The organism is Roseiarcus fermentans (genome assembly GCF_003315135.1).
Classification (GTDB): Bacteria; Pseudomonadota; Alphaproteobacteria; order Rhizobiales; family Beijerinckiaceae; genus Roseiarcus; species Roseiarcus fermentans.
In genome coordinates, this window is sequence record NZ_QNRK01000016.1 from 57354 (window position 1) to 114679 (window position 57326).

The window sequence follows — 57326 nt, forward strand, 5'->3', positions numbered from 1 at the left end:
GGTCGGCACGACCAACGCATAGGCGCCGATCATGATCAGGTCGCCATGGGCGAAATTGATCATGCGCATGACGCCGAAAACCAGGCCGATGCCGAGGGCGACGAGCGCGTATTGGCTGCCGAGGCTGGCGGCGTCGACGAGAAGCTGAACGATGTTCATGGCCGCCGCGCTCCTCCGAAGTATGCGTGTTCGAACTCTGGGTCGGCGGCGAGAACGTTGCTGGGACCATCGAGAATCAAGCGACCTGACCTAAGAAGATAGGTGCGGTCGGCTAAGGCGAGGGCGCGCCGAGCGCTCTGTTCGACGACGAGAAGCGTTGTTCCATCCTCCCGCAAGCTTCTGAGAGTCTGGAACACGCGGTCGGCGAACAATGGAGCCAGCCCCAGGGATGGTTCGTCCACCAGCAACAGTTTTGGCTTGCAAATGAGGGCGCGAGCGATCGCAAGTTGCTGTTGCTCGCCGCCGGAGAGTTGCCCAGCATAGCCATTGTAGCGTTCTTGCAGCACTGGGAAGAGCGCGAGCACGCGATCGAACTGAGCCTTGGCCTGTCCCACGCCGCCTTGCGCGCCGCTGGCCACCACCAGGTTCTCGCGGACCGTCAGTCGGCCGAAGATCCGCCGACCTTCCGGAACGAGACTGATCCCCGCGCGCGCAATCGTCTCCGGCGGAAGCCCGCGAATGGATCGCCCTTCGAATTGAATGTCGCCATGCGCGGGTTCGACGACGCCGGCGATCGCGAGCATGCAGGTCGATTTGCCGGCGCCGTTCGGTCCGACGAGACACACGATCTCCCCGGCGGATACGCAAAGGGACAATTCATGGATGGCGGGCGCCTTGCCATATCGAACCTGCAGGGAGTCTACGCTGAGCAACATCTCAAGCGCCTCCCAAATACGCAGCGATCACGTCCGGATTGTTGCGCACGGTCTCAACGGGACCGTCGGCGAGGGTGCGGCCGCCATTCAGCACATGAAGCCGATTGCAGACCTCCATGACGAGGCCGATGTTGTGCTCGATCAGCAAAACCGCGCAGCCGAAACTTTGCGGGAGCTGACGAACGATCTCCACCAGGTCGCGGCACTCGGAATCGGTCATGCCAGCCGCAGGTTCATCGAGGAGGAGAAAGCGGGGTCTCAGCGCAAGGGCGCGCGCAATGCCGACGCGCCGCTCGTCGGCGTAGGGCAGTTCGCCCGCAAGGCGGCGCGCCACCGGGCCCAGGCCAACAAACTCGAGCGCGCGGCGTGCGGTCGATCGCGCCTCGTTTCGGCTCTTCGCATGGCAGAGCGCGGAAATTTCGACATTCTCCAGGACGCTCAATCTGCGGAAGAGGCGCACCGACTGAAACGTTCGCGCGACCCCACAGCGCGCAAGCGCATCGGGAGTGAGGCCGCCGACCGACTTTCCATCCACGCGCACCGTTCCCTCAGTGGGGCGTTGAAAACCGCTGATAACGTTGACCAGGGTTGTCTTGCCCGCGCCGTTCGGCCCAAGGAGACCGAGAATCTCGCCCTCCTTGAGGGAGAGATCGACCGAATCGAGCGCGCGCAGACCCTGAAACTGAACGGAGATCGCTTCTGTGTTCAATTCGGACATAGGGGACTCGAAGGAGGGTGGTGAAAGGCCCGGCGTCGGGGCCGACGCCGGGCCGGGGCTGCTCACCACCAGGTGACGAAGTCGCCCTTGCGGATGTCGTAATATCCGAGCGGCACAGGCTTTGAATCCATGACCGAAATGATGAGCATCGGCCGGTTCACGTTGGTGTGGAGTTTGGGCGTGAATGTCGTCAAGCCCGCAAGCAGAGGCTCGTCGGTAAATTTCTCCATCTCGCCCCGCACCTTGTCCGTATCGAAGCTGCCCGCCCGTTCCACGGCTTTCGCCCAGGCCTGGACCACGCTGTAACCGGTGATCCCCTGGCCGGAACCGGGTCGTTCGTTGTATTTCTTTTCGTAGGCTTTGAAGAACGCTTCGGCGTCGGGGCGCGGTTCGGTGACGCCGGCGTCGGCCGAATAGTTCAGATAGTAGAAGTTGCTCAATCCCGGAACGGCGGAATGCCATGCGCTGCCGTCGCCGCCGGTGCCCTCGAGAATGGGAATCTCGACTCCTGCCGAGCGAAACTGACGGATCGCGCTCGCCAGCCCCGGCGGAACGCTGCAGATGATCATCGCGTCCGCCGGCTTGCCGAGGTCCTTGTAGCGCGAGATTTGCGACGCCACCGACACGTCGGCGTTCTTGAAGCTGTCCTCGAGCACGATGGATTGGTCGCCATTGAGCTCCTTCCAACGAGAGAGGAAGCCACGGCAGAGTGACTTGTCGTATTCGATGAACGTGTCGGTGAGAACGTAGGCCGTCTTCCAGCCCTTTTTCTTGGCGCCCCAATCCGCGATCGTCCGGCCGGTCGCTTCCGCGTCGGTCGCCATGGTGAACACGTCGTTGCCGATCGTCATATTGCCGTATTTCATGTCGGCGCCGCACGAACTGATCGCAATGACCGACGCGGCCTGCGCGACCAGCGCGGCCGGCGCGCCGCTGTCGAAGTCGCATGCGGTCATGATCATCTTGGCGCCCTGTCTGACCAGCGCCTGCGCGGCTTTCGACGTTTCCGCCGGATCGGTCTTCGTGTCGATATGAACCAGTCGGACCTTCTTGCCGAGCAGCCCTCCCTTGGCGTTGATATCGTCGACTGCGATCTCCGCCGCGCGCGTCGGCGAGGTATCGAATGCGGCCATCCAACCACTGAAGGACGTCGGGGCTCCGATCAGAACCTCGTCGTCTGCGGCGAGAGTCGGACTCGCCAGCACGATGCCGGCGATGCCCAATAACATCGAATGCAAATTCAAAGATCGCATGGCCACTCTCTCCTCATGATTAGCACGCGTTTGTTGATTGGCCTTCAACCGGTCAGCGCAAACAAAGACGCGCTCGCCGTGTTGTTAAGAGCTTCATTCGACTCGATCTCATAACCCCGTGACGCTCATCCCGGCGCGATCTGTTGTCAGAAGTCGATTCGATTGCGTCGCTACTGCCGCGCTCCCACCTGCATCGGGTTTCGTTGAGTTGGTATCGCCGCGGGAGCGGTCGCGCGCCGCAATCGCCGATTTTTTTCCAGCATTCTCTGACATTCGTGTTACGATCTGCGGTCTGCGATCGCACTTTTGCATGGACGGGTTCCGTTGGCAAGTGGGCCGCAGACGCTTTCGGATGACCGGGGCGAGGCGATCCGCCGACGCGGCCTCTCGCCTCCGCGAGCCGACACGGCTGGCGCCGCCGGTCAAAAAACGGGCGGGCGGCGTGCCGGGCCGACTCGAGACAGGTCCTCGAGGGGATGGCGCCTGACGGGCTGACGATATCGGGCGACTCCAGGCAGAGGGGCGGGCTTCAGGGAAAAGCGCGATCGCAGATCGCGAATTTTATTGACACCGCGACGGAAAGGGCTAGCCTGCCGTCACGACCCTGAGGACCGCCGGGCTTTGTCGGTGGGCGCTATTCGGCAAGGAACTTCGATGCGTTTCGCGACGGACACCGGCGGCACCTTCACCGACCTCATCATCGAGGACGACGGGAGTCTGCATTTGTTCAAATCGCCCACCGTGCCGAGCAATCCGGTCGAGGGCGTGCTCGGCGCCTTCTCGGTTGCGGCGAAAGCGTTCGGCATGGACCGGGCGACGCTGCTGGCGTCGGGCAGCCAGTTCATCCACGGCACGACGCACGCCATCAACGCCATCGTGACGAAGCGCGTCGCCAAGACGGCGCTGCTGGTCACCCAGGGACATCCCGACATCCTGCTGCTGCGCGAAGGCGGGCGCGAGCAGCCTTTCAATCACGCGGTGCGCTATCCGCGCGCCTTCATACCGCGCGCGCTGACGTTCGAAGTGCCGGGTCGCATCGTTGCGTCGGGCCGGGAGCACGAGGCGCTGGACGAGGCAGCTCTGCTCGACATCATCGAGCAACTGAAAGACGCGAGAATCGAGGCCGTCGCCGTTTGTCTGCTGTGGTCGGTGACCAACCCGGCCCATGAGGAGCGCGTCGGAGAGCTTCTGGCTCAGCATTTGCCGAACGTGGCGGTGACGCTCTCCCACCGACTGAATCCGTCGTTGCGCGAATACCGCCGCGCCATCGCCTCTTCGATCGACGCCTCGCTGAAGCCGTTGATGGAGCGCTACATCGGCGGCCTGACCACCTCGATGCGCGAGGCCGGCTTCAAGGGTCAGGTCCTGGTGCTGACATCGCAAGGCAGCATGGTCGACGCCGAAGAGATCCGCCGTTCGCCGATCCTGGCGCTGAATTCTGGGCCTTCCATGGCGCCGATCGCCGGGGCCTACATCTCCGGCGCGGAGTCCGAGCTCAAGGACTCGATCATCTTCGACACCGGCGGCACCACCTTCGACGTCTCGCTCGTGCGCGAGGGCCGTATCCCGTTCACGCATGAAACCTGGCTCGGCCGGCCCTACCAGAGCGACTTGACCGGCTTCCCCTCGATCGACGTGAAGAGCATCGGCGCCGGCGGCGGCAGCGTCGCCTGGGTCGATGACGGGGGCGTGCTCCATATCGGTCCGCAGAGCGCCGGGTCGGTTCCGGGCCCCGCTTGCTATGGCGCCGGCGGCGCAGAGGCGACGGTGACCGACGCCGCTCTGGCCCTGGGCTACATCGACGCCGGTTTCTTCCTCGGCGGCCGCATCAAGCTCGACGTCGCGCGCGCGCGGCAGGTGGTCAAGGACAAGGTGGCCGATCCGCTGAACCTGTCTGTCGAGGCCGCGGCGGTCGCCATGATCGACGTCTGGACGGAAAATATGGTGCAGGCGATCGCCGACATCACGGTCAATCAGGGCATCGATCCGAAGGCTGCGAGCATTGTCGGCGGGGGCGGCGCCGCCGGCCTCAATGCGGTGGCGATCGCCACCCGCATGGGCTGCCCGACGCTGATCGTGCCGGAGGTCGGCGCCGGACTGTCGGCGGCGGGCGCGGTCATTTCGGATGTCGGGCGCAGCTTCCGGCGCCTGTTCGTCACCAATACCCGCGCGTTCGACAGGTCCGGGGTTGCGGCGAAACTCGTCGATTTGCGCAGAGAGGCTGACCGGTTCGCGGAAGCCGCCGGCGCGGATGCTTCCCAGAGCCGGATCGATTTTTTCGTCGAGGCCCGCTACGCGCATCAGGTCTGGGAGATCGACGTCGCAATCGAACCGGAAGCGTTGTCCGGGGCGGACGCGTCAGAAAATCTGCGCCAGGCCTTCCACCGCGAGCACGAGCGCATCTTCGCCTTCCACGATCCCGCCTCGATGGTCGAGGCCATCGCCTGGCGCGCCCAGGTCAGCTGCGGCGTCGCCAAGACCGCCAAACTGCGGCTCGCCGAAACCGACGACGCCGACGCCGCGTCGACGAAACGCCAGGTCTATTTTGCCTCGACGGGTTGGTCGGACGTACCCATTCACGGGTTTTCGGCCCTGCCGATCGGCAAGGCGTTGCGCGGTCCGGCCATCGTCGAATCCCAATTCACGTCGATCGTGATCAATCCGGGCGCCGCCTTTTCTCGCAGCGCGGAAGGCAACCTCGTCGTCACGCCGCGCGTCGAGGGAACCAAAGAGACCCAATCCGTTGGAGGATCGTACAATGTCTGAACCGACGCTCAACGGCGCAGAGATGGCGATCCTCATCAATCGGTTCGAGGGGATTGCGCGCAAGATGACCAACACCCTCTACCGCACCGGCCGGTCGGGCGTTCTCAACCGCGCCCGCGATTTTTCGTGCTGTATCGTCACCGCCGGCTGCGAACTGCTGGCCACGGCCGATAGCCTTCCGATCCATGTTCTCGTCGGCCCCGACATGATGGCGCGCACGATGATGGACTTTCATCCCGTCCTGAAGCGCGGCGACGCCTTCCTGCACAATTCGCCCTACCACGGCAGCTCTCATGCCGCCGATCACGTCATCCTCATCCCCGTCGTCGATGACCTCGGCGTGCATCGGTATACCGTGTTGACCAAAGCGCACCAGGCGGACTGCGGCAACGCCATGCCGACCACCTATATGGGCAGCGCGCGCGACGTATACGCCGAGGGCGCGCTGATCTTTCCAGCCGTCAGAGTGCAAGAGAATTACGCTACCAATCAGGATATTGTGCGCATGTGCGAGATGCGCATTCGTGTGCCGGAGCAATGGAAAGGCGACTTTCTGGCCATGATCGGCTCGGCCCGCATCGGCGAGCGTGAAGTGCTGAGCCTGGGAGCGGAAATCGGCTGGGACCGGCTGGAGGCGTTCTGCGGCCAATGGTTCGACTACAGCGAGAAACGGATGGCCGCGCGCCTGGCCATGGTCCCCGGCGGCACGGCCTCCGCGTCGAGCACACATGATCCGATCCCGGGAACGCCGCCGGAGGGCGTGCCTGTCGTTGCGACGGTCACGGCGCGGCCGCGCGAAGGACGCATCGAGATCGATCTTCGTGACAACATCGACGCCTTGCCTTGTGGCCTGAACCTCAGCGAAGCCTGCACCCGCTCGGCGGCTCTGATCGCCGTCTTCAACGGCATCGGCGGCGATATTCCCCGCAACGCCGGCAGTTTTCGCCGCGTCGATATCCTGCTGCGGGAAGGGGCGATCGCCGGAATTCCGCGTCATCCCACCAGCTGCTCGGTCTCGACCACGAACGTGGCGGACCGTCTTACCCACGCCGTGGCGGTGAGCCTGGCCCAATTGGGCGACGGGTTTGGAACCGCCGAATTCGGCGCGTTCCTGCCCCCGTCCTCGGCGGTCGTGTCGGGAGTGGACCCCCGCACCCTGCAGCCATTCGTCAACCAGATCTTCCTCGGCTGCACGACCGGCGGCGCGACGCCGCTGGAGGATTGCTGGTTGACCTATTTGCATGTCGGCAACGGCGGGATGTGCTTCATCGACAGCATCGAGCTGGACGAACTGTACCAGCCGATCATCGTTCGCGACCGGCGCATCATCCGCGACACGGAGGGCGCGGGCTGGCACATCGGCGCGCCGAGCCTGAGAGTCGAGTTCGGCCCGCTGGAGGGAGAGATCGAGGTCTCCTATGTCAGCGACGGCCACATCAATCCGCCCCACGGCGTTCGCGGCGGGGGCGACGGCGGCGGATCGGACCAGTTCCGTCGACGCCCGGATGAAACCCTGGAACGTCTCGAGGCGGCCACGACTGTCCGTCTGGCCAGTGGCGAGACGATCGTATCGATCTGCTGCGGCGGCGGCGGCTACGGCGCCCCCGACACCCGCGATCCGGCGCGGGTCAGCCAGGACGTCATGGACGGCTGGGTCTCGCGGCGGCGCGCATTGGACGTCTATCGTGTGGCCTTGACGGAAGCCGGAAGCGTCGATGTCGAAGCCACTGCGCAACTTCGTCTCGCGGCGGCTTCGTGAATTGTCGAGCGCCGGCATGGTCATTTCGACACGATGCCGGTGAGGAGAAGAGAATGGATTCGAACACCCGGCCAAAGAAAAGCCTGCCGTTGGTTCGCATCGACTTTCAGTCCATGCACGACAAGGTTTACGAACAGATCACCAAGGTGTTGATGCGTGGGGGGTTCGAGCCCGGGCAGAAGGTGAGCTCGCGCAAGCTCGCCGCCGCGCTCGGCACCAGCGATATGCCGGTGCGCGCCGCGCTCGGCCGTCTGCTGGCTGAAGGCGGCCTGGTGCAAAACCCCAACGGCACGTTCTCGGTGCCGCTGATCAGCAAGCGCAAATTCCGGGAAGTCATGGAACTGCGCGCGCTGCTGGAAGGGAGAGCCACGGCCGAAGCGTGCGGGCGCATCGACGAGCCTGGCTTCGGCGAGTTGCGCGAATGCGCCGCGGGTCTCCGCTCGGCGATCGAAAGGAATGACATCCATGAGTATCTCGACTTCAATCAACGTCTGAAGTTCACAATCTATCGCTATAGCCCATCGCGGACGTTGTTGACGCACATCGAACTGCTTTGGCTGCAGTCGGGTCCTTTCCTCCGTCATCTGAACACTGATCTGAATCAGATGACAAAAGCCAACTTCCACGACGAGGCGATCGCCGCGCTGGAGAGGAATGAGTCTGCCGAGGCGGCTGCGGCGATATCGCGCGACATCCTGGCCGGCATGGCCTTCCTCCTCGAGCGCGCCGAGTTTGCAGGCGACGAGCCTCAGACAGGAGACGATGCGGCCGCGGGTGACGAGCCATGAACAGCCGCCGGGGACTCGTCGCAGTCATCGGCTGCGGATTGATCGGCGAAAGCTGGGCGGGGCTGATGACCGCCTACGGTCATGACGTCCTGGCCTGGGATCCCTCGCACAAGGCGCTTGACGGCTTTGTGAAGCGCGTCGGCGCGGCGCGCGCGCAAGCGCGCGAGGCGCAGCCTGGTCTGGAAGCCGGCGAGGGCGCGGTAGAGGTCGTCGCCGACGTCGCGGATGCGGTTCGCCACGCCGATTGGGTCCAGGAGAATGCGCCGGAATCGGCGCCCCTGAAGATGGAGCTCTACGACCGCATCGAAGCGGCGACGGCGGCGACGACTGTGATCGCCAGCAGCACATCCTCGCTGACATGGTCGGAGCTGTCGCCAAACCTGCGTCACAAGAACCGCTTCATCACGGCGCATCCCTTCAATCCGCCGCATCTCATGCCGCTGGTCGAGATCTATGCGCACACGCCCGAGATGGGAGCGGAGGCTGCGCGTTTCTACCAGGCGCTGGGCCGCGAAACCGTGCTGCTGACGCGCGACGCCGCCGGCCACATCGCCAACCGTCTGGCGTCGGCGTTGTGGCGCGAGGCGGTCAACATCGTCGCCGAGGGCATCGCCGACGTGGCGTCGGTCGATGCTGCGCTGGTGCACGGCCCGGGCCTGCGCTGGTCGGTGCTGGGCGCGCATATGGCCTACCATCTGGGCGGCGGAGCCGGCGGCATCGAGCATTATCTGCGCCATCTCGGTCCCAGCCAGGAGCGCCGCTGGGCGACACTCGGCAATCCGCGGCTCACGCCCGAGGTCTGCGCCCGCCTCGTCGAGGGCGTTCGGGCGGAAGCGAAGGGTCGTTCGATACGGGAATTGGAAGCGCAGCGCGACGCGGCGCTGATCCGAGTCCTTGCGGCCAGACGCGGAGGCGAGGATGCGGCAGGCTGAGCCGCAGGCCCGCATCGCCCTGATCCATGCGCTGGAGGAGTCCGTCGCGCCGGCGCGCGCCGCTTTCGCGACCGCCTGGCCGGAGGCGTACTGCTTCGACTTGCTCGACACCTCGCTCGCAGTCGACCGCGCCGAACGCGGCCTGCTGGATCAGGCGATGATCGAGCGCTTCCGCACGCTCGCCGACTACGCCATGGCGAGCGAAGGTCACGGCGGCAGGACGTCCGGCATTCTTTTCACCTGTTCGGCGTTTGGTCCGGCCATCGACGCGGTGAAGGCCGCGACCGACGTCCCGGTGCTGCGACCCAATGAATCGGCCTTCGAACAAGCCCTGGAGGCGGGCTCGCGTCTCGGCCTCATCGTCTCCTTCGGCCCTTCGCTCGAGTCGCTCGAGGACGAACTCGGCGCCATGGCGGCGGAACGGGGCCAGACCCTGACGGTCCGCTCGTTGCTGGTCGATGGCGCGCTCGCGGCGCTCAAGCAGGGCGATGGCGCGACGCACGATCGCCTCGTCGCCGCCGCCGCGCGCAAGCTCGCCGATGTCGATGCGATCATTCTCGGGCAGTTTTCCCTCGCCCGGGCGCGGGGAGAGATCGAGCGCCATGCAGGGCCGCCGATCGTGACCACACCGCAGAGCGCCGCCGAGGCGATGCGGCGAAAAATCATGGCGCGGGCAAGCCCATCCGGTGCGATCGGCGCCCGTGCGCTTTCACAGGATTCCCTTCGATGACCGTTTCCGTATCTCCATCCGCCAACTTCTCGCTCGAGGAGCTGGACAAGCTCAGCCTGTTCCATCCCGTCACCTCGATCGCAGACGTCCAGAAGAACGGACCTCTCATCTACGCAAAGGCGGGCGGCGTGCGCATGCGTGACCATCACGGTCGCGACCTCATCGATCTCGGCGCCGGCCTCTGGTGTGTCAACGTCGGCTACGGCCGCCCCGAGATCGCCGACGCCGCCGCGGCCGCGATGCGCAACCTCAGCTACTACCACACCTTCGGCGGCGCCTCGAACGAAGCGACCATCTGTCTCGCCGACCGCATTTTGTCGCTGCTGCGCGAGCGGGCGGGCGCCGGCCATCTGGCCCGCGTCTTCTTCGGCTCGTCGGGCTCCGACGCCAACGACAGCGCCTACAAGCTGATTCGCTACTATAACAATTTGCTCGGGCGGCCGCAGAAGAAGAAGGTCATCTCGCGTCTCGGCGGCTATCACGGCGTGACTTACGCCAGCGGCAGCCTGACCGGCATTTCCGCCTATCACACCGCGTTCGACATGCCGATCGAGGGCGTCTTGCACACGGCGTGTCCGCACTACTATCGCTTTGGCGAGGACGGCGAGAGCGAGGCGGCGTTCTCCGACCGCATCGTCGCCGACCTCGCAGCCATGATCGAGCGCGAGGGGCCCGAGACGATCGCCGCATTCATCGCAGAGCCGGTGATGGGAACCGGCGGCGTGCTCCTGCCGCCGGCCGACTACTTCGCCAAGGTGCAGGCGCTGCTCGACAAGCACGACATTCTGTTGATCGCCGACGAGGTGATCACGGGCTTCGGCCGCACGGGGCAGTGGTTCGGATCCGGCGCCTACGGGCTGAAGCCCGACATCATCACCATGGCGAAGGGCATCACCAGCGCCTATTTCCCGGTCTCCGCAACCGCGGTGTCGCAGCGCGTCTGGCGTGTCCTGGAAGAGGCCTCGCCGCGCATGGGCGCGGTCATGCACGGTTTCACCTATTCCGGCCATCCGGTCGGAAGCGCCGTCGCAATGGCCAATCTCGACATTGTCGAACGGGACGATCTGGTCGCCAAGACGGCTGAGAACGGACCTTACATGCTGCGGCAGTTGCAGGCGCGTCTGGCCGAAAATCCCTATATCGGCGACGTTCGCGGCGTTGGCCTGATGATCGGCGTCGAGTTCGTCGCCGACCGAGGTTCGCGGCGCGCGTTTTCCGCCGGCCTCGGTCCGCATCGTCTGGTCGCCAGGCATGCGCTGGAGCGCGGCGTGCTGACGCGCGCGCTTCCCTTCATCGACGTCAATTCGTTTTCGCCGCCGCTGTCGATCACCCGGGCGGAAATCGACGAGGGCGTCGATCGCTACGTGACCGCCCTCGCCGACGCGATGCCCGCGCTGCACACCCTCGCGTCCTAGAATTCGGAGACGGATCATGCTGAACCGCAACTGGATCGCTGGAGAATGGTCGCAAGGCGGCGGCGCCAGCGTGAACCTCAATCCGAGCGACACGCGTGATGTCGTCGGTGAATATGCATCGGCGAATAAGGAGGACGTCGAGCGCGCCGTTGAAGCCGCAGCCGCGGCGTTTCCGGCCTGGTCGCGCGCTTCGCCGGAATTCCGCTCCGATATTCTCGACCGCGTCGGCGCGGAGATTCTCGCTCGCCAGGATGAGCTTGGCCGCATCCTGTCGCGCGAAGAGGGCAAGACGCTGCCTGAAGGCGTCGGCGAAGTGATCCGAGCCGGCCGCATCTTCAAGTATTTCGCCGGCGAGGCGCTTCGCATGAACGGCGAGCGTCTCGACTCGGTGCGTGCCGGAATCGAGGTCGAAATCCTGCGCGAGGCCGAAGGCGTTGTCGGCGTCATCACGCCCTGGAACTTTCCCATCGCCATTCCCGCCTGGAAGATCGCCCCGGCGCTGGCCTTCGGCAACACCGTCGTGTTCAAACCGGCGGACCTCGTGCCCGGCAGCGCCTGGCTGCTGACCGACATCCTTGTCCGCGCCGGCGTTCCGGCCGGCGTGTTCAATCTCGTCATGGGGAAGGGGTCGGTCGTCGGCGCCGCCATCGTCGATTCGCGCCGCGTCAAGGCGGTGAGCTTCACCGGATCGGTCGCGACGGGTCGGCGCATCGGCGTCGCGTGCATGGAGCGCGGAAAGAAGGTCCAACTCGAACTCGGAGGCAAAAATCCGCTCATCATCGCCGCCGACGCCGATCTGGAAGTCGCTGTCAACGTGGCCGTCAACGGTTCGTTCTTCTCGACCGGACAGCGCTGCACCGCATCGAGCCGCCTGATCGTCGAGGATGCGATCCACGACCGCTTCGTCACGCGAATGGTCGAGGTCATGGCCAACTTGAAGGTCGGCGACGCCCTGAAGTCCGATACCGATATCGGGCCCGTGGCGAGCGAGGCGCAGCTGCGCCAGGACCTCGACTATATCGACATCGGAAAAAGGGAAGGCGCGAGGCTCGTGGCCGGCGGCGAGACCGTGAAACGCGACACCAGCGGCTACTTTCTGTCGCCCGCGCTCTTCGTGGACAGCGCCAACGCCATGCGCATCAACCGCGAGGAAATCTTCGGCCCCGTGGCGTCGGTCATCCGCGTGCGCGACTATGAAGAGGCCGCGGCGGTCGCCAACGACACCGAGTTCGGCCTGGCGTCCGGCATCTGCACCACTTCGCTGAAGACCGCCTCCGACTTCAAGCGCCGATCGCAGGCCGGGATGGTGATGGTCAACGTGCCGACCGCCGGCGTCGACTACCACGTCCCGTTCGGCGGCCGGAAAGGCTCGTCGTATGGGCCGCGCGAGCAAGGCAGCCACGCGCGCGAATTCTACACCGCGTTGAAGACCGTCTACACGCGCCCTTGACGGGTGGGGAGCTGGAACCATGAAAAAGCAACTCGAAGGCAAGGTTGCGATTGTCACGGGCGGGTCGCAGGGAATCGGCGAAGCGATCGCCAAGGGCTACGCCCGCGAAGGCGCCAGGGTCGCGATCCTCAACCGCAGCGCCGAAAAGGCGAAACGCGTGGTGGACGAGATCGTTCAGGATGGCGGCGAAGCGATCGCGGTCGCTTGCGACATTGGCAGCGTCGCGCAGATCGACCGCGCGGTCGCCGAAACGCGTAGCCGTCTCGGCGACATCGACATCCTGGTGAACAATGCCGGTTCCTATCTGATGACGCCCCTGGGAGAGACCGAGGAACGTACGGTCGAGCAGATGCTCGACGTCAACATAAAGGGCGTGTTTTTTCTGTGCCAGGCCGTGCTGCCGGATTTTCTCCGCGCCGGCGAAGGCGTCATCATCAACATCGGCTCGATCTTCGGCAATACGGGCTTTCCCGGCTCGGCGATCTATTGTGCGACCAAGGGGGCTGTCTCGCTGCTCACCAAGACCTTGGCGCTCGAACTGCGCGACCGCAACATCCGCGTCAACAGCATCGCGCCGGGCTGGTTCGAAACACCCCTGAACGAGGAATACCGCGCGACCAACGAGGAGTTCATGCGTCGCGCCGACGAGCGCTTTGGCGGAAAGGGCGCCTGGATGCGGCCCGACGAGATCACGGGAACGGCCGTCTTCCTGGCCTCGCCCGGCGCCAGATCGATCATGGGGACCACCGTGTTCGTCGATCGCGGCTGGTCCGCCTACTGAAGCGCTCGTGGCGATGTCGCTTTCGCCGAACGCGAGCGTCAGGCCGGTCATCGGAACGATGGTCGCCAGGACGAACGTCCCGGCCGGGCGCCGCACCGATCCCGGGACCGAATCCGGCATGGACGAGCCTGGGGCATAGCCGGCGCGAAGGCCGGCGCGACAGGACGCTCGTGCGATGAGATCGGCCGCACGCCGATGAACACGGTGCAGCGACCGTGACGGGTCCGCCGTTTGCACGGCGATCGGGGAGAGACCGCCAGGCCCGGAAAGAGCCCATTTCAACGGCGGCTTGGTCTGCGCGCCTCGCCGTCACGCCTTCGCTGTTCGCGAAGACCATGGCGATCCGCGCTCCCGGAGGAGCGAGCGATACGCGAGCGGGATCGATGGCGCGAATTTATCATCTTTGCCCGTTCAGACCGGTTGGCTAATCGACTCAACAGGAAGTCCTTGCTCAGGCAACCGAATCTCGGCCGCCTGGCGTCGGGGAGCGGCCTGTCGCCGGGAGGAGAGCATGAGCGCCTTGGGGTCGATGCGGCAGAGCCGCGAACGTCTGTCGCGAGCCGCAGACGGAGCGCCGCCCGTCCTCGTGACCAAGCGCGGACCGGAGTTCGATCATGACCGCTGAGCAGGTCGACGTTCTGATCTGCGGCGCGGGTCCGGTGGGCCTCGCCGCCGCCATCGAGCTCGGGCGTCGCGGCATACGCTGCCTTGTCGTCGAACGCCACGAGCGTGTCGGCCGTTCGCCGCGGGCGAAGACCACCAACGTCCGGACGCGGGAGCATCTCAGGCGCTGGGGGATCGCCGACGCGCTGCGCGCCGCCTCGACAATGGCGCCGGACTATCCGTCGGACATCGTCTTCGCGACCCGCATGAACGGTCCGCTTCTGGCGCGATTCGAAAACGCGCTCGACTGCAATCCCGCCCCGAACAATCTCTATTCGGAAGCGGCGCAATGGGTCCCGCAATACGTGCTCGAGGAGGTGCTGCGTCGGCACGCGGTTTCGCTGCCGGGCGTGACGATCGCCTTCAATACCGAGCTCGTCGGGATCTCCGAGCGGGATCATAGCGTCGTCGCCGAAGTCAGAGACAATTCGAGCGATCTCGCGCGAAGAATCGAGAGCGCATACCTGATCGGCGCCGACGGCGCCCGGAGCGCCGTTCGCGAAGCGATCGGCGCGACGATGGTCGGCGAAGGCGCGTTCTCGAGAAACTTCAACGTGATCTTCCGCTCCCCGGATCTGGCCAAGCGCCACGCCCACGGGCCGGCGATCATGTATTGGATGGTCAACGAAGATGTCCCCGCGATCCTCGGGCCAATGGACGCGACGGGGCTCTGGAGCTTTGGAGTGACCAAGCTCCGTGACGATGTCGATCCGGCGACCGTCGACCCGGTCGATCTGATCCGCCGCGGGACGGGGCTCGCCGATCTCGAAGTCGAGGTTGTCGCGACGGACCCGTGGGTCGCGCATCGCCTCGTGGCCGATCGATACGGGTCGCGCCGGATCTACCTCGCCGGGGACGCCTGCCACTTGCATCCGCCGTTTGGCGGATTCGGCATGAACATGGGCGTCGGGGATGCGGTCGATCTCGGTTGGAAGATCGCAGCGACGCTCTCCGGATGGGGCGGCCCCAATCTGCTGTCGAGCTACGAGGCCGAGCGCCGGCCCATCCACCAGCGCACGATCGCCGAGGCGGTGATCAACTACAGCGCGGTCGGCAACCAACTCGTCCGGCCGGGTCTCGAAGACCCCGGGCTCGTTGGAGAGGCGACGCGCCGCGAGGTCGGCGACTTGATCGAGGCGACCAAGATCCGTGAGTTCAAGACGCTCGGAGTCGTCCTCGGCGCACGTTACGCGGCCTCGCCCGTCATCGTGCCGGACGGAAGCGAGCCCCCGACGGACCATTTCATGCTCTATACGCCGTCGGCCCATCCCGGATGCCTCGCGCCGCACCTTTGGTTGCGCGACGGCTCATCGCTCTACGATCATTTCGGACCGGACTTTACCCTTCTCGTCACCGCGGGCGATGCGCGGGATGGACAGGCTCTCGCTGTGGCGGCGAGCGCGCTCGGCGTTCCGATCCGGATCGTGGCGCCTTCGGACTCGCGGCTCGAGGACCGGTATCAGGCGCGGTTCGCGCTGATCCGTCCCGATCAGCATGTCGCCTGGCGCGGAGCGGCGATTCCCGAGCGCCCCGACGAACTGCTCGCGCGCGTAACGGGGAACTTTGCTGGACCGGTCGAGGCCGCGATCCGCATCCGAGAGCGTGCGGGGGCGGCGGCATGACGGTCTCACCCGCCAAAACGATAAACATCAGTCGGGCGATCGACGAAGGCGGTTTCGGAGTCTTTCAGCTCAGAGCGATCGCGCTGTGCGCCCTGGTCGGTCTTTTCGACGGGATCGATTCCCAGTCGATCGCAATTGCGGCGCCGATCATCGCGCGCGGTTTGAATCTGTCGCGCGGGTCGCTCGGTCCGGTTTTTTCGGCCTCGCTGCTTGGAGCGATGCTCGGGGCGCTGACCTTCGGGCCGCTCGGCGACCGATTTGGCCGCAAGCGAATGCTGATCGTCGCCACCGCGCTGTTCAGCCTGTTCACGCTCGCGACCGCCTATGCCGACTCCTACACGGGTCTGATCGCCATTCGCTTCCTCGCAGGGATCGGGCTCGGCGGCGCGACGCCATGCTTCATCTCGCTCGCCACGGAATATGCGCCCAGACGTCGGCGCGCCACGGTCGCAAGCCTGATCTGGGCGGCCTTTCCTCTGGGCGGGATGCTCGGCGGCTTCGTCAATGCGGTCGTCATCGCTTCGCTCGGATGGCGCGCCATGTTCGTGATCGGCGGCGTCTTGCCGTTGCTGGTCGCGGCGGCCTTGCTCCTGTGGTTGCCGGAGTCGGCGCGTTTCCTGCTCGCGACGGGTCGCGACACGGCCGAACTGCGCCGCATCGTGGCGAGACTTGTTCCCGCCGCGCCTCCTGGCGCGCGCATCGTGGCGGACGAGCTGCACGTGCGCGGCGTCTCGGTCGCGCGTCTGTTTGCCGAAGGGCGCGGCGCCGCGACGGCGCTCATGTGGATCTGCTTCTTTACCGCCTTCGCTGTGCTCGCCATCGTCGTCGTCTGGACGCCCCTGCTCCTGAACGAGTCCGGACTCGGCTCGTCGCAAGCCGCGCTCGTCCTCGGGTTCCACGGATTCGGCGCTCTCCTCGGGGTTGCGAGCGCGGGGCGTTTGATGGAGCGTTTCGGCTTCACGAATGTCCTTGGGCCGGCCTTCGTTCTCGGGGCTTTGGCGACGGGAACGCTCGGCTTCGCGGCGGGATCGATCTTTTTCGTCTCCGTTGCGGCGATTTTCGTCGGCGTGTTTGTCGGCGTCGCAGCCTCCGGCTCGATCGCGCTGGCGGCGGTCGCCTATCCGACGGCGATGCGTTCGTCGGGGGTGGGATGGGCGATGGGCGCCGGCCGTCTGGGACAGGTCGCAGCGCCGCTGCTGGCGTCCTTGCTGGTCGGACTCGCTTGGCGGGGCTCGGAGATATTCCTGGCGTTCGGCGTCTTTCCCCTGGTCGGAGCGCTCGCTGTCGTCGCAATGGGCTGGGGCAAGGAGGGGGCGAACGAGCCCATGCGCCGCTCCGCGTCCGCATACGGCGTCGACACCGAAGCGTGACGCGGATGTCGCCGTCCTCGTCGGGCGCCCGCGGCGGCTAGACTTTCGGTCGGCGAGGCCGTCTCGCCCTTCACCGGCTCGGGCGCGAAGCAAGCGCAAGGAACTGTCTCATGCTCATGAAACTGGCGCGTCCGGAGCCTGCGGACCCTTTGGATGCAGATCCGGACGAGACGGCCGAATGGCTCGACGCGTTCGAGTCGGTTGTTCGGGCGTCGGGGGCTCGACGCGCGGAATGGCTCCTCTCCGCGCTGGACCGAAAGGCGAGGGACCTCGGCGTCGTCGCCGAAACGCCCCCCTTCTCGCTTTATCGAAACTCGATTCCGCTCGAGAGCCAACCGCCGTTTCCCGGCGACCTCGCGATGGAGGAGCGCATCACAGCGATCATCCGCTGGAACGCGCTGGCCATGGTCGCGCGCGCCAACAGGGCCTACGGCGAACTCGGCGGCCACATCGCGAGCTATGCGTCGGCGGCGGAGATCTTCGAGACCGGCTTCAATCATTTCTTTCGCGCCGACACGGGTCGGGGCGACGGCGATCTCGTGTTCTTCCAGCCTCATTCCGCGCCGGGAGTCTATGCGCGCGCTTTCCTCGAAGGGCGGCTCTCCGAGGATCAACTCAACCGCTACCGACAGGAGATCGGCGCTCCCGGCTTGAGCTCCTATCCGCATCCCTGGCTGATGCCGGATTTCTGGCAGACTCCGACCGGCTCCATGGGCATCGGACCGATCACGGCCGTCTATCAAGCCAGGTTCATGCGTTATCTTCAGCATCGCGGGCTCGCGGACACGCGGGGGCGCCGCGTCTGGGGCGTCTTCGGCGATGGCGAGATGGATGAACCGGAATCGATCGCCGGCCTGTCGCTGGCCGCGCGCGAGCGCCTGGACAATCTGACCTTCGTCATCAACTGCAACCTTCAACGCCTCGACGGGCCGGTGCGCGGCAACGGTCAGATCGTTCGCGAGCTCGAGAGCCTGTTCCGGGGCGCCGGCTGGAACGTCATCAAGGTGCTCTGGGGTTCGGAATGGGACGTGCTGTTCGCACGCGATACCCAGCATGCGCTGCTGCGCCGCTTCGCAGCCACTGTCGACGGCAAATATCAGACGCTCGGCGCCAAGGACGGCGGCTACAACCTCACCCATTTCTTCGAAGAGGACCCGGAAGTGCGGGCGCTGGTCGCCCACATGTCGGATCGCGAAATCGACGGGTTGAAGCGAGGCGGGCACGACTTCCGAAAGCTTTACGCCGCGTTCGAGGCCGCCTGCGCGACGCCGAGCCGGCCGACCGTCATCCTCGCCAAGACGAAGAAGGGTTATGGCATGGGCGGCGCCGGCGAATCGCGCATGACCGCGCACCAGGCCAAGAAACTCGACGTCGATGCGTTGCTCGCCTTCCGGAACCACTTCGCCCTTCCGCTGAGCGACGATCAGGTGGCCAATCTCAGCTTTTGCAAGCCTGCTCACGACAGCGCCGAGCTCCGCTATCTTCACGCGCGGCGCGCGGCGCTCGGCGGGTATCTTCCGAAACGCCGGCGCAGCGCCCCGCCGACGCCCGTTCCGTCGCTGCGCAGTTATGCAGAGTTCGCGCTCGCAGCGAACGGCAAGGACATGTCGACGACCGTGGCCGCGGTCCGGATCATGAGCAATCTCGTCAAAGACGAGACCCTCGGCCCGCGGATCGTTCCGATCGTCGCCGATGAAGCGCGCACGTTCGGAATGGCGAACCTCTTTCGCCAGTTGGGGATCTATTCGCCCGTTGGACAGCTCTATGAACCCGAGGACGCGGGCTCGATGCTGTTTTATCGCGAGGCGCAGGACGGCCAGCTTCTGGAGGAAGGCATTACCGAAGCGGGAGCGATCTCGTCCTGGGTTTCGGCGGCGACGTCCTACAGCGTGCACGCATTCGCGACGCTGCCCTTCTATATCTATTATTCCATGTTCGGCTTCCAGCGGGTCGGCGACTTGATCTGGGCGGCGGCGGACCAGCGGGCGCGTGGCTTCCTGATTGGCGCGACGGCTGGCCGCACGACCCTGGGCGGCGAGGGGTTGCAGCATCAGGACGGCTCGAGCCACGTGATCGCCGCGGCCATTCCCAATTGTCGCGCCTACGATCCCGCTTTCGCCTACGAGTTGGCCGTCATCCTCGATCATGGCGCGCGCGCGATCATGGAGCAGGGGCGCGACCAGTTCTACTACGTCACCGTCATGAACGAAGTTTACGCCCAGCCGTCGATGCCGCAAGGCGTGGAGGGGGACATCATCAAGGGCCTCTACCGTTTCGGGGCTCGCCAGCCCGCCAACGCGCCGGGCCTGGTGCGCCTGATTGGCTCCGGCGCCATCCTGCCGCAGGCGATCTCGGCGGCGGAGCTGCTCGAAACCGAATGGGGCGTGGCCTCGGAAGTTTGGAGCGCCACCAGTTTTCCGGAGCTCGCGCGCGACGCGCGCGAGGTCGAACGGCGCAATCGTCTGCATCCGCTCGCGTCGCCGGAAACGAGTCACGTGGCGAGATGCCTGGCCGGGCGGGCGCCCGTCGTCGCTGCGACCGACTACGTCCGAGCCTTGCCTCAGATGGTCGCCTCGTATCTGGAGGCCCCCTTCACGGCGCTCGGCGCCGACGGTTTCGGCCGCAGCGCGACGCGGGCGGACTTGCGCGACTTCTTCGAGGTCGACCGGCGGCATATCGCGGTGGCCGCGCTCGCCGCGCTCGCGAATGAGGGCCGGATCGCGCGCGAGACAGTGGCGGACGCCATTGGCCGCTACGGCCTCGAGGTTGACGCGGACGCGCCCTGGTCCCGCTGACGCCTGGCGCTTCCGGAGCCCAGGCTCTGGACATTCGTCCCGCGATACCGCCGGCGGCGCCGGGCTGCTCGTCGTGGCGTCCGCCGGCGCGCCCTGTCCGCGAGAGGCTTCGTCAGCGGCCGCGCCACCGCCGCAGGACTCGAGATGGGGAACCTGTTCCGGCATCGCCGTGGGCGCCGCGCCGAACGGCGGCGCTTGCCATCACGACCCGCGGATCGTACATTGCACGTGAAAGTGTATACGATCGGACCGCAGGCGATGGATGGATTCGAAATATCCGACTCAGGCTGAGGCCGCCTATCAGGCGCTCAAGCACGATATTCTCGAATGTCGGCTCGCGCCTGCCGCGAAGCTGAAAATCAGCGAGATTTGTGAGACCTACGGAGTGGCTCTCGGCGCGGCCCGGGAAGCGCTGTCGCGCCTGACCGCCGACGGGATGACGCGGCTCGAGCCGCTCAAGGGTTTCAGCGTCGCGCCGGTCTCCTGGGAGGAATTCGAGCAACTGATGGAGGCCCGCGCGGAGATCGAGGTCTCCTGCTTCCGCAAATCGATTCGAGAAGGCGACGTCGAATGGGAAACGCGGCTCGCCGGCGCGACGCATCGACTGGCGCGCGCTCAGGGCGCGGGGCGCGGGCGGGATCCGAATGGGCCCGATCAGGCGTGGCTCGCCGCGCACGCCGAATTCCACAGGGCGCTCGTCGCCGCGTGCCCGAACCAATGCCTGCTCGACCTGCGCGAGACGCTCTACGCACGCAGTGAGCGCTATCGGCACTGGGCGTTGTCCCTCAGCGCGAGGCTGGGCGAGCGCGACGGAAACAAAGAACACGGGCGCCTGGCGGCGCTTGCGCAAGCGCGAGACGTCGAGGCGGCCTGCTCCGCGATGTACGAGCATTTCATGCGGACCGCGCGCGACTTGCTCGACGCCGTTCGCGGCGCCGGCAAGCCGGTTCCGGATTGGCGTCCGTGGGCCGGCGCACGCGGCGACGAGTCGGCCAATGGGGCCGCTTCCGGCGACCGCGCTCCGAAGAAAGCCTCGAAAGCCCGGCCGGCCCGGCTCGCCGCGCGCTAACTGGCCTGAGGGGGGTGGCGGATCAGCGCCAGGACGACGGCGGCGCTTGCGGCTCAGGCCGCCTTGCCGAAGCGCCCATCATACGGGTCGTCCGGCGGATAGGCGCCGGCGTAGGCGCGGCGCTCCACGTCCTTGGGATCGACCCCACTGCGCCGGGCCTCCAGCATCTTGCGGGGACTGCAGGGGACGCCGATCGGATTTCGGGCGAAATCGGGCGAAGTGCGCATGAATTCCGTCGAAGCCGCCCAGTCGCCAAAATTGTCGACCTGGAGTTCGACGGAATTGCCGTCGGGATCGACGTAGTAGAATGACGTCGTCAGGCCGTGGTCGACGGCGAAGTGCGGCTTGTTCCCCTGCCGGTCGAGACGCTCCCAAGTCAGCAAGAGATCATCCAGGTCCGGATACTCGAACGCCACGTGATGCATTCCGGTGTGGATGCGGAAGTCCGGGTCGTCGACGATGTCGGGCGTGGCGAGGAAGGCGATGCGGTGGTTGGCCGCGTCGTTCGTGAGCCAGGCGCCGCCCTCGAACTGGAAGTTCGGCGTCGCGCCGATCAGATTTCCGTACCACGCGATCATCTCGCTCAGCCGGCTGGTCTTGAGGTTGACGTGGTGGAGGACAGGGGCCTTCACCTCGTCGGTCGGCTGCAGATTCTCGGCGCTCATTGCATTTCCTCCTCTGGGTTCGCCTTGGACATTCGGCCGCGCCGCCCCGCGAGGCGGCTGTTCATCCCTCGTCGCCACTATGAGACAATAATGTATTATGTCAACGATAAAATATTATCCCTTGACGAATACACGCGGATCGGAGAAGCTCCGTCCGCCACCAAGGGAGGACGCCCCCATGAACGCCGCGCTATCGGATCCCCTCGCCCGCAAGGGGGCCCTGACGTCGCTGGAGGAGGTCGAGAGGCGGCGCTGCAAGGCGCTGATGGACGGCGACGTCGAAGCGCTGGGAAGCCTGTTGTCCGACGACCTCGTCCACATCCATCTCACCGGCAAGATCGACGACAAGGCCGGGTATCTGAGCGGCTTCAAAAGCAAATTCATTTTCAAGGACGTCGAGCGCGGGCCCCTCGACATTCGCGTCTGGGACGAGTGCGCGGTCATGATCGGGCGCCTGACGCAAACCATCGTTGTCAGGGAGACCGGCGAAAGGCACGACATCCGCGCCGTGACGAGCCAGACCTGGCGCCGCGTCGAAGGCCGATGGTTGCAGACGACCTGCCACAACGCCCCTGTCTCGGATTGAGCCGCACGGAGGAAACGATGCCGATCGCACGATTTTCCGCGGGCGGGCCGCCGCGGCTCGGAAAGGTCTTTGAAGATTTCCTGATTGATCTCACGGTCGCTGCGCCCGCGGCGCCGAGCGACCTCGTCGCGTTCCTTCGGATGGGCGAAGAGGCGCTGGCGGAGTTCCGCCGGGTCGGCGGCGACTCCCCCGGCCGCCACGCGCTCGCTGACGTTCAGCTTCACGCGCCGTCGCCCAACCCGGAGAAGTATCTGGCGATCGGGATGAACTATGCGGATCACAGCGCGGAGGCGAAGGCGCTCGGGGTCGACGTGCCGCAGTGGCAGACCTGGTTCAACAAGCAGGTTTCCTGCATCCACGGGCCGTTCGACGACGTGATCTCGCCGAGAGTCTCGGAAAAAATGGACTACGAAGGCGAACTCGCGGTGGTGATCGGTAAAGCCTGCCGGTACGCGAGCCCCGAACAGGCGCCCGCCTTCGTCGGCGGCTACATGATCGCCAACGACGTCTCCGCGCGCGACTGGCAGGCGCGGACCGGAACGGTGACGCTCGGCAAGTCCTTCGACACGCACGGACCGACAGGCCCGTGGCTGACCTTGCCGGAAGAAATCGGAGATCCCCACAGGTTGGAGATCCGCACGTTTGTGAATGGCGAAGTACGGCAGCACGCCAGCACGGCCGACCTGATCCACTCGATCTGGGACCAGATCTCGTATCTGTCCCAGGTGATGACGCTGAAGCCCGGCGATATTCTCGCGACCGGAACTCCGGCGGGAGTCGGCGTCGCCCGCAAGCCGCCCGTCTTCCTTCGCCCCGGCGACGTCGTGCGCGTCGAAATTTCCGGGCTCGGGCGCATAGAGAACCGTGTGATCGCGGAAGCGTGAGCGCGGCCCGGCGCAGGATCGGCGCCAAGGCGTGCGCGCGCGAACGACGCCCTCGTCGTCGACGCTGTGTCTCGATCGCCGTCCCGTGAGCGGCGTGCGGGCGACCCGCCCGGCGCGCGCCCCCCGGGGCAGGCGGGGATGACGCGCGCGCGCCTCGACGGCTCGCCGGCCGGAGCGGGCGGCGCGATGGGCGTATTGGCCGGCGCAGTCTTCGCGGGGGCGGTCTCGTTGCGTTGCCTCGACGCGCTGCTGCCGGACGTCTCGGCCGCCTACGGGAGCAGCGTCGGCGGCGCGGGGGCGGTCGTGACCGCATACGCGCTCAGCTACAGCGGCCTGCAGCTCGCCTACGGTCCCCTGGGCGATCGCGTCGGCCCCTTCAAAGTCGTCGCCTGGGCGACGATCCTCTCTTGCGCCGCCGCATTCGCTTGCGCGTTCGCCCCGACCCTGAATTGGCTGATCGGCCTGCGCTTTCTCTCCGGCGCCGCGGCCGCGGCGATCGGACCCACGGCGCTCGCCTGGGTCAGCTACGCGACGCGCGACGATCGACGCTCCGTCGTGGTCGCCAACATGACGGCGGCCTCGATCACCGGGGCCACCGGCGGTCAAATCGGCGGCGGCGCGCTCGGAGCGCTGTTTGGCTGGCGGTCCGTTTTCGTGTCGCTGGCCCTGCTGTTCGCGATCTCCGCGATCGTCCTGGCGATCATCGGTCGGCGCAGGCCGGATCTGCAGTCGCTCGGGCGCCGGCGCGACGACCGGAGCGGCGAGCCGTCCCAATCGTCGCTGGCGTCGCTCATGCGCCGGCCCGCCGTGCAGCGCGTCGTCGCCGCCACCGCCGCCGAAGGGTTCGCAATGTTCTTGAGCTTCCCCTATCTGGCGGCCCTCCTTCACGAGCGAACGCCCTCGAATGGAGCGGTCAAGCTGCTGGTCGCCGTCTTCGGAGCAGGCGGGATCGTCTTCGTGCTCCTGGCGCGCCGGATCGTGTCGGCGCTGAGCGAGCGGCGGCGGTCGCTGATCGGCGGCTGCCTGGCGGGGGCGGGGTTCCTTGCGTTCGCCGCCTTGCCGTCGCCCGCGGCGGCGGCCGCGGCGCTGCTGGCCCTGGGCTTCGGCTTCTTCATGCTGCACAACGTCTTGCAGGTGCGGGCGACGAACATGGCTCCCGCGGCGCGCGGCGCGGCGCTGTCGCTGTTCGCCGCGAGCTTCTTCCTGTCGCAGGCGCTCGGCTCCTGGCTTGGCGGGTGGACGTTCGATCACGTCGGGCCTTCGGCGTCGCTGGTGTTTTCCGGCCTGGCGCTGCCGGTCGTCGGCTGGGCGATCGCCCGGTTCTCGAGCGGTCCGGACCGCCTGGCGGAGCTCGCCGATAGGCCGGCGTCGGGCTGACGCCTTTCGATTTCGACGCGCGAACCGAAGCGCTTTCGTCCCCCGACCCGGGCGCGGGCCCGCACGCCTATCCCAGCGCCCGTTTCACCCGGTCCGGAGTCATGGGGATGTGCCGCAAGCGCTTGCCTGTGAGCTGCGCGACGGCGTTGGCGATGGCCGGCGCCACCGCCGGAACGCCCGCCTCGCCAACGCCCGACGGCGGGTTGTCGGTGGACAGGACCTCGACATCCATCAGCGGCATGTCGGACATCCGCAGCACGTGATAGCCGTCGAAATTGGTCGCCTGCATGACGCCGTTCCGGATCGCCAGTTGCTCGGTGAGCGCGGCGCCGAGGCCGAACGTCATACCGCCCGTCACTTGCGCGACGATGTTCTTGGGTTGGACCGCGAGCCCGGCGTCGATCGCGCACCACAGGCGATGGACGGTGATCTTTCCGCTGACCGCGTCGACCGAAACCTGCGCGACGACGGCGGTGTGGCTCTCCAGATCGTCCGAATAAGCGATGCCGACGCCGAGATCGCCGTCGCGCGCCGAGGCGAACCGAGACATCTCGGCCACCCGCCGCAAGACGTTCGCGGCGCGGGGCGCATGGCCGAGCATCGAGAGCCGATACTGCAGCGGGTCCATCCTCTTGAACGCCGCGACTTCGTCGATCATCGTTTCGATCGCGAATTTGGTATAGCCCGCGGCGACGCCGCGCCATGAGCCGACGTCCACGCCCCGAGCCGATCGCACCCATTCCACCCGGTGGTGGCTGGGCGGCCCGTAGATCACTTCGCCGTGGCCGCCGGTGACGATGTCGGCCTTGACCTGGTTCCAGACCTCCGGCGGCAGGGTTCGCGCGAGGTAGGATTCGTTGACGATGCGGTGCCGCCACGCGACGATGTTCCTCTCGCCATCCAGCCCGACTTCGACTCGTTGCGCCGTCAATGGCCGCGGTTTGCTGTTGCGGAAATCGTCCTCGCGGCTCCAGATCGTCTTCACCGGCCTGCCCGGCGCGTTGAGCGCCAGCATGAGGGCGACGACCATATCGTCGCCGTCGCCCTTCCGGCCGAACGCTCCGCCCAGCAGCTGGGGATGAATGCGAACCTTGTCGGGGCTCGTCTTGCCGACGGCCGCGCAGATGAACTTCATGGTCGTCGGCGACTGGCTCCCCGACCACACGTCGATTTCGCCGTTGTCGACGCGCACCGTGACGTTCAACGGCTCCATGCAGGCATGGGCCACGTGATCGGACAGATACTCCCCGGCGAGGATCCATCTGGCGGTCTTGATCTGAGCGTCGGCGTCGCCGGTCCTGATCATGTCGACGCCGGCGCGACTCCCGTCCGCGGCGATCCGGCGATAATCCTGCAACACCTGACTGTCGTCGTAGGCGCGCGCGGGCGCCGAGTTCGACCATGTCACGCCGAGCAGGCTCCTGGCCTGCACGGCGGCTTCGAAGGAGTCGGCGATGACGCCGACGCCGGAAGGCAGGTTCACGATCTTGACGACTCCGCTTACGGCCTTCGCCGCCGCGTCGTCGATCTGCTCGGCGCGCTCGTACTGAACGTCGGGAAAGAGGACCGCGGCGTAGAGCATCCCCGGCGCCTGCACGTCGATGCCGTACCGCGCCGATCCGTCGACCTTCCCTGGAACGTCGACCCGTCCGACGTCCGTTCCGATCAGGCGGAACTGAGATCGCGGCTTCAGATCGGCTTCGCCGACTTCCGGAAGCGGGTCGGGAACGCGCGCCACCCTCGCGATGTCTCCGTAACTCAGTTTGCGTCCGGACTTGGCGTGGACGACGGTTCCGGGACTCGTCGTCAGCTCCTCGACCGGCGCCTTCCAGATTTCGGCCGCGTTCGCGAGGAGCACTTTCCGAGCCTGGGCGCCGACAAGCCGCAGCTTGTCGTAATAGCCCGTGACCGAGAAGCTTCCGCCGGTCGACAGCGTGTCGACTCCGAACAGTTTCTTGAACGTCGGGTGGCCGAAGGTCCGCTCGTCCTGCGGCGGATCCGAGACGCGGACCCTGTTCCAGTCGGCGTCGAGCTCCTCGGCCAGGATCAGCGGCAATGCGGTGCTGACCCCCTGACCCATTTCGACCATCGGCCCGACGATCGTGACTTCGCCGTTATCTTCGATCGTGACCCAGGCGTTCGGTTTGAACGAGGTCTCCGGGGAACTGCGCCCTGGCGACGAGCCGAAGGCGACCGCGACGCTGAATGCGCCGGCGGAGGCGAGAAACGACCGCCGCGAGAGGGCGAAGGCGCTGGCGCTGTGCGACATGGTTGCTCGCTCCCGTCAGGCGACGCTTTGGATGGCGGCGATGATGTGCGGATAGGTTCCGCAGCGGCAGAGATTGCCGTCCATGTGCCGCACGATGTCCTGGCGCGAGGGTTTGGGATTGTTCGCCAGCAATTCCGCGGCTTGCATGATCTGACCGGACTGGCAGTAGCCGCACTGCGGAACCTGCATGGCGACCCAGGCCCTTTGCAGCGGGTGATCGGAGTCGGGCGACAGGCCCTCGATCGTGGTGACTCTCTTGCCCGCGGCCTGCGAGATGTCGACCTGGCAGGATCGCGCCGCCTTTCCATCGATATGAACGGTGCAGGCGCCGCAGAGCCCGGCGCCGCAGCCGAACTTGGTTCCGGTGAGCTTGAGATGGTCTCGTATGACCCACAGCAGTCGGGGCTCTCCGGTGACGTCCACGCTCACAGGTTTCCCGTTGACGATGAAGGCCACCTGCGTCATCGACCGAACCTCCCCTGGATTGTCCTTGGCGCAAGGGGCCAGGACGTGTACCGCCTCTTACTGCTGATGCGCGTCCATTCGATCAGTGATCGCCGCTCTATTCTTCCGGGCGGCGTTCGACTTGACAGTGAAGCGGGCGCCTATACGTAAATCGGCAGAAGCGCAGCGACGATAGGCTGGCCGGCGGGCATTGTCGCGAGCCCAAAAAATTCGTATCGATATCATGCCGGTATCGCTCGTCCGGCCAATCACGCAAACCGTTATAAATCCGGAGGAAATCCTTGAAGCTCAGCCATCTGAGGGACGTCCTGGCGGTGGCCGAATTCGGAGGCTTGCGAGCGGCCGGACGCCATCTCAAAATTCCGCAGCCGGTTATCACCCGCAGCATTCGCGAGATCGAGCACGAGCTCGGCGCAACCTTGTTCGAACGCCACGCCCGGGGGACGCGCCTGACGGACATCGGACGGGTCTTTCTGCATCGCGCGACGATTGTCGATTCGGAGCTGCGGCGGGCGCGCGATGAGGTGGATCAGCTCAAGGGCGGCGGAAAAGGGCAAGTCTCCGTGGTGCTCTCGGCCGCTTCGATTATGGCCATCTTCCCGACTGTGTTGTCGAAGTTCCGCGACCGTTATCCCGATGCGCTGCTGAAGGTCGCCGAGGGGCTGTTCCAGGCGGTCGAAAACGAGATCCTCGATGGAAGCGTCGACCTCTACGTCGGCCCGTTCAACCGATCGAATTTCTTCCATCAGCTCGCCGTCGAGCAGATCTTCAATCACCGGCGGGTGGTCGCGGCGCGAAAGGGACATCCGTTGTCGCAGGCGACATCGATCGCGGATCTTGCCCAGGCGCGCTGGATTCGGCCTGCGCTGTCGATCCGGAACAGCGAAGCGGACTTCGAATTCGTCCTTCGCGACATGGGGATCGCGGATCCGAAGATCGTGATGCACACGCGTTCGACGTTGGCGACCTTGGTCGCGATCATGGAATCGGATCTCCTGACCGTTCTCCCGCAGCAATGGCTCGAGTTTGGCGTGACCGCCAATTGCATCACCGCCCTCGGCGCCATCGAACCCATGGCCGCGGCCCCGGTTTGCATCGTCCGCAGAAGGGATCTGCCGTCGACTCCAATGGCCGAATATCTGGCCGACCTCATGCGCAGGGCTGGCGAGCGTTACGGACGCGACGGCATGGCCGCTTCCCGGAGCAAACCCGACACGAAGAGCGAGCCTGAGGTCCATAAGAATAGCCCGGCTGGCCAGACGGGGCGGCGAGGAAAGGGAGCAGACGACCACGCCAAGGCGCAAGGATGACCGAGCGGCGCCTGGACGCTACCGGGTAACGCCGAACCGTCTCGACTGCAGCCGAGAGATCGAAATCGGGGCGGGCGATCCGCGCCTGCCGACATCCGCCTTCGCCTCGGCGGGGCCGAGGCCGCGTCCCGCTCCCGGATGGGAGGAGCGCCGGACCGACGGCGCCAAGGCTCGGCGGCGCGCAGATCGGTCGACCGGACCGCTCGCCTCGCCCCGCCGGGCGAGCGCCGCACGCGCGACTGGTCCGCCGTCGTCAACGCGCCTTGGATTCCCGAAGGCGCGCTGGTCAGGCGCCGCCTCATCGCGAGGCTCCTCGCGATCGTCGCGTCGTCATCCGTATTGGCCGTTCCGGAGCCGAAGCCGGATATGCTTGGACTCCCGAAACGCCATCAGGCCCTCGACGCCGAGTTCGCGTCCCAGCCCGGAAAGCTTCCAGCCTCCGAACGGCGCCTGGAGTTCGCTGGTGTCGTTGACGTTGACGCCGACCGCCCCGCTCTCGACTTTCTCGGCAAAGGCCCAGGCGCGTTCGAGATCGCGCCCATAGACATAGGATGCGAGCCCGTAGGGCAGGGCGTTGGCGAGCGCCAACCCCTCGGCGTCGTCCCGGAATCGGCGCACGCCGACGAGCGGTCCGTAGCTCTCCTCGGTCATGACCAGCGCCGAGTCGTCGGGACCGTCGACAATGGTCGGATTGAAGAAGCAGCCGCGATCGTACTCGGCGCCTTTCGGGGACGACCCGCCGACGATCAGCCTCCCCCCATGCGCGAGCGCGTCCTCGATGTGGCGGCGGGTGCGGGAGCGGACGCCCTCGTTCAGCACGGGTCCATAGAGGACGCCGGGTTCGACGCCATGGCCGAGCTTCATCCGGCCCGTCTCCACCGCCAGCGCTTCAAGGAAAGCGTCGTGGACGCGATCCGCGACCAGAATGCGATTCACGGCGATACAGATCTGGCCCATGTTCGAGAAGGAGCGGCGCGCCGCCGCCGCGGCGGCCTCCGCGACATCCGCGTCCTCGAGCACGACAAACGGGCACTGGCCGCCGAGCTCGAGCGACACGCGCTTGAGCGTCGCGGCGGCGGCGCGCATGATCGACTGGCCCGCGGCGGTCGAAGCGGTCGCCGTCACCAGGCGAACGTCCGGGTGGGACGCCAGCGCTGCGCCCGCCTCGGCGCCCGAGCCGGGCAGATCGTTCAGGACCCCTGCCGGCAGGCCCGCCTCGGCGAGACATTGCACGACAAGCGCGATGGCGAGCGGCGTCTCCGGCGGTGGTTTTACGACCATCGTGCAGCCGGCCGCGAGCGCCGGGCCGATTTTCCAGGCGTAGATGTCGACGGGATAGTTCCAGGGCGTGATCGCGCCGACCACGCCGACGGGCGCGCTGACGACGAGGCTGCGGGCGTCGGAGCGGGCCGACGCCCGGATCGAACCCCCGATGCGCCGCCCCTCTTCCGCATAATAGCGGATGACCTCGACGCCGAAGCGGATCTCTTTCACCGCGTCCGGAATCGGCTTGCCCTGCTCTCGCGTGAGCAGATCGGCCATCGAGTCCAGCCGTTCCACGATGAGATCGGCCGCGCGGCGCAGGATTCGAGCGCGTTCGTCGGGGTGGGTCGCCGCCCAGCCCGGGAGCGCTCGCTTCGCCTCGGCGACCGCGTCGGCGATGTCGTCAGCGTCGGCGATGGCGGTCGATCCGACCGGGTCGCCGGTCGCCGGATCAGAAATCAGCGCGCGACGGCCCTGACGCGCCGGGCGCCACCGCCCGCCGATGAAGAGTTCGCGATCACGCATGATTTATGTCCTCACCGCGCCCGCAGCCGGCGCCACAATTCATCGTAGTTGCGGTCGTTCGCGACATTGGCGGCTTCCTTGCCCGCCGTGTTCGGATTGACCATGACGAACGGCGTCACGCCGCGCTGCACCAGCTTCTCCGCGGTCGCCGACACGATCGCATGGGCGATGGCGATCGTGAGACTGGTGGAATTGGCGCCGACCGGCGCGTCGAGCCCGTCGATGCGGATCGAAGCGTCCGCCAGACTCGCGTGGGTGTCGATCACGACGTCGGCGACCTCGTAGAGCTTCCGCCCGGACGAATGGCGCGAGGGGCTGGCGGAGGAATGCTGCACCGAGGTCACCGCGACGACCTTCATGCCCAGCTCTTTCGCGGTCAGCGCGATATCGAGGATCACCGCGTTCACGCCCGAATGCGAAAACAGGATCATCGTGTCCTCGGGGTCGATCTGATGCGATTTCAGGATCGCCTTGCCGTAGCCCTCGACGGCGTGGATGAACCGGTATTGCCGAGCCCCCATGTCCCCCCAGACGCGGTGAAACGAAATCATCGTGCTTTCGACGATCGGTCGGAAACCGACGATCGTTCCGGTGCGCGGGAACATTTCGAGGGCCGGCAGCGAACCGTGGCCGGTGCCGAAACTGAAGGCGAGCTTGCCGGCGGCGATCGAATCGGCGCAGGCCGAAGCCGCGCGGTCGATCGCCTCGCCCTCGGAGGCGCGCACGGCTTCGAGCCTTTCGATCAGGCCGGTGAAATAGCGGTCGGCGATGGCGGTCATGGGAAGGCAAACTCCGTCAGGAAACGGGGATGGAAACAAGCCGGCCTCAGCCGGCGGCGAGCGCATCGAGCGCGATCTCGAACATGTCGGCCTCGCGAGCGGCGAGCGCGTCCGCGTCGAGCTTGGCCTGGGACAGACCATCGACGGTTCCGAGGCAGAGGCTTGCGACGCGAGCCCCGAGAACGCGCCCGGCCGTCAGCAGCGTCGCCGTCTCCATGTCGGTCGCGATGAGGCCGAGGCGGCGAACCTCCTCGCGCACCTTGTCGATCACGACGGCCTCGCCCGCGCTGAGGGCGAAGGATTCGGTGTAGAATCCATCATAGGTGCCAAACAGGCCCGCCCGCCATGGCAGCGCCCGCTTCACCAGCGCCGCGCGCAGGGCCGCGCCGAGATCGAAATCCGCGACGGCCGGATAGCCGGCGGGGGCATAGGTGCGCGACGTCCCGTCATGCGCGAGCGCGCCGTCGGCCAGCAGCATGTCGCCGAGCCCGGCCGGCGGCATCGCCATCGCCGTTCCGACGCGGATGAAACGGCGGACGCCGAGGTCGAACAACTCATGCAGGACGATCGCCGCGATCGGGCCGCCCATGCCGAAGGCGGTGGCGGTGACCCTCATCCCGCCCCTCAACCCCGTCACGGTGCGCAAGCCGCGGTTCTCGGCGAGGATACGGGGTTCCTTCAGGTGCGCGGCGATCCGATCGATGCGGGCGCGGTCTCCGGTCAGGAGCGCGGACTCGCCGACGTCCTCCTTGGCGCAGCCGATGTACCAGGCGGTTTCCGTCATGGATCAGGTCCCTTGAACTTTCTGAGCGCGGCCCTCGAGCAGCGCCCGGGCGGCGCGCGCCCCGGCCTCGACCGCGCGCTCGACGTCGCCGCCGCTCCAGGCGGCCAGAAATGCGCCGAGAAACGTATCCCCGGCGCCGGTCGTGTCCTCGGCCTCGACAGGCCGGACGGGCACGAGGCGCGCCGCCCCCTCGCGCAGGATCGCGACGCCCTCGCCGCCGCGCGTCTCGATCCGCAAGGGCGCCGAGTCGCGCGCGCCGGCGCGCGCAAACGCCTCGCGCACGAAGTCGGCCTCGCCGCGGCTCGACACCACGATATCCGCGCGCGTCGCGAGCGCGGCGGCGAGGTCCGGCGGAACGGCGCGCGGGTCGGCCTTGACCGCCCAGGTCAGGATCGCATGCGATCCCGTCAGCGCCAGCGCTTCCCGCGTCGCCTGCTCGGGCCCCACCGTGACGCAGACGAAGTCCGCCGCCGCGACCAGCGCGCGCTGAGCCGCATCGAGACCGATCGGCTCGGCGAGGCTTGGATGATAGAGGCAGCAGCAGCCGCCGTCCGGTTGATAGGCGAGGACGCAGACGGGCGTGCGGCCGGACCGGATTCCGACGCCGTCCGTCCGCAGGCCCAGCGCCGCCAGCGCGGCGCGGTAGCTTTCGCCGTCCGCGTCGTCGCCGACCCAGGTGATCGGCGCGGCGCCGCGCGCGCCCGCCGCCGCCATGGCCGCGGCCACGTAAGCGGGCGAGCCGCCGAGACGTGGAAAATCGCCGGCGCGCGACAGGATCGTCGCCGTGCGGTCGGCCTCGGGGGCGCGGTCCAGCCGCAGCGCGTAGTCGAGGCTCGCGTATCCTGTGATCGCGACGTTCACGTCAGCATCTCCAGCGCGCGTTCGATCGGCACGACTCGCCCGATGTAGCGGTCGATGTCCTCGAGCGAGGCTGCGGCGAGATGCGGGCGGTTCGAGTTGGTGGCCTCGCGCGGCACCACCACGTCGAAGCCGTTGGCGAAAGCGTCCTGCGCCGTCGCGCGGATGCAAACGTTTGTTTTCACGCCGGCGACGATCACGCGCTCGATCGCCTGCTCATGCAAGAAAAGCGCGAGATCGGTGGCGAAGAAGGCGCTGAAGCGCCGTTTGCGGCAGATGATCTCTACCTCGCCCCTCGGCTCGAACCCGGCGAAGAAATCCGCGTCCCGGTCGCCGATGACATGGTGCCGGGGCAGCTTCCGCCACTCGTAGTCGTCGAACCCCGGGTAATGCTGCTCGACGGCATGGACGACGATGCGCCCCGCCGCGCGCGCCTTGGCCAGCAGCGCCCGGAGCGGCCCGAGCGTCTCGGCGGCGGCCGGATAGAAATTCGGCATGCCCTCCAGAAAGAAGGAGTTGGTCACGTCGACGAGAACGAGCGCGGTTGCAGGTTCGGACCCGGTCATCCCATCCTTCCCGAGCGTTCGGCGCGGCGGTCGGCGAGGCCGAGACCGGTCAGCACCGCAATGACGATGGCGTAGGGCAGCGCCTGCAGGAGCTCGGCGGGAATCCAATGACCCTGCAGCCGGATCTGGGCCGCGTCGAACCCGCCGAACAGCAGGGCGCCGAGCGCCGTGCGCCAGGGCGAGGATCGCCCGAAATAGAACGCGGCCAGGGCGATGAAGCCCCGCCCGCCGGAAATGCCCTCGTTGAAGAGCCCCACCACGCCGATGGAGAGATGCGCCCCCGCGAGCCCGGCGAGCGCGCCGGCGAAGACCGTGGAGGCGTCGCGAATCGTGAGCGGCGCAAGGCCGACCGCCCGCACCGTCGCTTCCGCCGCGCCGGTCGCCCTCAGGCGCAGGCCCCAGCGGGTGCGCCGGAGCGCGAAGGCCGTCGCGGGGACGAGCGCCCAGGCGAGCCACGTCAGCGCGTCCTGCCCCGAGACGATCGCGCCGAGAACGGGCGCCGCGTGGAGGGCGGGAATGTCGATCGGCGGCAGCATCGCGACGCCGGCCGGATTGTAGGTGCCCGACACGCCGTAAACGCTTTTCAGGAAGAACCGCACCAGGCCCGCCGTCGCCACGCTGAAGCCCAGTCCGACGATGATCTCGTTCGCCGAGAGCCGCGTAATGACGAGCGACATGAGGAGGCCGAGAACGGCGCCGGTCACGAGCGCCGCCAGGATGGCGAGTCCTGCGCTGCCCGTCTGCGCTGAAACCATCACCGCGATCAGCGCGCCGCCGAGCATCATCGACTCGAGGCCGATGTTGACGATCCCGCCGATCCTGTTGACGAGGCCGCCGATCGCGGCGAGCAGGATCGGCGTCGTCATGACGATCGCGGCGTGGAGGAACGCGTCGATCATCCCGCCCTCCGCCACAGCCGTCCGAGCTTGGCGGTCGCGAAGACCATCACGGCGCCTTGCAAAATCTGGACAATTTCGATCGGCACGTTGCTGAACAGCTGGATGCTGGCGCCCGCCGACGAGAGCGCGCCGAACAGGATCGACGCGACGATCACGCCGAGCGCCGAATTGCGCGCCAGAAGCGCGATCGCGATCCCGGTGAACCCGTAGCCCGGCGAGAAGCCGCCGACGAAACGGTGCACGAGGCCGAGCGCATGAATGGCGCCGGCGAGCCCCCCGACCGCGCCCGAGACGACCATCGTCGCGACCAGGACCCGCTCTGGTTCGATCCCCACCGCCCGTGCGAAGCGCGGGTTGGTTCCGACCAGCCGTGACCGGAAGCCGCCGACGGTGAACCGGCCCCATACGCCATAGGCGATCACCAGGGCGAGGCTGATCGCGAATCCGAGATGCAGCGTGGTCGGCGGGAGAAGGCGCGGCAGGGTCGCGTTCAGCGCGATCGCGGGGGTGGCCGAATTGGCGGAGCCGCGCGCCAGCAAGGGTCCATTGACCAGCCAGCTCGTGATCCCGACCGCGATGAAATTGAGCATCAGCGTCGTCACCACCTCGTCCACCCCGAGCCGGGCGCGCAGGAGGCCGGGTCCGAGGAGCCACAGACCGCCGATCAGCGCCGCCGCGCCGAGGCCCGCGCCGAGGACCAGCGCCGAAGGCCAGGACGGCGCCGAAAAGCCGATCACGGCCGCCGTGAGGCCGCCGAGGTAAAAGCATCCCTCCGCCCCGACATTGAAGACGCCGGATCGGAAGGCGATCGCCGCCGCCAGCCCGGTCAGCAACAGGGGCGTGGACGCCGTGAGCGTGGCCGCGATCCGTCGCTCGCCGCCAAATCCTTCCTCGATCATCAGGCGATAGACGCTCAGCGGCTCGAAGCCGGCGGCGAAAAGAACGACGGCGCCGATCGCGAGGGCGAACACGAACGGCGCCGCCGCACCGAGCCCGTCGGCGACGCGGGGACGAAGCGCGCGCATCATGCCGCGGCTCTTCGTCCGAGCATCAGACGCCCGACGGTCTCTACCCCAGCCTCGGAGCGGCTCAATTCGCCCGAGATCCGTCCGTTGAACAGGCACAGGATCCGGTCGGACAGCGCGAGCAGCTCATCGAGCGATTCCGAGACCAGAAGCACGGCGCCGCCGCGGTCGCGGAAATCTGCGATCAGGTTGTGAATGAAGGCCGTCCCGGCGATGTCGACGCCGCGCGTCGGCTGGGAGACGACGAGCAGCCTGGGCGCGCGGGACAGTTCGCGGGCGATCGCCAGCCGCTGCTGGTTGCCCCCCGACAGGCTGCTCGCCGGATCGTCGACCGAGCCGTAGCGCACCGAGAGCCCCGCCAGACCCCGCGCGGCCGCGGCGCGGATGTTGGCGGGGCGAAGAAAACCAAGGCGCGAGAAGGCAGTGTCGCGCTCGCGTCCGGCGATGAAGTTGTCGGCGAGAGACGCCGTGAGGCAGAGGCCCTCGTGCGCGCGGTCGGCGCTGACATAGCCGACGCCGGCGGCGCGGAAGCGGGCTGTCGAAGCCCCCGCGAGGTCCTCGCCGCCGAGGCGGATCGAGCCTGCGGCCGGCGCCAGAATCCCGGCCGCGCAGGCGACGAGCTCGTCCTGCCCGTTGCCGCCGACCGCCGCCACGCCGACGATCTCGCCGGCGCGAATGTCGAGGTCGACCGGCCCGAGGCGCTCGAAGCCCAGTGGGTCTCGCGCCGCCAGGGCGCGCGCGGAAAACAGCGGCGTCCCGCTCGGCCGCTCACGCGATTCGATCAACAGCGCCGGGGCGTGGTCGCCGACCATGGCGCGCGCGAGCGCGTCGACGTTGGTGTCGGAGGCGGTGGTGCGCGCGACGACCCGGCCGGCGCGCATGACGGTGATGGCGTCCGAGCACTTCATCACTTCGTCGAGCTTGTGGCTGATGAACAGAATGGTTCGCCCCTCGTCCCTCAGCTTGCCCATGAGCTTCAGCAGCTCGACGATCTGGGCGGGCGCGAGCACCGCGGTCGGCTCGTCGAGGATCAGCACGTCGGCGCCGCGATAGAGCAGGCGGAGAATCTCGAGGATCTGGCGCACGTGGATCGGGGCGTCCGCCGCCTTCAGGCGCCAATCGATCGCGGCGCCGGCGAGCGCGGCGAGATTGCCCGCCTCCTCTTCCGCCTTTCGCCAGTCGATCAGGCCCGCCGCGCCCACCGGCTCGCGCGCGAGGATCAGGTTTTCGAGCAGGCTCAGAGGCGGCGCCAGCATGAATTCCTGATGGACCATGCCGACGCCCCGCGCGAAGGCGTCGGCCGGGCCGCTGAGGCGCACCGGCTCGTCGTTGAGCACGACCGTCCCCGCGTCGGGAAAATCGACGCCCTGCAGGATGCGCATGAGCGTCGACTTGCCGGCGCCGTTGCCGCCGACGATGGAATGGATCGTGCCGGGCGCGACCGAGAGATCGATCGCGTCGTTGGCGACCAGCGCGCCGTAGCGGCGCGTGAGCGCGCGCGCGCCGATACGAACCGCGACGGCGGGAGCCGGGGTCACGGGAGAACGCGTCCGTCTCGCGTCACTTGAAGAAGGGCGGGTAGCCCTGATCCACGGCGTTCCAGACCTTGATCTCGCCCGACAGGATCTTCGTCTTGAGGTCGTCGACCTTGGCGAGGGTCGCGGCCGGAATCTTGTCCTTGGTATGCGACATCGGGGACAGGCCGACGCCGTTCTGCGCGAGGCCGAGCGTCACCGTCTTGCCGCCGGGGAAGGCGTGGCCGGCGTAGTCCTTCATCACCGTCTCGACCGCGACGTCGGTGCGCTTGATCATGCTCGTGAGCACCGCGCCGGGCGCGACGCCGTCCTGATCGGTATCGACGCCGATGGCGAACTTGCCGGCGTCCTTCGCCGCCTGAATGACGCCGAGGCCCGTGCCGCCCGCGACCTGGTAGACCACGTTGGCGCCGCCGTCGAACATCGCCTTGGCCATCTGCAGGCCCAGGGCCGGATCGCCGAAATTGTTCGAATAGGCGACCTTCACCTCGACATTCGGATCGACGGCGCGCGCCCCCTCGATGTAGCCGACGATGAACTTGTCGATGCCGACGGATTTCGTGCCGCCGATGACGCCGATCACCGGTTTGCCGCTCATGCCCTTGATCGAGGCGTCCTTGGCGACGAGGGTGGCGAGGGCGCCGGCGAGATAGGAGCCCTCCTGTTCCTGGAACAGGATCGAGGCGACGTTCGCGCCCGGCTTCACCTGGTTGAGGATCACGTAATCGGTATCGGGATAATCCTTCGCGACGGCGGCCAGCGGGTCGCCATGCGAATATTCGAGATCGACCACGAGACCGAAGCCGGCGTCGGAAGCGCGCCTCAGGATGTCGGCGGCCTGCGCGACGACATCCTTCGATTCGACGGCCTTGCCCTCGAGCTTGTCCTGGGCGAGCGCCTTCTTGAAACCCGAATAGGCGAGGTCATTGTAGGATTGATCGCCGAGGCCGCCCTGGGCGATGATCAGGGCGACCGGCTTTTCAGCGGCCCCGGCCGGGAGGATTGCGAGGCCCAATGCGAGGGCCGAGAGAGCGCTGATCATTCGAATTCGAAGCATGGCCTGTCTCCTTTGGCTGGGTAAGACGCGCGTCCGCCGCGACGCTGCGCCGGATTTCGGTTTCGTAGGCGTAGCTGCGTGCGTCGTAGACCGTGTCGTCCACGTCGATCAGCGAGCCGTCGGCGGCGTAGGTCTCGCGCCGGACGGTGACGACGACTCGGTCGCGGTCGAGCTCGAGCAGGCGCGCCTCCTTCAACGTGGCGCGACGCGCCTGCATGGTCTCGACCCCGCGATCCATCACGAGCCCCGCCTCGCGGAACAGGCGATAGAGCGAGAAGCGCGGGTCGGCGGCGATCGCCTTCGTCAGGCCGATCCGCTCGACGAGCGAAGCCTCCAGCACCGAATGATGAATCGCCGTCGGCGCTCCGTCGACGAGGCGTAGCCGGTCGAGCCCGATCAGCGCTGCGCCCGGACGGTAGGGGAAGCAGGCATCGGAAGCCTCGAGAGGGCCGAAGCGGAGCAGGCGATGGGAAGCCGAGCGACCCTGCGCCGCTATCGCCTCGGTGAAGCTCGCGAGATAGGTCGGCGCGCGCTTGAGCCGCGGCGGCGCGACGAACGTGCCGAGCCCCTGGCGGCGGGTGAACAGGCCCTCGTCCACCAAGATCTCGATGGCGCGCGTCACCGTGAAGCGGCTCACTCCGAACTGTCGGGCGAGCTGCGGTTCGCTGTCGATCCGCGCGCCCGGCTTCCGCCCCGCCGCGTCCGCCCGCAGCCAGTCGACGAGCTGGAGGTAGAGCGGGCGCCCGGAAGGCGCGGCGGGGTCGATTCTGACGGCGTCCGCCATGTGTGTCCAGTCATGCGGTTGACTGGACAAGTATGGCGCGGGCCCGGCGGCGGCGCAAGTCCGTATGTTGTGCGCGAGGCGCCTGCGACGCGGGCGCCTGTTCAAAAAGACCCGCTGGCGCCCGCCTCGGAATCCCGGGACCTCGGGTCCCGCATTCTTGCAGAGATCATCGCCGCCGGCTCAGCATAGCGGCGCCGCGCCCGGCGCTCAGTCCCGGGTGCTGGAGGCTATTGAAGCCGATTGGAAGACCCGGCCGCGACGGCGTTTTCCCGCCGGTTCGGGCGCGACAACCAAGAGGGCGAGTGACCGCGTAACGGGCCTCGTCGCAAGGGCAAAGACGATCAGCTTGCGGCGTTTGTCAAACGATTCGACATCGTGGTGCGGACGGCGGGGATCGAACCCGCACGGCTTTTGGCCGAGGGATTTTAAGTCCCTTGCGTCTACCGGTTTCGCCACGTCCGCATGCGCAGCGATCCATGTCACAGCCGCCGCCCCGACGCAAAGCCGGGCGGCGGGACGGCGCCTTACGCCCCGTCCTTGGCGATCGGCGGCTGGAAGGCGAGGCCCATGTCCCAAGGGAAATAGATCCAGGTGTCCTGTGACACTTCGGTGATGAAGGTGTCGACCAGCGGTCGCCCGAGCGGCTTGGCGTACACCGTGGCGAAATGCGCCTTCGGCAGCATCTCGCGCACGATTCTGGCGGTCGCGCCGGTGTCGACGAGGTCGTCGACGATCAGGATCCTGGCGCCCGAATCGAGCTTGGCCACCTCGGGCGCGATCGCCTTGAGGATCTTCAGGCCGCCCTGGGTCTTGTAGTCGTGGTAGGAGGCGATGCTGACCGTCTCGATCACCCGCACGTCGAGCTCGCGCGCCACGATCGCCGCCGGCACCAGGCCTCCCCTGGTGATCGCCACCAGCGCGTCGAACGGACCGGACGAGGCCAGCCGCCAGGCGAGCGCGCGCGCGTCGCGGTGGAACTGGTCCCACGAGACCGGAAAAGCCTTGTCGCGGGGGGAGGACATGGGACGCGGCTCCTTGGCTCGAAACGGGGCCCCTCATAGCAAGCGGGCGGCGCCGGCGCGAGACGGGGGCGCGGCCGTCAACAGCTTTCGGCGAAGGTCATCACCACCAAGGACACCAAGAAACACCAAGGCTCTCTTCGTGTTTCTTCGTGTCTTTGTGGTGAAACCCCTCACAGCGGCTTGCCGTCGCCGCGGATCGCCTCGAGCATCGCCTCGACCGCCGCCTTCGCCGCCTTCACCGCCGCCGCGTCCTTGCCGCGCACCACGATCTGGTTCATGAACCGCCCGTCCTTGAACGAGGGATAGGAGCCGATCGACACGGCCGGGTTGGCCTCGGCGATGCGGCCGAGCGCGTCGCCGTAGAGCCCCTCGGGCGCCGCGCCGGCCTCGATCGGCTCGACCTGCATGATCGCGCCGGTGCGCATCTCCCGCGCCGCCCCGTCCAGCATCGCCTGCATCACCGACGGCACGCCGGCGAGCACGAACACGTTGCCGATCCGGAACCCGGGCGCCCGCGAGATCGGGTTGTCGACCAGCGCCGACCCTTCCGGCATCCGCGCCATGCGCCGGCGCGCCGGCGTCAGGTCGGCCTCCGCGTAGCGCTCGAGCATGATGGCGAGGGCGCGCGGGTCCTCGATCACCGGCACGCCGAAGGCGCGGCCGACCGCGTCGGCGGTGATGTCGTCGTGGGTCGGGCCGATGCCGCCGGTGGTGACGACGTAATCGTAGCGGGCGCGCAGCGCGTTCAGCGCGGCCACGATCTCCTCCTCGACGTCGGGCACCACCCGCGCCTCCTTGAGGTCGACGCCGATCTTGCCGAGATATTCGGCAATGTAGCCGATGTTCCTGTCTTTGGTCCGGCCGGACAGGATCTCATCGCCGATCACCAGGACGGCGGCGGTCACGGTCGTGGGTGCGGACATGTCTTTCCTTCTCCTGGGCCCGGCGGCGCCGTCCCGGACTTTCCCGGCGGGAAAGCGCCTCTTCCGACTTGTCTGAAGCGCCCGGGAAAGCATATTTGTAGCGGCGGACGGGACAAGCGGCAAAGGAACTCTGGTGACGACTTCCACGATTTTTGTTCCGGCGGCGGAGAAGCCCGCCCGGCGCAGCGGACAAATCCGCATCCATGGACCCGAGGACTTCGAGGGCATGCGCAAGGCGGGCCGGCTCACCGCCGAGGCGCTCGACCTGATCGGTCCGCTGGTCAAGCCCGGCGTCACCACCAACGCCCTCGACACATTCGTGTTCGAATTCGCCCGCGACCACGGCGCCTATCCGGCCCCGCTCAACTACCGCGGCTACCGCAAGTCGATCTGCACCTCGATCAATCACGTCGTCTGTCACGGCCAGCCCGACGACAAGCCGCTGCGCGACGGCGACATCCTGAACATCGACGTCACCTTCATCGTCGACGGCTGGCACGGCGACGCGAGCCGCATGTTCGCCGCCGGCGAACCGCCGCGGCGGGCGCAGCGCCTGCTGGACGTCACTTACGAGGCGCTGATGCGCGGCGTCGCCGCCGTCAAGCCCGGCGCGACCACCGGCGACATCGGCCACGCCATCCAGGTTTACGCCGAGAGCGAGCGCTGTTCGGTGGTGCGCGACTTCTGCGGCCACGGCCTCGGGCGCCTGTTCCACGACGAGCCGAACATCCTGCACGTCGGCCGCAAGGGGGAAGGCGCGCCGCTGAAGCCCGGCATGTTCTTCACCGTCGAGCCGATGATCAACCTCGGCGGCTACGGGGTGAAGATCCTGTCGGACGGCTGGACGGCGGTGACGCGCGACCGCTCGCTGTCGGCGCAATACGAGCACACCATCGGCGTGACCGAGACCGGCTGCGAGATCTTCACGCTGTCGCCGACCGGCGCCGACCGCGCGCCGCTCGGATGAGCCGCGCCGCCGGCGGCGGACGCGCCGCCGGGCGCGATCCCGGGCGTCGCGGGGGTCGCCGCGGCCAGCTCGCCGAGGGGAGCGGCGCGGCGCCGGCGCTGTCGCCGGACGGCGGGCCCGGTCCGGCGGGGGAGGCCGTCGACGCCGCGAAGCCGCATTTTCACGGGCATCGCGCGCGTCTCAGGTCGCGGCTGCTCGAAGCGGGCGCGGCGGCGCTCGCCGATTACGAGCTCGTCGAACTCATCCTCTTCAACGCCATTCCGCAGAAGGACGTGAAGCCGCTGGCGAAGGCGCTCGTCGACCGGTTCGGCTCGTTCGCCGAGACGATCGCGGCGGCCCCGGAGCGTCTCGCCGAGGTCAGGGCCGAGGATCTCCGCGTCTCCGAACGCGCGGTCGCCGAGTTCAAGATTGTCGAGGCCGCCGCGCAGCGCTTCGCCCGGGGGGTCGCGCGGAAGCGGCTGGCGATGGGCTCCTGGAGCGAGGTGCTCGACTATTGCCGGACGTCGATGGGCTTCGAGACCCGCGAGATCTTTCGCATATTGTTTCTCGACAAGAAGAACGGCCTGATCGCCGACGAGGTCCAGGGTTCGGGCACGGTCGACCACACGCCGGTCTATCCGCGCGAGGTGATCCGTCGCGCCCTCGAACTGTCGGCGACCGCGATCGTGCTCGTCCACAATCATCCGTCCGGCGACCCGACGCCCTCGTCGCAGGACGTGAAGATGACGCTCGACATCATGGCGATCGCAAAGCCCCTCGGCCTCACCGTGCACGACCACATCATCGTCGGCCGCGACGGCCATGCCTCGCTCAAGGGCCTGCGACTGATCTAGGCGGATGTCGCCGAAAGCGGCAGGGGCGGCGTCTCGCCGCCCGCGGCGCGTGGCCAGCGGCCGCGTCGACAGCGACGCCGCGACAGCCGCCCGCCCCGGCAGCCCGATCGGGATCGGCGGCGCTAACCGGCCGCGAACGCCCGCAGCGCGAAGGCGCTCGCCATCATGCCGAGCACGTACAGCGGCACGCCGAACCCGCTGTACCAGAGCGCCCGCTCGACCGGCGCGCGCAGGAACCGGCGCATCATGGCGAGCTGCGCGATCAACAGGAGCGCGACGACCCCGGCGCCGACGAAGCGCCCCCAGCCGAGGAGCAACGCGATCACGACGATCTGCGGCGCCGCCATGAAGGCGGAGGCGACCCACGCCGCGCGATCCGCGCCGAGCTGCACCGGCAGCGACAAAATCCCCATTTCCCGGTCGCCCCGGATGGCCTTGAAGTCGTTCAGGGTCATGATGCCGTGCGCGCCGGCGCCGTAGAGGATGGCGATCGCCAGAACCGGCAGCGGCGGCAGGGCGCCGCCCAGCATCGCCGCTGCGCCGGTGATCCAGGCCAGGCTCTCGTAGGAAAAACCGCAAGCCGCATTGCCCCACCAGCCGTTCTGCTTCAGCCGCAGCGGCGGGGCGCTGTAGATCCACGCCAGCAGGAGGCCGAGGACGGCGGCGATCAGCACCCAGGTCCCCAGCGTCGCGGCGACCAGCGTGGACAGGACCGTCCAGACGCAGGCGATGTAGAAGCCCCACCGGCCCGGGATGCGTCCCGAGGGGATCGGCCGCTGCGGCTCGTTGATCGCATCGACGTCGCGGTCGTACCAGTCGTTGATCGCCTGGCTGGTGGCGACCACCAGCGGCCCGGCCAGAACGACGCCGACGATCGCGGTGTAGGCGTTGGGGAGCACCGGGACGCCCGACGAAACCACCCCGCAGGCGAACGCCCACATCGGCGGAAACCATGTCACCGGCTTCAGGAGCTCGAGCACGGCCGACGGGGCCGGATAGGCCGCGTGAGGCGCGAGGGGGGTGTTCGACCGTGTGCTCAAGCCACCATCCCCGGCGCCGCGGCGCCGTCAAGGTCCATCGCGCCGACTTTCAGCGCTTGCGAGCGGCTATGTCAATGACGCTTGACACCGGCCATGCCGCCGGGACCGCGACTCGCTGACGCGGCTCTGGTCGGGACGCCGGCGCCCGACTCTGGCCCTCGCGCGAAAAGGCGGCCGCCTCGATCGTCGGCGGTCCGAGGGCGAGTCCAGCCTGGAATGCCCGGCCCCCGGTCCGCAAGCGAATGAAGCAGATGTTTTCTCCTTGCGTCTTTGTGTCAGACGGTGAAGGAATGGCGGCGCGCGCCGATGCGGGCAAGGCAGGGCCATGAGCGATTTCGACAGGAAGGGCAGCGAAACCGCCCGCGCGGCCTGGCTCTACTATCAGGAAGACCGGACGCAGGGCGAGATCGCGCAGGAACTGCGGGTGAGCCGCAGCACGGTGACGCGCCTCCTCCAGCGCGCCAAGGCCGAGGGGCTCGTCCGGATCTCGCTGAACGTGACCGCGGGAACCTTCGAGGCGGAGCGGGCGCTCGAGCGCGCCTGGGGGCTCGAGCGGGCGCGCATCGTTCCCGACGCCGCCGACGAGGCGACGCAACAGCGCTGGCTCGGCCACGCCGCGGCGGAGTTGCTGGTCCAGATGGTCGGCGACGACGCGATCGTCGCGGTCGCGGGCGGGGCGACGCTGCTCGCCATGGCCGATGCTCTGGTCGGCCAGCATCCGCTCGCTGGCGCGCAGGTCGTGGCCATGACCGGCGGCCTGTACAACGCCACGCCGGGCGCGGACGCCAACGACGTGACGAGACGGCTCGGCCAATGCTTCGCCGCCCCCGCGCGGCCGCTGCTCGCGCCCGTGTCCGTGCGGGACGAGGCGACGGCGCTCGGCCTCGCCAACGATCCGGGCGTCCGCTCCGCCCTCGACCTGGCGCGGAAAGCCTCGCTCGCCGTCTACGGCTTCGGCGCCGCGCCCGGCGACAGCACGCTGTTCAGGCTCGGCCACATCACGCCCGACCAGCAGGCCTTCTTGCGCGCGCGCGGCGCGGTCGGCGACATCGCCTGCCGCTGGATCGACCGCGACGGCCAGCCGGTCGCGCCGCCGCCCTCGATCCACCCGATCGGCCTGTCGCTCGACGAGCTCAAGGGGATTCCGCAGCGCCTCGCGGTGGGGGGAGGCGCCCTCGAGCAGGAGGTCATCCACGCCGGCGTCCGCGGCGGCTTCGTCACCACGCTGGTCACCGACGAGCGCAACGCCGGCGCTCTGCTCGCGAAACGGTGACGGCGGCCGGCCGCGAGCCTCCTCAGAGGTCCCGCCCGCCGCGCAGGCCGAGGACCTTGACGGCGTGCATGCCCGCTTCGCTCTGGAGCCAGGCGCTGGCGTCGCCCTGATTGGCGAAAGAGCGCTGGGCGATGCGCGGCGAGAGCTTTCCGCGAACGGGAACGACGACGCGCCAGTCTCCTCGATGAAGTTCGGCAACGTAGGCCGAGGGGCGCAGGTCCGTCTGGTTGGTGGCAAAGTTGCTCAAGGCGCGCTCCCGGGGAGGGGTTTGCTGCGGATGACGTTGCGTCAACTGAAAAGGATCGAAGGCAAACGTGTAGAAAGCGTTGACGCATCGGAAGCGACCGGGGCGGATCTCCGGGCGCCGGCGCTTTTTTTTCCGCGCTCGGCGAGCGCGGCGCGGGACCGGCGGTCGCGTCTGCAAAGACGCCCAACCATCCGCCCCGGTTCCATCGCAAGCCGCGCAATCCTCGGCGCCCGCGGTCGTCCGATTCTGATGGCCCGATGCGCCGCCCGCGTGTTGACCGCGCGGGCGGTTTGGCTAGCATCGCGCGCCTGGAGCGGGGCGCGGGCCTTCGCGTCTTGTCCGGCGGGGACGATGGCGTCTGTTGGCGCGTTGCGCAGGCTGAGGAAATGGCGCTCCTACGTCCTGGTGGTCGTCGGCGCCTATGCGTTCACGCTGCTCATCGGCGCGCTGGCCGCGCCGTTGCGCGGCAGCCTCGAGAACATCGTGTTCGACCAGTACCAGCGCTGGAAGCCGAGGCCGTCCGATCTCGACGAGCCTGTCCGCATCGTCGACATCGACGACGAGTCGATCCACCTGATCGGCCGCTGGCCCTGGTCGAGGCGCAAGATGGCGGACCTGGTCGAGGCGCTCGTCAAGGCCAATGTCGCCGGGATCGGGTTCGACTTCGTGTTTTCCGAGCCGGACGAGACCGGCGGCGACGCCGCGGCCTGCGCGGCCGGCGGCCGCGGCCCCGACCAGGCGTCGCGTTGCGCCGAGGGCGTGAGCGGCGACACGGCGCTCGCTCACGCGGTCCAGGGCCGTCCGGTGGCGCTCGGCGTCTATCTGACGGCGACGCACGACGGCGCGCAGGCGAGCCTCACGAGCAAGGCCGGGTTCTCCTACGTCGGCGACCCGCCGGCCGATTTCGTCTACACTTTCAAAGGCGTGCTGCCGCCGATCGGCGCCCTGCGCGACGCCGCCGCCGGCCTCGGCTTCCTCAACTGGCTTCCCGACAACGACCGCGTGGTGCGGCGCGTGCCGCTTCTGCTCAACGTCAACGGCCAGCTTCAGCCGAGCCTCGCGCTGGAGACGCTGCGGGTCGCCCAGGGGGCGTCCGGCTACGTGGTCAAGTCGACCACCGCCGCCGGAAGCACGGCGGGAAAAAGCGAAGTCATCGATTCGATCAAGGACGGCGACGTCGTCGTGCCCGTGCAGGCGGACGGCCTGTTGCGCGTGTGGTTCGCGAAGTCCGACCCGCGGCGCGTCGTCCCCGCGTGGAAGGCGCTGCAGCCCGACGCCGATCTCTCCGACCTCTCCGGCAAGCTCGTGCTGATCGGCGCGAGCGCCTCGCTCCTGTCCGACATCGTCGCCACGCCGCTCGATCCGTCGACGCCGGGCGTCGAGGCCCACGCCAATCTGATCGGGCAGATGCTCGCCGGCGCGACGCTCGAGCGGCCCGACTGGGCCCCGGGCGCGGAGATCTGGGCGGGCGCGGCGCTGTCGCTGCTGCTCGCCGTCCTTCTGCCGTTGTTCCCGATCTACGCCACCGCCGTCATGCTCGTCGTCGCGGCCGGTGGCTTCGCCGTCCTCAGCTGGACCGCCTTCGCCCACCAAGGCGTGCTGATCGATCCGGTGACGCCGGGCGTCACCGCGGGCTTCGTGTTCCTGGCCGGCGTCGGCCAGCTCTACGGGCAGAAGCGCCAGCAGGTGAGCGAGATCCGTTCAGCGTTCGGCCGCTACGTGTCGCCCGCGGTGGTGGCGCGGCTCGCAGAACACCCGGAGCAGCTCAAGCTCGGCGGCGAGAAGCGCGACCTGACCGTGATGTTCTGCGACATCCGCTCGTTCACCACGCTGTCGGAAGGGTTCACGGCGGTCGAGCTGTCGACGTTCCTCAACGAATATCTGTCGCCGATGACCGACATCATCCTCGGCGAGGAAGGCACGGTCGACAAATACATGGGCGACGCGATCATGGCGTTCTGGAACGCGCCGCTCGACGACGCCGCGCACGGGATTCACGGCGTCCGCGCGGCGCTGAGGATGCGCGAGACGCTGGCGGAGCTCAATCGCGACTGGCGGGAGAGCGCGGCCAAGGCCGATCGCCCGTTCAAGCCGGTGAAGTTTGGCATCGGCCTCAACACCGGCGAATGCAGCGTCGGCAACATGGGCTCGCTGCAACGCTTCGACTATTCCGCGCTCGGCGACGAAGTGAACATCGCCTCCCGGCTCGAGGGCTCGTCCAAGCAGTTCGGCGTCGACATCGTCGCGAGCGCCGCCACGCGCGACGAGGCGGCGGAGTTCGCCTGGCTCGAGATCGATCGGGTCAAGCTCAAGAACAAGACCCGCGCGGTGGCGCTGTTCGCGCTGGCCGGCGGCCCGGCCTATGCCGAGAGCGACGACTTCCGCCGCCTCGCGGCGTTGCACGAGGACATGCTGGCGGCCTACCGGGCGCGGAAATTCGCTGCTGCGCAGACGCTCGCGCAGGAGGCCGCGCCGCTCGCGCCGGCGGAGGTCGCCGGACTGTACGGATATTGCCTCCGGCGATTCGCGGCGCTCGACGCGCAGGCGCTTCCGGAAAGCTGGGCGCCGATGATCGCGCTGGACGAGAAATAGCCGGTCTGCAGGCGCGGCCGCTGGCCGGACGCCGCGCTCGAACTCAGAAAAGGCGGCGCAGGCCGACGCCGCCGTGCGCCGTCGTCCCGATCCGGCCGCCGACCGTGGCGATCGTGAAGGCGTCGACCGCCATGCGCGCCGAACCGGCGGCCGGCGCGGGCGCGTCCCCTGCGAGCGGTCGACGGCTTGCTCGCGGACCCGACGAAACCGTTCGCTCCGCAACCGGGTGACGGCCTTGCGGCAATGTCAATCCCGTCAATCCCGCGCGCGCGAGGCGGCGAGATCCTCCGGCGTATCGACGTCGAAGGCGGCGTCGGCGCCGACGGTCTCGATCTCCGTCACGCGGCCGGGAGCAAGACCCGCGAGCAGGCGGCGCGCGCCTTCGTCGCCCTCGAGCCGCATCGCTTGGGCGAACAGCGTCCGGGCGAGCAGAACCGGATTGCCGCGCCGGCCCGCGACCACGGGCGCGACCGCCGCCGCGCCGGCCGCGGCGTTGAACGCTCCGATCAGCCGGTCGAGCAACGCCGCCCCGACATTCGGCATGTCGCCGAGGAGGACGAGCGCGCCGTCGGCGTCGGGCGGCAGCGCGCGCAGGCCCGCGCCCAGCGAGGAGGCGACGCCGGCGGCGAAGTCCGGATTGAAGGCGACGGCGACGGGCAGCCCCAGGAGCGCCGCCTCGACCGCTTCGCGCGCATGGCCGACGACCACGACCACCGGCCGGGCGCGCGAGGCAAGCGCCGCCTCGACCACGCGCCGCACGATCGCCCTGCCGCCGAGCTCGGCCACGAGCTTGGTCGCCTCGGCGCCGCCCGCGGCGCGGTAGCGCGAGGAACGGCCCGCGGCCAGGACGACGGCCCCGACGTTACTCATGAGGCTCGCGCGGCTGCGGCCGCGAGGCGATCTCCATCAGGAGGCCGCCGACCCCCATGGCGCGGATGTCGGCGTCGGCCACCGGCACCCCGGCGAGGATCCGTTGCAGCACCCAGTCGAAGCCGTTCTCCTTGGGCGAGCGCGCGCAGCCGGGCGCGCCAATGATCGGCTTGCCGCCGCGCGCGGCGAGCAGGAGCAGGTTGCCCGGGTCGACCGGCATCCCGAACCGCTCGATCCGCCCGCCGAACGCCTCGATCGCCGCCGGGATCACGTCGCGCCGGTCGGTGATGGCGGAGGCGCCGAACACGACGAGCGCGTCCGCCTGCGGCTCGACGCGGCCAAGCGCCTCGAGCAGGGCGGCGGCGTCGTGCCGGCAGGCGACGTGGTCGGTCACGCGCGCGCCGGTCGGCGCGAGACGCGCCTTCAGCGCTCGCAGCGTCTTGTCGACGACGCTGTCCTTGAGGCCGGGCAGCAGGGTCGAGACGACCGCGACCCGCAACGGCCGGAACGGCGCGACGGAAACCGCCGGCGCCGGCCCGAGCGCGTCGAGCGCGCGTTCGAGCATCGCCGCGGGCGCCGAGAACGGGATGATCTTGACGGTCGCGACCATGTCGCCGTCTTCGACCGGACGGTGCGCCGGCAGGGTGGCGACGGTGATCGCCTCGTCGATCGCGTTGACCCGGTCGATCGCGGCGCGGTCGAACAGCGCGAGGCCGGCGGCCTCGGCGAACAGATTGACCCGGCCGGTGAACGGCGCCGCCGAGCGCGTGTGGGCCCCCGCGAGGCGGCTCGCGAGCCGCGCCGCGGCGTCGTTCTCGCCAACGTCGCCGTCCTCAAGGCGGGCCGCCATCACGCTCGCGACGCCGGCCTCGGCGAGCCGCCGGCGGCGATCGGGCGTGACGACGTCGCCCTTCTTCAGCGTCAGGCCGTCGATCCGGACCGAATGCGCCAGAATTGCGCCGTCTGCCTCGTGAATGGGCACGGAGCCGAATTTCACGGCGCCCGTCCCTCCGTGCGCAGCGGCTTCCGGCGCAGCGAGGCGACCACCTCGCCGATGATCGACACCGCGATCTCGGCCGGGCTCACGGCGCCGATGTCGAGGCCGATCGGCGCGTGGATGCGCGCCAGCGCCTCATCGTCGAAGCCCAGCGCCCGCATGCGCTCGATCCGCTTGGCGTGCGTCTTCTTCGATCCGAGCGCGCCGATGTAGAAGCAGTCGGCCCGAAGCGCGAGGACGAGCGCGGGATCGTCGATCTTGGGATCGTGGGTGAGCAGACAGATGGCGGTGTAGCGATCGGGCGGCGCGGTCGCCAGCGCCTCGTCCGGCCATTCCGCGACCACGGGCGTGTCGGGAAAGCGCTCGGGCGTGGCGAAGGCGGTGCGCGGATCGATGACGGTCGGGTCGAGACCGGCGATGCGGGCCATCGGCGCGAGCGCCTGGGAGATATGGACCGCGCCGATCAGCACGAGCCGCGGCGGCGGCGCCTGGACGGTGAGAAAATATTCGACGCCGTCGAGGGCGAGCGCGCCGCTCTTGCCCATGCGCAACGCCTGGTCGAGGCGCTCGCCGAGCGGGTCGGCGGCGAAGCCGGACGCCTCGACGAACCGCTGACTGCCGTCGTCGAAGCGCGTCACCATCACGCCCGCCCGGCGCTCGCGCCGCGCCGCGTTCATCGCCTTCAGGACATCGAGCCGCATCAGTCGAGCCTCTCGACGTAAACCCGGATGCGGCCGCCGCACGACAGGCCGACGCGCCAGGCGGTCTCGTCAGCGACGCCGAACTCCAGCATGCGCGGCGCGCCGGTGGCGATCACCTCGCCCGCCTCCTCGACCACCGCGCCCTCGACGCAGCCGCCGCTGACCGAGCCGAGGAAATCGCCGTCGGCGTCGATGACGAGATGCGACCCGACCGGCCGCGGCGCCGAGCCCCAGGTCTCCACCACCGTCGCCACCGCCACCCCCCGTCCCGCCTCGCGCCAGGCTTCCGCCGCCGCCAGTACGTCGTCCTCGCGTGAGATCATGCCGTGCGTTCCTCCCCGTCGTTGGGTCGGCAGGATGGCCCCGGTGCGGCCGGCCTGCAAGCCCACGTTCTCAGGCGAAGCGGTCGCCCGGCCCGGGAGGGGACGCGGATCCCGTTCCGACGTCCGTTCTGGCGGACACGCCTGCCGTCCGCAACCCGGTCCGGAACGCGCACACTCCGCCCAATGCGGGTATTCCGACCTGGGAACTCCGACGGCCGGTCTCGACGTAGAGTTTCCCTTGCAGAAAGCGACTGCGAACGGCGCGAGCGGTAGGCTATCCGGACGTTCCCAGATCGCATGCAACGTTTTCGCCAGGAATTAACAATATCCGCGGCTCGGTCACGCTGCGCGAACCGCCGCAATCCGAAGTTTCGGCGTCATTCATTCGTAAGGTGACCCGAGCGGCGCAAGCCCGACTTTTCGCCACTCTGGGCCGAACGCATCGCCGACATCGGACTACGAGAGCAACCACTTCATTGACTCCAAAGCCCACAGGCCGCCGATTGCTTCTCAACGTAAACTGGTCCAGTTCGCAGAATGCCTTGACAGTAGTAGGTATAGTGCATCTGACCGATCAAATCTTTGTGCGATTCTTCCCACATTCCTTTGCTCGGGTCGCCTGAGCCAGGAAGTAGATCTATACGCGCATTTGGATTGCCGCCTAACGTCGACACAATCAATTTAGCACATTCATCCGATTCATTGTGGCCTCCGGGTAGTTCGCCGCTGTTCGAGGTCCAAGGCGTCTCCGAGCTCCATCTCTCGACGCCGTGAGATGGCGCGCGACACGACGCGTAGCAGGCATTGTCATAAGGAACGCCTACATCGATGCCGACGCGAACACCCCTCTTCTTCAAAAGATTCAAAGCAAGCGCGATTGGTATCAGATCATTGTTGCCGCCAGCAGGCGTGCCGCTGTGAACAAGCCCAATTACGTTTCCAGATTCGTTGAATACCGGACCGCCACTGTAGCCGTTCCGAAGAAAACCGTCGGCCTTATAGAGCCCGTCCGGCGTAGAAACATTGTTGATGTTAATTTGTGCCGGAGTGAGGCCGTCCTGGCCTGGGAAGCCGATCACCAGCGCCCGGTCCAGCGGATGAACGTCTGCCGTTGTCATGGTCACCGCATAACGACACGATGCCGATTGCGGGAGTTGCCACGCCGCGACGTCCGATGCTTCATCTATTTCGCGTGACTGAAGCGGAAAACGCGTTCCTTGCCTCTGACCGATTACTGCCCATAGGGTTTGCCCGGCAGCAGGTTTGATATGAGCGGCCGTGACGATATAGCCGTCGTGAGAGACGATAAAACCTGTTCCGCTATCGATAAATTGCCCGGCCGAGTCGGTGACTTCAAGATATACAGTTCCATGAGTGTTGTTCGCGAGAATGTCGCTTGCGGTTGCAGCGAGACCTGGACACGCGAGCATGCTCAGTAAGGTAGCAAGAAAGCTCCTCAAGCGGAGACCTCCTATACGATCGAAAAGTAGCCGTTAAGCTTATAGATGCAAGCAACGTATTCCCCGCCTACATGGCGGTGGACATCAAACGGCGTTGTCAGGAATTGCCGCTCAGAAATGATGCTGGAATGCCCATCTGCCGACTGGTTTCCTCCAATGACTCGGATTGTGTTTGCGCCTGTCGTTTCTTCGAAAAAAGCGACGTGTCCGATACCGAGACTCTTGCCGGATTGCTTATCATAGCAGGTGAACACGACCAGGTCCCCCTGTTTAGGAGTGTCAACGCGTGGAAGGATCCCCGAATTAGCGAAGGATTGGGAGGCTGCGCTGTTGGTGCCCTTCTTATTGTTGCGCTCGATGCACCAGTTCACAAAGGCAGCGCACCAATCTACCATATCGTTATTCACGCGAAGGCTGGTAGCGGAGAAAAATTCCTTGACGAGCGGGTTCCACGCTTGCGGGGCCGGCCATTGTGAGATGGCGTCTGGATCGCTTTTGGCAAAGCGCGTGATGAAGCTCTTGGCGACATCAAATGCCGTGGGCCCCTTGGGGGTCGCATTGATGATGGCTGCGGCCTTGGAACGCTGGGCTTCGGTAGGAGGGCTGTAGCCAAACAGCTCTTCGTTATCAATCGAGTCAATGGGCGGAAACGCGAGCTGCTGAAAGGGAGTGTCTTGGCCGACGATGGGATCGGTCTCGTCGGCATGTGCGACGAGCGACCGCAGAACAAAAGGGGCGGCCAGCATGGAAAAATTGATAATACGGCGCGAGATCATGTCCTAACCTCCCAATTATGTCTACGTCACTAGTCATGGTATCGCAAACGCGGCGGTGCCTGAAGGCTTAGAGAAGGCAGGTACCTGAAAGAGAAAGTGGTTCAAGCCAATAATCTTAAATTCCTTATAGCGCCGAGCAGATGCTGGGGTTCTTCTCAACGTAGGCTTGCACCTGGCGCAACATAAGATCACAATTAGGATGCAACTCTACTTGATGATGGATGATCGGTCCGAACTCTCCATTCTCTTTTGTTGGGCCCGCGTGTGTACGAAGAACGACCACCCCGAATTCGATCGCGAAAGCTGGGCAACTCTTTGTCAGCTTTTGCCAGTCCAATCCCGGCGGCTGCCCGACCGGATTGCTGTCTGCGTCTGGACAATGGGGATTCTGGCTTTTCCGAACTCGGCAAACGATTCCCTTGAATTCGTCACGCAAGCAACCGCTCTTGTCAGTGGTGTAACGAGCAAATAACATCCCAAGCGATGGACTGTATTTTTGCGCGCCGTAGGAGGTTTGGAAGAGACCGGCCTCGGCGCTATTGCCGTCGTTGAAACAGGCGCTGACGTCGCGCCCTTCGCAATATTCACCCGAACTCTCCCGCATGCCGAGCCCGACCAGAAGCGTATACGCATGGCGAAGCGTATCCACGCCGGCCACGTCGTTGCGCATTCCAGCGGCCTCGAAATCCTGCTGGTAGACGACCAAGCCGTCCCCGTCGCCCTGCGCGGCGCCGGCCGCACTTGAAGCAACTTGCACATCCGCACGTTCAGGATGGCATACAGCGCGTGCGAAGATCTGGGCGACACCGGGAATGTAGCCGGCCGGCGGTTTTCCTCGTCCCTTCCAACTGTAGGCCGCACATTCGGACTTCGACGCGATATCGCGGATATTTGCGAGGCCGCCTAGAGCCGCTCGCTGCGCGGCCTCCTGCGCGAAGGAGCCGGCCGCCAGCACCATCCAAAGCAACGCCGAAATGATGGAAAGCCTAATTTTACGCATCACAGATCACTTCTGATATATCAGCGGTATTTAATAACGGATGGATCGCCTAGTCAACATTCATTTCATCACGTCTGGGCAGCAGACGACCGCGTGTTTCGTGAAGTTTGTTGTAGGCGTATTGTCGCTTGTGCAACTCCAGGTTCAAGTTCACTGCCTGATCACATTCGCCCAGGGTCGGAGCGGCGTGATCACGAGGACCCTCCAGAACGGCAAATAATGGCACCCTGCTGACGTACTTGAGCGATCGGGACCGGGAGCAAAAGACCCCATTTGTCGCGTTCGCCAAGCCACCGGCCTACGCCCGCTATGTGCGCAGTCCAGCCGTAGCCGACTCGGCGGCCGAAAGCGCACACTTGGCGCAATGCTGCCTTGTGATTCACGCCCGGTTCGGCGCGGAAACTGAGAATCCGGGGCAAAGAAGACCCGAAGGCGTCTTCGGCGAGCGTGCGACTCCCTGGCCCGGGTTATCGCTTCTCGGCCGCCCTGCGGAGGGCGCCGCGGCCGCGCGAACAGGGGAACGAACAACGTGTTGCGAAAAACGGAAATATAGACTATAGTATTTCGATTGGGCGAGATCGTTGCGCGCGGTCGCGCTCCGCTGTTTGAACCGTCGAGAGCGACGCGCTCGGTTTCCGGCTCTGGCCCGAGCGGAGCCAAACGCGGCGATTCGCGTGGAAATTCCGTCGCAAACGGCTGAAAGCGCTGAAAACAGGCCAAACCGTTCGGCCGCCGAGCGAAAGGCGGCGCGGGCTGACGGCGGATGCGGCGCCCAGATCGCCCGGCTCGACGGGTGGAACCGAAGCTGACGCCTGCGGGAGAAGAGGAATCCGCCCGGAAATTCCGCGGCATGCCATTGAAAACCTTGAAAACGCGCCCGGCTGTCGGGCGCCCCGAGAGAGAAGCCGGCGACAAGAGGGCGTCCGACGGCGGCGGCGCGAGTTTCGGACAGGTTTGGGCGCCCAAGTCCCTGAAAGGATGGCGCGCGCGCCAGGACTGCACGCCGCCCCGGAGACCGGCGTTCGGATCGCTTGCTCCTGCGCTCACGCCGACGCGTCCAGCCACGCCTGCGGGGCCTTGCCCGCTTCCCGACCGCCCGCGAGGGTCACGCACAGGTCGGCCATGCTGGCGAGATTGTGGATCGGGCGGAAGGCGTCGACATGCGGCAGGATCGCCCGCACCCCTTGCGCGCGCGCCGAGAATCCGTCGAACCGCAGCAGCGGGTTGACCCAGATGACGCGGCGGCTCGACCTCTTGAGCCGCTCGACCGCGCGGCCGAGCTCGCCGACCCCCTCGCGCTCGAGACCGTCGGTGAACAGAATCACGATCGCGCCCTGCCCCAGCACCCGCCGCGCCCAGTCGCGGTTGAAGCGTGTGAGGGCGTCGCCGATGCGGGTTCCGCCCGACCAGTCGAGCGCCAGCTTCGAGCACTGGGCGAGCGCCGCGTCGGGGTCGCGGGCGCGCATCGCCCGGGTGACGTTGGTCAGCCGCGTTCCGAACAGAAAGGTCGAAACCCGCCGCGTCTCGCCCAGCGCGTGGAGAAAGTGAAGGAACAGCCGGGTGTATTCGCTCATCGAGCCGGATATGTCGCACAGCGCCACCACCGGCGGGGCGCGCTCGAGCGGCGCCCGGAAGGCGAGGGCGATCGGGCCGCCCGGCTGCAGCGACCGCCGGAAGCTGCGGCGCGGGTCGATCCGGGCGCGGCCCGCGCTCGGCGCCAGACGCCTCAGGCGGCGGCGGTCGTCCGGCATGACCATCGCCCGGATCAGCTTGCGCGCCGCCTCGATCTCCGCCGCCGTCATCTGAGCGAAGTCCTTGGCGCGCAAGATCTCCTGGTCGGACACGGTGAAGCGGGCGTCGAGGTCGATCGACGGGGCGGGCTTCTCCTCGACCGGCTTCGACTTGAACAGCGCGTCGGCGACCCGCGTCGCGCCGGCTTCGGCGGACCTGGGCTTGCGCTCGCCCGGCGCCTGCGGCGACATCATCGCGATCAGCTTTTCCAGCAGGCCCCTGCGCCGCCAAAAGATCTCGAACGCCTGATCGAACAGCAGGCTGTGCTCGTGCTTCTTGACGAACACCGCATGCAGCGTGGTGTAGAAATCGCGCCGGTCGCCGAAGCCCGCGGCCTCGACCGCGGCGAGGGCGTCGAGCACCGCGCCGGGCCCGAGCGGCACGCCCGCCTCGCGCAGGGCGCGGGCGAAATGCACGATGTTTTGCGCCAGCGCGCCGCCGCCGGTGGGCGCTGGGGTGGAAAGGTCGGTCATGACGTGGCGCAACCCCCGTCATTGCGAGCGAAGCGAAGCAACCCATACACAGTGGGCGAAGGTTGCATGGATGGCTTCGTCGCTGCGCTCCTCGCCATGACGGCCATGGCTACAGCGAGCTCCCCAGCTCCGCCCGGCGGATCTCCGCCCGGGTCTCGTCGATCAGGGTCTGCGCCGTCGCCCCCTCGATCTTGGCGATGTCGTCCTGGTACTTCAGCAGCACGCCGAGCGTGTCCGACACCTGCGTCGGGTCGAGCGCGAAGGCGTCGAGCTCGGTCAGCGCCGAGGCCCAGTCGAGCGTCTCGGCGACGCCGGGCGACTTGAACAGGTCGAGCTTGCGCAGCCGCTGGACGAAGGCGACCAGTTCCCGGGTGAGCCCTTCGGGGGCGTGCGGCGCCTTGGCGCGCACGATCGCCATCTCGCGCGCCGCGTCCGGGTACCCGACCCAGTGATAGAGGCAGCGCCGCTTGAGCGCGTCGTGGATTTCGCGCGTGCGATTGGAGGTGATGACCACGATCGGCGTCTCCGGCGCCTTGATCACGCCGAGCTCGGGGATCGTCACCTGGAAGTCGGACAGGACTTCGAGCAGGAACGCCTCGAACGCCTCGTCGGCGCGGTCGATCTCGTCGATCAGCAGCACCGGAGCGCCGGCGACGTTGGGCTCCATCGCCTGCAGCAGCGGCCGCTTGATGAGATAGCGCTCCGAGAACACGTCGTGCTCGATCCGCTCCTTGTCGTGCTCGCCGGCGGCCTCGCTGAGCCGGATCGCCATCATCTGCGCGGTATAGTTCCATTCGTAGACCGCGGTCGCGACGTCCAGGCCCTCGTAGCATTGCAGGCGGATCAGCCGGCGGCCGAGGGTCGAAGCGAGGACCTTGGCGATCTCGGTCTTGCCGACGCCGGCCTCGCCCTCGAGGAACAGCGGCCGCCCGAGCCTGAGCGCGAGGAACAGGACCGTCGCCAGCGACCGGTCGGCGACGTAGTGCGCGGCGCGCAGCAACGCCTGCGTCTCGTCGATGGAGGTCGGCAGGCGCAGCGGTTCGTTCGACAAGGAAGCCTCCATCAGAATGCGTCGCCGCGCCGTCGCGCGCGGGCGGGGTCGGCGCCGCTCATCGCCAGACTTTCCACCACGGCCGGTGCGGGGCGGCGACCGCGAGCGACGAGAACGAGAAGCCGGCGCACGGCGTGTCGAGCAGGGTTTCGCCGGTATCGGGCCGCTGGCCCGTCAGCCGTTCGAAGATCCTGAACACGTATTCCTCTCCGACCTGGTCTTCACTCATGGCCTCGCCGGCAAAGTCGGGCAGCCGGTAGACGCGCCGTCCCTCGCCGTCGAGCGTCGATCTGGCGAGCAACTCCCGTTCCTCGGGCAGCGGGGCGCCGAAATCCTCGAATGTCCCGTCGTCGGCCGAGCCGGCCTTGCG

Annotated in this window: 51 protein-coding genes and 1 tRNA gene (2 of these 52 cut by a window edge); 20 read left to right on the forward strand and 32 right to left on the reverse strand. The window is 67.4% G+C overall.

The features are described from left to right. The 4 genes from DFR50_RS15275 to DFR50_RS15290 all read right to left on the reverse strand — a co-directional run. Nucleotides 1-159, reverse strand: the start of a protein-coding gene (locus DFR50_RS15275; RefSeq protein WP_113890146.1) for a branched-chain amino acid ABC transporter permease. Its footprint begins 759 nt before the window's first position; only the first 159 of its 918 coding nucleotides appear in the window; it begins with the start codon at nt 157-159; its stop codon lies beyond the left edge, outside the window. Continuing rightward, on the reverse strand, nt 156-875 hold the full coding sequence (locus DFR50_RS15280) for an ABC transporter ATP-binding protein (protein ID WP_245427813.1): 720 nt from the start codon (nt 873-875) through the stop codon (nt 156-158). The genes DFR50_RS15275 and DFR50_RS15280 overlap by 4 nt, the downstream gene beginning before the upstream one ends. Before the next feature lies 1 nt (nt 876). Then, complete coding sequence (locus tag DFR50_RS15285) at nt 877-1593, reverse strand: ABC transporter ATP-binding protein (protein ID WP_113890147.1); 717 nt, start codon at nt 1591-1593, stop codon at nt 877-879. Between the two features lie 62 nt (nt 1594-1655). Beyond that, on the reverse strand, nt 1656-2894 hold the full coding sequence (locus DFR50_RS15290; RefSeq protein WP_147262777.1) for an ABC transporter substrate-binding protein: 1239 nt from the start codon (nt 2892-2894) through the stop codon (nt 1656-1658). Nucleotides 2895-3500: 606 nt separating this feature from the next. Between DFR50_RS15290 and DFR50_RS15295 the strand changes: the two genes are divergently transcribed. The 12 genes from DFR50_RS15295 (at nt 3501) to DFR50_RS15350 (ending at nt 20986) form a co-directional block, all read left to right on the forward strand. Beyond that, nucleotides 3501-5612, forward strand: a complete 2112-nt coding sequence (locus DFR50_RS15295) for a hydantoinase/oxoprolinase family protein (RefSeq protein WP_113890149.1) — start codon at nt 3501-3503, stop codon at nt 5610-5612. A gap of 22 nt (nt 5613-5634) precedes the next feature. Then, entirely contained in the window at nt 5635-7371 is a 1737-nt protein-coding gene (locus DFR50_RS15300) for a hydantoinase B/oxoprolinase family protein (protein WP_245427815.1), read from the forward strand. Nucleotides 7372-7424: 53 nt separating this feature from the next. Continuing rightward, entirely contained in the window at nt 7425-8159 is a 735-nt protein-coding gene (locus DFR50_RS15305) for a GntR family transcriptional regulator (protein ID WP_113890151.1), read from the forward strand. Continuing rightward, nucleotides 8156-9091 (forward strand): 3-hydroxyacyl-CoA dehydrogenase NAD-binding domain-containing protein, encoded by a 936-nt coding sequence (locus DFR50_RS15310; RefSeq protein ID WP_113890152.1) that lies wholly within the window; start codon nt 8156-8158, stop codon nt 9089-9091. Before DFR50_RS15305 ends, DFR50_RS15310 begins: the two co-directional genes overlap by 4 nt. After that, complete coding sequence (locus tag DFR50_RS15315) at nt 9078-9821, forward strand: aspartate/glutamate racemase family protein (protein WP_113890153.1); 744 nt, start codon at nt 9078-9080, stop codon at nt 9819-9821. The genes DFR50_RS15310 and DFR50_RS15315 overlap by 14 nt, the downstream gene beginning before the upstream one ends. Further along, nucleotides 9818-11236 carry an aminotransferase gene (locus tag DFR50_RS15320; protein ID WP_113890154.1) on the forward strand — a complete coding sequence of 473 codons (1419 nt, stop codon included), beginning with the start codon at nt 9818-9820 and terminating at the stop codon, nt 11234-11236. The genes DFR50_RS15315 and DFR50_RS15320 overlap by 4 nt, the downstream gene beginning before the upstream one ends. A gap of 16 nt (nt 11237-11252) precedes the next feature. Then, nucleotides 11253-12686, forward strand: coding sequence for an aldehyde dehydrogenase family protein (locus DFR50_RS15325; protein ID WP_210208913.1), 1434 nt, complete (start codon nt 11253-11255; stop codon nt 12684-12686). Nucleotides 12687-12705: 19 nt separating this feature from the next. Then, entirely contained in the window at nt 12706-13467 is a 762-nt protein-coding gene (locus tag DFR50_RS15330; RefSeq protein WP_113890155.1) for an SDR family NAD(P)-dependent oxidoreductase, read from the forward strand. Nucleotides 13468-14081: 614 nt separating this feature from the next. After that, the gene (locus DFR50_RS15335) at nt 14082-15752 is read left to right on the forward strand and encodes an FAD-dependent monooxygenase (RefSeq protein ID WP_113890156.1); all 1671 of its coding nucleotides are present in this window, start codon (nt 14082-14084) and stop codon (nt 15750-15752) included. Then, complete coding sequence (locus tag DFR50_RS15340) at nt 15749-17122, forward strand: MFS transporter (RefSeq protein WP_113890157.1); 1374 nt, start codon at nt 15749-15751, stop codon at nt 17120-17122. The genes DFR50_RS15335 and DFR50_RS15340 overlap by 4 nt, the downstream gene beginning before the upstream one ends. Nucleotides 17123-17232: 110 nt before the next feature. After that, complete coding sequence (gene mdeB / locus DFR50_RS15345; RefSeq protein ID WP_113890158.1) at nt 17233-19917, forward strand: alpha-ketoglutarate dehydrogenase; 2685 nt, start codon at nt 17233-17235, stop codon at nt 19915-19917. A gap of 262 nt (nt 19918-20179) precedes the next feature. Beyond that, nucleotides 20180-20986: a GntR family transcriptional regulator gene (locus DFR50_RS15350; protein WP_113890159.1), complete on the forward strand. Its 807-nt coding sequence runs from the start codon at nt 20180-20182 to the stop codon at nt 20984-20986. Nucleotides 20987-21039: 53 nt separating this feature from the next. Here DFR50_RS15350 and DFR50_RS15355 read toward each other — a convergent pair whose 3' ends face one another. Beyond that, nucleotides 21040-21651 carry a VOC family protein gene (locus tag DFR50_RS15355; RefSeq protein WP_113890160.1) on the reverse strand — a complete coding sequence of 204 codons (612 nt, stop codon included), beginning with the start codon at nt 21649-21651 and terminating at the stop codon, nt 21040-21042. A 178-nt stretch (nt 21652-21829) separates the two neighbouring features. Between DFR50_RS15355 and DFR50_RS15360 the strand changes: the two genes are divergently transcribed. The 3 genes from DFR50_RS15360 to DFR50_RS15370 all read left to right on the forward strand — a co-directional run bounded on the left by DFR50_RS15360 (nt 21830) and on the right by DFR50_RS15370 (nt 24498). Further along, on the forward strand, nt 21830-22237 hold the full coding sequence (locus DFR50_RS15360; protein ID WP_170153231.1) for a nuclear transport factor 2 family protein: 408 nt from the start codon (nt 21830-21832) through the stop codon (nt 22235-22237). 17 nt (nt 22238-22254) lie between these two features. Then, nucleotides 22255-23121, forward strand: a complete 867-nt coding sequence (locus DFR50_RS15365) for a fumarylacetoacetate hydrolase family protein (protein WP_113890162.1) — start codon at nt 22255-22257, stop codon at nt 23119-23121. A gap of 138 nt (nt 23122-23259) precedes the next feature. Further along, nucleotides 23260-24498 carry an MFS transporter gene (locus tag DFR50_RS15370; protein WP_113890163.1) on the forward strand — a complete coding sequence of 413 codons (1239 nt, stop codon included), beginning with the start codon at nt 23260-23262 and terminating at the stop codon, nt 24496-24498. 67 nt (nt 24499-24565) lie between these two features. Here the strand turns inward: DFR50_RS15370 and DFR50_RS15375 are convergent, their stop codons facing one another. Further along, the gene (locus tag DFR50_RS15375; protein ID WP_113890164.1) at nt 24566-26767 is read right to left on the reverse strand and encodes a xanthine dehydrogenase family protein molybdopterin-binding subunit; all 2202 of its coding nucleotides are present in this window, start codon (nt 26765-26767) and stop codon (nt 24566-24568) included. 15 nt (nt 26768-26782) lie between these two features. After that, nucleotides 26783-27232, reverse strand: a complete 450-nt coding sequence (locus DFR50_RS15380) for a (2Fe-2S)-binding protein (protein ID WP_113890165.1) — start codon at nt 27230-27232, stop codon at nt 26783-26785. Between the two features lie 281 nt (nt 27233-27513). Between DFR50_RS15380 and DFR50_RS15385 the strand changes: the two genes are divergently transcribed. After that, the gene (locus DFR50_RS15385) at nt 27514-28542 is read left to right on the forward strand and encodes a LysR substrate-binding domain-containing protein (protein ID WP_113890166.1); all 1029 of its coding nucleotides are present in this window, start codon (nt 27514-27516) and stop codon (nt 28540-28542) included. A 330-nt stretch (nt 28543-28872) separates the two neighbouring features. Here the strand turns inward: DFR50_RS15385 and DFR50_RS15390 are convergent, their stop codons facing one another. The 13 genes from DFR50_RS15390 to DFR50_RS15450 form a co-directional block, all read right to left on the reverse strand. Continuing rightward, complete coding sequence (locus DFR50_RS15390) at nt 28873-30330, reverse strand: aldehyde dehydrogenase family protein (protein ID WP_113890167.1); 1458 nt, start codon at nt 30328-30330, stop codon at nt 28873-28875. 11 nt (nt 30331-30341) lie between these two features. Continuing rightward, nucleotides 30342-31109 carry a sugar isomerase domain-containing protein gene (locus tag DFR50_RS15395; RefSeq protein WP_113890168.1) on the reverse strand — a complete coding sequence of 256 codons (768 nt, stop codon included), beginning with the start codon at nt 31107-31109 and terminating at the stop codon, nt 30342-30344. Between the two features lie 46 nt (nt 31110-31155). Further along, nucleotides 31156-31893: a nucleoside phosphorylase gene (locus tag DFR50_RS15400; RefSeq protein ID WP_113890169.1), complete on the reverse strand. Its 738-nt coding sequence runs from the start codon at nt 31891-31893 to the stop codon at nt 31156-31158. Nucleotides 31894-31896: 3 nt separating this feature from the next. Further along, entirely contained in the window at nt 31897-32754 is an 858-nt protein-coding gene (locus tag DFR50_RS15405) for a carbohydrate kinase family protein (protein WP_113890170.1), read from the reverse strand. Next, nucleotides 32751-33317, reverse strand: coding sequence for a cysteine hydrolase family protein (locus DFR50_RS15410; RefSeq protein WP_113890171.1), 567 nt, complete (start codon nt 33315-33317; stop codon nt 32751-32753). Before DFR50_RS15410 ends, DFR50_RS15405 begins: the two co-directional genes overlap by 4 nt. Further along, nucleotides 33314-34216, reverse strand: a complete 903-nt coding sequence (locus DFR50_RS15415; protein WP_113890172.1) for an ABC transporter permease — start codon at nt 34214-34216, stop codon at nt 33314-33316. Before DFR50_RS15415 ends, DFR50_RS15410 begins: the two co-directional genes overlap by 4 nt. Then, on the reverse strand, nt 34213-35244 hold the full coding sequence (locus DFR50_RS15420) for an ABC transporter permease (protein ID WP_113890173.1): 1032 nt from the start codon (nt 35242-35244) through the stop codon (nt 34213-34215). The genes DFR50_RS15415 and DFR50_RS15420 overlap by 4 nt, the downstream gene beginning before the upstream one ends. Then, nucleotides 35241-36779 (reverse strand): ABC transporter ATP-binding protein, encoded by a 1539-nt coding sequence (locus DFR50_RS15425; RefSeq protein ID WP_210208914.1) that lies wholly within the window; start codon nt 36777-36779, stop codon nt 35241-35243. The genes DFR50_RS15420 and DFR50_RS15425 overlap by 4 nt, the downstream gene beginning before the upstream one ends. A gap of 22 nt (nt 36780-36801) precedes the next feature. After that, entirely contained in the window at nt 36802-37833 is a 1032-nt protein-coding gene (locus DFR50_RS15430) for a BMP family lipoprotein (protein ID WP_113890175.1), read from the reverse strand. After that, nucleotides 37757-38617: a GntR family transcriptional regulator gene (locus tag DFR50_RS15435; protein ID WP_113890176.1), complete on the reverse strand. Its 861-nt coding sequence runs from the start codon at nt 38615-38617 to the stop codon at nt 37757-37759. The genes DFR50_RS15430 and DFR50_RS15435 overlap by 77 nt, the downstream gene beginning before the upstream one ends. A 376-nt stretch (nt 38618-38993) precedes the next feature. After that, nucleotides 38994-39079, reverse strand: a tRNA-Leu gene (locus tag DFR50_RS15440). Nucleotides 39080-39141: 62 nt separating this feature from the next. Continuing rightward, complete coding sequence (gene gpt / locus DFR50_RS15445; protein ID WP_113890177.1) at nt 39142-39639, reverse strand: xanthine phosphoribosyltransferase; 498 nt, start codon at nt 39637-39639, stop codon at nt 39142-39144. A gap of 170 nt (nt 39640-39809) precedes the next feature. Next, nucleotides 39810-40562, reverse strand: a complete 753-nt coding sequence (locus tag DFR50_RS15450; RefSeq protein ID WP_113890178.1) for a competence/damage-inducible protein A — start codon at nt 40560-40562, stop codon at nt 39810-39812. Between the two features lie 133 nt (nt 40563-40695). Here DFR50_RS15450 and map point away from each other — a divergent pair, with 133 nt between their 5' ends. Then, complete coding sequence (gene map / locus DFR50_RS15455; protein ID WP_245427817.1) at nt 40696-41529, forward strand: type I methionyl aminopeptidase; 834 nt, start codon at nt 40696-40698, stop codon at nt 41527-41529. Beyond that, the gene (gene radC / locus DFR50_RS15460; protein ID WP_113890180.1) at nt 41526-42362 is read left to right on the forward strand and encodes a RadC family protein; all 837 of its coding nucleotides are present in this window, start codon (nt 41526-41528) and stop codon (nt 42360-42362) included. Before map ends, radC begins: the two co-directional genes overlap by 4 nt. A 122-nt stretch (nt 42363-42484) precedes the next feature. Here the strand turns inward: radC and chlG are convergent, their stop codons facing one another. Next, nucleotides 42485-43402, reverse strand: a complete 918-nt coding sequence (gene chlG / locus DFR50_RS15465) for a chlorophyll synthase ChlG (RefSeq protein WP_113890181.1) — start codon at nt 43400-43402, stop codon at nt 42485-42487. A 325-nt stretch (nt 43403-43727) separates the two neighbouring features. Here chlG and DFR50_RS15470 point away from each other — a divergent pair, with 325 nt between their 5' ends. Continuing rightward, entirely contained in the window at nt 43728-44675 is a 948-nt protein-coding gene (locus DFR50_RS15470) for a sugar-binding transcriptional regulator (RefSeq protein WP_113890182.1), read from the forward strand. 22 nt (nt 44676-44697) lie between these two features. Here DFR50_RS15470 and DFR50_RS32120 read toward each other — a convergent pair whose 3' ends face one another. Further along, nucleotides 44698-44922: a hypothetical protein gene (locus DFR50_RS32120; RefSeq protein WP_170153232.1), complete on the reverse strand. Its 225-nt coding sequence runs from the start codon at nt 44920-44922 to the stop codon at nt 44698-44700. A gap of 351 nt (nt 44923-45273) precedes the next feature. Between DFR50_RS32120 and DFR50_RS15475 the strand changes: the two genes are divergently transcribed. Further along, the gene (locus DFR50_RS15475) at nt 45274-47514 is read left to right on the forward strand and encodes a CHASE2 domain-containing protein (protein WP_170153233.1); all 2241 of its coding nucleotides are present in this window, start codon (nt 45274-45276) and stop codon (nt 47512-47514) included. Between the two features lie 255 nt (nt 47515-47769). Here DFR50_RS15475 and DFR50_RS15480 read toward each other — a convergent pair whose 3' ends face one another. The 10 genes from DFR50_RS15480 to DFR50_RS15530 form a co-directional block, all read right to left on the reverse strand. Continuing rightward, the gene (locus tag DFR50_RS15480) at nt 47770-48384 is read right to left on the reverse strand and encodes a nucleotidyltransferase family protein (protein ID WP_113890184.1); all 615 of its coding nucleotides are present in this window, start codon (nt 48382-48384) and stop codon (nt 47770-47772) included. After that, nucleotides 48377-49381 (reverse strand): molybdopterin-binding protein, encoded by a 1005-nt coding sequence (locus tag DFR50_RS15485; RefSeq protein ID WP_113890185.1) that lies wholly within the window; start codon nt 49379-49381, stop codon nt 48377-48379. Before DFR50_RS15485 ends, DFR50_RS15480 begins: the two co-directional genes overlap by 8 nt. After that, nucleotides 49378-50082 (reverse strand): XdhC family protein, encoded by a 705-nt coding sequence (locus DFR50_RS15490; protein WP_113890186.1) that lies wholly within the window; start codon nt 50080-50082, stop codon nt 49378-49380. The genes DFR50_RS15485 and DFR50_RS15490 overlap by 4 nt, the downstream gene beginning before the upstream one ends. Beyond that, complete coding sequence (locus tag DFR50_RS15495) at nt 50082-50405, reverse strand: XdhC family protein (protein WP_113890187.1); 324 nt, start codon at nt 50403-50405, stop codon at nt 50082-50084. Before DFR50_RS15495 ends, DFR50_RS15490 begins: the two co-directional genes overlap by 1 nt. Nucleotides 50406-50878: 473 nt before the next feature. Then, nucleotides 50879-51865, reverse strand: coding sequence for a S1 family peptidase (locus DFR50_RS15500; protein WP_147262779.1), 987 nt, complete (start codon nt 51863-51865; stop codon nt 50879-50881). Between the two features lie 11 nt (nt 51866-51876). Further along, nucleotides 51877-52641 (reverse strand): CHAP domain-containing protein, encoded by a 765-nt coding sequence (locus DFR50_RS15505; protein ID WP_113890189.1) that lies wholly within the window; start codon nt 52639-52641, stop codon nt 51877-51879. Between the two features lie 124 nt (nt 52642-52765). Then, nucleotides 52766-53641, reverse strand: coding sequence for a hypothetical protein (locus DFR50_RS31420; RefSeq protein ID WP_147262780.1), 876 nt, complete (start codon nt 53639-53641; stop codon nt 52766-52768). 1043 nt (nt 53642-54684) lie between these two features. Then, nucleotides 54685-55905, reverse strand: coding sequence for a vWA domain-containing protein (locus DFR50_RS15520; RefSeq protein ID WP_113890226.1), 1221 nt, complete (start codon nt 55903-55905; stop codon nt 54685-54687). Nucleotides 55906-56014: 109 nt separating this feature from the next. Beyond that, nucleotides 56015-56956, reverse strand: coding sequence for an AAA family ATPase (locus DFR50_RS15525; protein WP_245427819.1), 942 nt, complete (start codon nt 56954-56956; stop codon nt 56015-56017). 58 nt (nt 56957-57014) lie between these two features. Beyond that, nucleotides 57015-57326: the final stretch of a DUF6928 family protein gene (locus DFR50_RS15530; protein ID WP_147262781.1), read on the reverse strand. Its footprint extends 345 nt past the window's final position; the window shows 312 of its 657 coding nt (coding positions 346-657); its start codon lies beyond the right edge, outside the window; its stop codon occupies nt 57015-57017.

What these genes read in the sequence shown, in the direction of transcription:
- DFR50_RS15280 (WP_245427813.1), bottom strand. Translation starts at nt 875, where the DNA reads ATGTTGCTCAGCGTAGACTCCCTGCAGGTTCGATATGGCAAGGCGCCC.
- DFR50_RS15285 (WP_113890147.1), bottom strand. Translation starts at nt 1,593, where the DNA reads ATGTCCGAATTGAACACAGAAGCGATCTCCGTTCAGTTTCAGGGTCTG.
- DFR50_RS15295 (WP_113890149.1), top strand. Translation starts at nt 3,501, where the DNA reads ATGCGTTTCGCGACGGACACCGGCGGCACCTTCACCGACCTCATCATC.
- DFR50_RS15300 (WP_245427815.1), top strand. Translation starts at nt 5,635, where the DNA reads ATGGCGATCCTCATCAATCGGTTCGAGGGGATTGCGCGCAAGATGACC.
- DFR50_RS15305 (WP_113890151.1), top strand. Translation starts at nt 7,425, where the DNA reads ATGGATTCGAACACCCGGCCAAAGAAAAGCCTGCCGTTGGTTCGCATC.
- DFR50_RS15310 (WP_113890152.1), top strand. Translation starts at nt 8,156, where the DNA reads ATGAACAGCCGCCGGGGACTCGTCGCAGTCATCGGCTGCGGATTGATC.
- DFR50_RS15315 (WP_113890153.1), top strand. Translation starts at nt 9,078, where the DNA reads ATGCGGCAGGCTGAGCCGCAGGCCCGCATCGCCCTGATCCATGCGCTG.
- DFR50_RS15320 (WP_113890154.1), top strand. Translation starts at nt 9,818, where the DNA reads ATGACCGTTTCCGTATCTCCATCCGCCAACTTCTCGCTCGAGGAGCTG.
- DFR50_RS15325 (WP_210208913.1), top strand. Translation starts at nt 11,253, where the DNA reads ATGCTGAACCGCAACTGGATCGCTGGAGAATGGTCGCAAGGCGGCGGC.
- DFR50_RS15330 (WP_113890155.1), top strand. Translation starts at nt 12,706, where the DNA reads ATGAAAAAGCAACTCGAAGGCAAGGTTGCGATTGTCACGGGCGGGTCG.
- DFR50_RS15335 (WP_113890156.1), top strand. Translation starts at nt 14,082, where the DNA reads ATGACCGCTGAGCAGGTCGACGTTCTGATCTGCGGCGCGGGTCCGGTG.
- DFR50_RS15340 (WP_113890157.1), top strand. Translation starts at nt 15,749, where the DNA reads ATGACGGTCTCACCCGCCAAAACGATAAACATCAGTCGGGCGATCGAC.
- mdeB (WP_113890158.1), top strand. Translation starts at nt 17,233, where the DNA reads ATGCTCATGAAACTGGCGCGTCCGGAGCCTGCGGACCCTTTGGATGCA.
- DFR50_RS15350 (WP_113890159.1), top strand. Translation starts at nt 20,180, where the DNA reads ATGGATTCGAAATATCCGACTCAGGCTGAGGCCGCCTATCAGGCGCTC.
- DFR50_RS15355 (WP_113890160.1), bottom strand. Translation starts at nt 21,651, where the DNA reads ATGAGCGCCGAGAATCTGCAGCCGACCGACGAGGTGAAGGCCCCTGTC.
- DFR50_RS15360 (WP_170153231.1), top strand. Translation starts at nt 21,830, where the DNA reads ATGAACGCCGCGCTATCGGATCCCCTCGCCCGCAAGGGGGCCCTGACG.
- DFR50_RS15365 (WP_113890162.1), top strand. Translation starts at nt 22,255, where the DNA reads ATGCCGATCGCACGATTTTCCGCGGGCGGGCCGCCGCGGCTCGGAAAG.
- DFR50_RS15370 (WP_113890163.1), top strand. Translation starts at nt 23,260, where the DNA reads ATGACGCGCGCGCGCCTCGACGGCTCGCCGGCCGGAGCGGGCGGCGCG.
- DFR50_RS15375 (WP_113890164.1), bottom strand. Translation starts at nt 26,767, where the DNA reads ATGTCGCACAGCGCCAGCGCCTTCGCCCTCTCGCGGCGGTCGTTTCTC.
- DFR50_RS15380 (WP_113890165.1), bottom strand. Translation starts at nt 27,232, where the DNA reads ATGACGCAGGTGGCCTTCATCGTCAACGGGAAACCTGTGAGCGTGGAC.
- DFR50_RS15390 (WP_113890167.1), bottom strand. Translation starts at nt 30,330, where the DNA reads ATGCGTGATCGCGAACTCTTCATCGGCGGGCGGTGGCGCCCGGCGCGT.
- DFR50_RS15395 (WP_113890168.1), bottom strand. Translation starts at nt 31,109, where the DNA reads ATGACCGCCATCGCCGACCGCTATTTCACCGGCCTGATCGAAAGGCTC.
- DFR50_RS15400 (WP_113890169.1), bottom strand. Translation starts at nt 31,893, where the DNA reads ATGACGGAAACCGCCTGGTACATCGGCTGCGCCAAGGAGGACGTCGGC.
- DFR50_RS15410 (WP_113890171.1), bottom strand. Translation starts at nt 33,317, where the DNA reads ATGACCGGGTCCGAACCTGCAACCGCGCTCGTTCTCGTCGACGTGACC.
- DFR50_RS15415 (WP_113890172.1), bottom strand. Translation starts at nt 34,216, where the DNA reads ATGATCGACGCGTTCCTCCACGCCGCGATCGTCATGACGACGCCGATC.
- DFR50_RS15420 (WP_113890173.1), bottom strand. Translation starts at nt 35,244, where the DNA reads ATGATGCGCGCGCTTCGTCCCCGCGTCGCCGACGGGCTCGGTGCGGCG.
- DFR50_RS15430 (WP_113890175.1), bottom strand. Translation starts at nt 37,833, where the DNA reads ATGCTTCGAATTCGAATGATCAGCGCTCTCTCGGCCCTCGCATTGGGC.
- DFR50_RS15435 (WP_113890176.1), bottom strand. Translation starts at nt 38,617, where the DNA reads ATGGCGGACGCCGTCAGAATCGACCCCGCCGCGCCTTCCGGGCGCCCG.
- gpt (WP_113890177.1), bottom strand. Translation starts at nt 39,639, where the DNA reads ATGTCCTCCCCCCGCGACAAGGCTTTTCCGGTCTCGTGGGACCAGTTC.
- DFR50_RS15450 (WP_113890178.1), bottom strand. Translation starts at nt 40,562, where the DNA reads ATGTCCGCACCCACGACCGTGACCGCCGCCGTCCTGGTGATCGGCGAT.
- radC (WP_113890180.1), top strand. Translation starts at nt 41,526, where the DNA reads ATGAGCCGCGCCGCCGGCGGCGGACGCGCCGCCGGGCGCGATCCCGGG.
- DFR50_RS15470 (WP_113890182.1), top strand. Translation starts at nt 43,728, where the DNA reads ATGAGCGATTTCGACAGGAAGGGCAGCGAAACCGCCCGCGCGGCCTGG.
- DFR50_RS15475 (WP_170153233.1), top strand. Translation starts at nt 45,274, where the DNA reads ATGGCGTCTGTTGGCGCGTTGCGCAGGCTGAGGAAATGGCGCTCCTAC.
- DFR50_RS15480 (WP_113890184.1), bottom strand. Translation starts at nt 48,384, where the DNA reads ATGAGTAACGTCGGGGCCGTCGTCCTGGCCGCGGGCCGTTCCTCGCGC.
- DFR50_RS15490 (WP_113890186.1), bottom strand. Translation starts at nt 50,082, where the DNA reads ATGCGGCTCGATGTCCTGAAGGCGATGAACGCGGCGCGGCGCGAGCGC.
- DFR50_RS15495 (WP_113890187.1), bottom strand. Translation starts at nt 50,405, where the DNA reads ATGATCTCACGCGAGGACGACGTACTGGCGGCGGCGGAAGCCTGGCGC.
- DFR50_RS15505 (WP_113890189.1), bottom strand. Translation starts at nt 52,641, where the DNA reads ATGATCTCGCGCCGTATTATCAATTTTTCCATGCTGGCCGCCCCTTTT.
- DFR50_RS31420 (WP_147262780.1), bottom strand. Translation starts at nt 53,641, where the DNA reads ATGCGTAAAATTAGGCTTTCCATCATTTCGGCGTTGCTTTGGATGGTG.
- DFR50_RS15520 (WP_113890226.1), bottom strand. Translation starts at nt 55,905, where the DNA reads ATGACCGACCTTTCCACCCCAGCGCCCACCGGCGGCGGCGCGCTGGCG.